The sequence below is a fragment of the Streptomyces sp. NRRL S-340 genome (assembly GCF_000720185.1).
Lineage (GTDB): Bacteria > Actinomycetota > Actinomycetes > Streptomycetales > Streptomycetaceae > Streptomyces.
Genome location: NZ_JOIY01000004.1, coordinates 1 through 56,713, shown reverse-complemented (window position 1 = coordinate 56,713; position 56,713 = coordinate 1). Strand labels below are relative to the sequence as shown.

General features: G+C 72.8%; 47 protein-coding genes and 1 pseudogene (1 of these 48 cut by a window edge). 23 read left to right on the top strand and 25 right to left on the bottom strand.

The annotated features are described in order from the left end of the window. Both IG64_RS03485 and IG64_RS03480 read left to right on the top strand, forming a co-directional pair. Positions 1-74 carry the 3' portion of an STAS domain-containing protein gene (locus tag IG64_RS03485; RefSeq protein WP_037851779.1) on the top strand. 250 nt of this gene lie to the left of the window's left edge, so the window shows 74 of its 324 coding nt (coding positions 251-324); its start codon lies beyond the left edge, outside the window; its stop codon occupies positions 72-74. Positions 75-428: 354 nt separating this feature from the next. Then, positions 429-3,086 (top strand): ATP-binding protein, encoded by a 2,658-nt coding sequence (locus IG64_RS03480; RefSeq protein ID WP_037851777.1) that lies wholly within the window; start codon positions 429-431, stop codon positions 3,084-3,086. A gap of 189 nt (positions 3,087-3,275) precedes the next feature. Here IG64_RS03480 and nucS read toward each other — a convergent pair whose 3' ends face one another. Continuing rightward, positions 3,276-3,947: an endonuclease NucS gene (gene nucS, locus IG64_RS03475; RefSeq protein ID WP_037851774.1), complete on the bottom strand. Its 672-nt coding sequence runs from the start codon at positions 3,945-3,947 to the stop codon at positions 3,276-3,278. 299 nt (positions 3,948-4,246) lie between these two features. On the opposite strand from nucS, the gene IG64_RS03470 reads away from it, so the two are divergent. Beyond that, complete coding sequence (locus IG64_RS03470) at positions 4,247-4,639, top strand: SCO5389 family protein (protein ID WP_037851771.1); 393 nt, start codon at positions 4,247-4,249, stop codon at positions 4,637-4,639. Between the two features lie 162 nt (positions 4,640-4,801). On the opposite strand, the gene IG64_RS03465 is transcribed toward IG64_RS03470, so the two are convergent. Then, entirely contained in the window at positions 4,802-5,830 is a 1,029-nt protein-coding gene (locus IG64_RS03465) for an LLM class flavin-dependent oxidoreductase (RefSeq protein ID WP_037851768.1), read from the bottom strand. 233 nt (positions 5,831-6,063) lie between these two features. Here IG64_RS03465 and IG64_RS03460 point away from each other — a divergent pair, with 233 nt between their 5' ends. Then, positions 6,064-6,396 carry a hypothetical protein gene (locus IG64_RS03460; protein ID WP_037851765.1) on the top strand — a complete coding sequence of 111 codons (333 nt, stop codon included), beginning with the start codon at positions 6,064-6,066 and terminating at the stop codon, positions 6,394-6,396. 69 nt (positions 6,397-6,465) lie between these two features. On the opposite strand, the gene IG64_RS03455 is transcribed toward IG64_RS03460, so the two are convergent. From IG64_RS03455 to mce, 7 genes are all read right to left on the bottom strand, one after another. Continuing rightward, complete coding sequence (locus IG64_RS03455) at positions 6,466-7,347, bottom strand: ABC transporter permease (RefSeq protein WP_037851763.1); 882 nt, start codon at positions 7,345-7,347, stop codon at positions 6,466-6,468. Next, positions 7,344-8,522, bottom strand: a complete 1,179-nt coding sequence (locus tag IG64_RS03450) for an ABC transporter ATP-binding protein (RefSeq protein WP_037851760.1) — start codon at positions 8,520-8,522, stop codon at positions 7,344-7,346. Before IG64_RS03450 ends, IG64_RS03455 begins: the two co-directional genes overlap by 4 nt. 321 nt (positions 8,523-8,843) lie before the next feature. Further along, positions 8,844-9,614 (bottom strand): ABC transporter permease, encoded by a 771-nt coding sequence (locus IG64_RS03445; RefSeq protein WP_037851757.1) that lies wholly within the window; start codon positions 9,612-9,614, stop codon positions 8,844-8,846. Positions 9,615-9,617: 3 nt separating this feature from the next. Beyond that, positions 9,618-10,712, bottom strand: a complete 1,095-nt coding sequence (locus tag IG64_RS03440) for an ATP-binding cassette domain-containing protein (protein WP_078883766.1) — start codon at positions 10,710-10,712, stop codon at positions 9,618-9,620. Between the two features lie 283 nt (positions 10,713-10,995). Then, positions 10,996-11,931, bottom strand: coding sequence for a cellulose-binding protein (locus IG64_RS03435; protein ID WP_037851756.1), 936 nt, complete (start codon positions 11,929-11,931; stop codon positions 10,996-10,998). Positions 11,932-12,125: 194 nt separating this feature from the next. Then, complete coding sequence (gene scy, locus IG64_RS03430; protein WP_037851753.1) at positions 12,126-16,106, bottom strand: polarized growth protein Scy; 3,981 nt, start codon at positions 16,104-16,106, stop codon at positions 12,126-12,128. Positions 16,107-16,337: 231 nt separating this feature from the next. Beyond that, positions 16,338-16,778 (bottom strand): methylmalonyl-CoA epimerase, encoded by a 441-nt coding sequence (gene mce, locus IG64_RS03425; RefSeq protein WP_037851751.1) that lies wholly within the window; start codon positions 16,776-16,778, stop codon positions 16,338-16,340. Between the two features lie 150 nt (positions 16,779-16,928). Here mce and IG64_RS03420 point away from each other — a divergent pair, with 150 nt between their 5' ends. Both IG64_RS03420 and meaB read left to right on the top strand, forming a co-directional pair. After that, the gene (locus IG64_RS03420; RefSeq protein WP_107474140.1) at positions 16,929-18,137 is read left to right on the top strand and encodes an acetyl-CoA C-acetyltransferase; all 1,209 of its coding nucleotides are present in this window, start codon (positions 16,929-16,931) and stop codon (positions 18,135-18,137) included. A 74-nt stretch (positions 18,138-18,211) separates the two neighbouring features. After that, positions 18,212-19,168, top strand: a complete 957-nt coding sequence (gene meaB, locus IG64_RS03415; RefSeq protein ID WP_037851748.1) for a methylmalonyl Co-A mutase-associated GTPase MeaB — start codon at positions 18,212-18,214, stop codon at positions 19,166-19,168. A gap of 364 nt (positions 19,169-19,532) precedes the next feature. Here meaB and IG64_RS03410 read toward each other — a convergent pair whose 3' ends face one another. From IG64_RS03410 to IG64_RS03395, 4 genes are all read right to left on the bottom strand, one after another. Continuing rightward, on the bottom strand, positions 19,533-20,009 hold the full coding sequence (locus IG64_RS03410; RefSeq protein ID WP_037851747.1) for a MarR family winged helix-turn-helix transcriptional regulator: 477 nt from the start codon (positions 20,007-20,009) through the stop codon (positions 19,533-19,535). Positions 20,010-20,104: 95 nt separating this feature from the next. Beyond that, complete coding sequence (locus IG64_RS03405; protein ID WP_037851746.1) at positions 20,105-20,905, bottom strand: AIM24 family protein; 801 nt, start codon at positions 20,903-20,905, stop codon at positions 20,105-20,107. Beyond that, the gene (locus IG64_RS03400; protein ID WP_037851743.1) at positions 20,902-21,552 is read right to left on the bottom strand and encodes an AIM24 family protein; all 651 of its coding nucleotides are present in this window, start codon (positions 21,550-21,552) and stop codon (positions 20,902-20,904) included. The genes IG64_RS03405 and IG64_RS03400 overlap by 4 nt, the downstream gene beginning before the upstream one ends. Before the next feature lies 1 nt (position 21,553). Next, on the bottom strand, positions 21,554-22,186 hold the full coding sequence (locus IG64_RS03395) for an AIM24 family protein (RefSeq protein ID WP_037851741.1): 633 nt from the start codon (positions 22,184-22,186) through the stop codon (positions 21,554-21,556). A gap of 182 nt (positions 22,187-22,368) precedes the next feature. On the opposite strand from IG64_RS03395, the gene IG64_RS03390 reads away from it, so the two are divergent. After that, entirely contained in the window at positions 22,369-22,713 is a 345-nt protein-coding gene (locus tag IG64_RS03390; RefSeq protein ID WP_037851739.1) for a DUF3817 domain-containing protein, read from the top strand. Then, positions 22,710-23,006 carry an MTH1187 family thiamine-binding protein gene (locus IG64_RS03385; protein ID WP_037851736.1) on the top strand — a complete coding sequence of 99 codons (297 nt, stop codon included), beginning with the start codon at positions 22,710-22,712 and terminating at the stop codon, positions 23,004-23,006. The genes IG64_RS03390 and IG64_RS03385 overlap by 4 nt, the downstream gene beginning before the upstream one ends. Positions 23,007-23,457: 451 nt before the next feature. Here the strand turns inward: IG64_RS03385 and IG64_RS03380 are convergent, their stop codons facing one another. Further along, the gene (locus tag IG64_RS03380; protein ID WP_037851735.1) at positions 23,458-24,450 is read right to left on the bottom strand and encodes an ArsR/SmtB family transcription factor; all 993 of its coding nucleotides are present in this window, start codon (positions 24,448-24,450) and stop codon (positions 23,458-23,460) included. A 79-nt stretch (positions 24,451-24,529) separates the two neighbouring features. On the opposite strand from IG64_RS03380, the gene IG64_RS03375 reads away from it, so the two are divergent. From IG64_RS03375 to IG64_RS03360, 4 genes are all read left to right on the top strand, one after another. After that, complete coding sequence (locus IG64_RS03375; protein ID WP_051812326.1) at positions 24,530-25,804, top strand: MFS transporter; 1,275 nt, start codon at positions 24,530-24,532, stop codon at positions 25,802-25,804. Between the two features lie 33 nt (positions 25,805-25,837). Then, the gene (locus IG64_RS03370; protein ID WP_037851734.1) at positions 25,838-26,347 is read left to right on the top strand and encodes a MarR family winged helix-turn-helix transcriptional regulator; all 510 of its coding nucleotides are present in this window, start codon (positions 25,838-25,840) and stop codon (positions 26,345-26,347) included. A gap of 66 nt (positions 26,348-26,413) precedes the next feature. Next, a complete protein-coding gene (locus IG64_RS03365; RefSeq protein WP_037851732.1) occupies positions 26,414-26,752 on the top strand; it encodes a DUF3817 domain-containing protein in 339 nt (112 codons plus the stop codon). A gap of 73 nt (positions 26,753-26,825) precedes the next feature. Then, the gene (locus IG64_RS03360) at positions 26,826-28,526 is read left to right on the top strand and encodes an acyl-CoA mutase large subunit family protein (RefSeq protein ID WP_037851731.1); all 1,701 of its coding nucleotides are present in this window, start codon (positions 26,826-26,828) and stop codon (positions 28,524-28,526) included. Positions 28,527-28,683: 157 nt separating this feature from the next. On the opposite strand, the gene IG64_RS03355 is transcribed toward IG64_RS03360, so the two are convergent. Beyond that, positions 28,684-29,304 carry a TetR/AcrR family transcriptional regulator gene (locus tag IG64_RS03355; protein WP_037851728.1) on the bottom strand — a complete coding sequence of 207 codons (621 nt, stop codon included), beginning with the start codon at positions 29,302-29,304 and terminating at the stop codon, positions 28,684-28,686. A 325-nt stretch (positions 29,305-29,629) separates the two neighbouring features. On the opposite strand from IG64_RS03355, the gene IG64_RS03350 reads away from it, so the two are divergent. The 4 genes from IG64_RS03350 (at position 29,630) to IG64_RS03335 (ending at position 33,983) form a co-directional block, all read left to right on the top strand. Continuing rightward, a complete protein-coding gene (locus tag IG64_RS03350; protein ID WP_037851727.1) occupies positions 29,630-30,604 on the top strand; it encodes a tetratricopeptide repeat protein in 975 nt (324 codons plus the stop codon). 645 nt (positions 30,605-31,249) lie between these two features. Beyond that, positions 31,250-31,924 carry a DUF6230 family protein gene (locus tag IG64_RS03345; protein WP_037851726.1) on the top strand — a complete coding sequence of 225 codons (675 nt, stop codon included), beginning with the start codon at positions 31,250-31,252 and terminating at the stop codon, positions 31,922-31,924. Positions 31,925-32,047: 123 nt separating this feature from the next. After that, the gene (locus tag IG64_RS03340) at positions 32,048-32,557 is read left to right on the top strand and encodes a DUF6114 domain-containing protein (protein WP_037851725.1); all 510 of its coding nucleotides are present in this window, start codon (positions 32,048-32,050) and stop codon (positions 32,555-32,557) included. Further along, on the top strand, positions 32,547-33,983 hold the full coding sequence (locus IG64_RS03335; RefSeq protein ID WP_037851723.1) for a hypothetical protein: 1,437 nt from the start codon (positions 32,547-32,549) through the stop codon (positions 33,981-33,983). The genes IG64_RS03340 and IG64_RS03335 overlap by 11 nt, the downstream gene beginning before the upstream one ends. A gap of 113 nt (positions 33,984-34,096) precedes the next feature. On the opposite strand, the gene pyk is transcribed toward IG64_RS03335, so the two are convergent. From pyk to pta, 3 genes are all read right to left on the bottom strand, one after another. Next, entirely contained in the window at positions 34,097-35,527 is a 1,431-nt protein-coding gene (pyk, locus tag IG64_RS03330) for a pyruvate kinase (RefSeq protein WP_037851721.1), read from the bottom strand. A gap of 173 nt (positions 35,528-35,700) precedes the next feature. After that, on the bottom strand, positions 35,701-36,909 hold the full coding sequence (locus tag IG64_RS03325) for an acetate kinase (protein ID WP_037852198.1): 1,209 nt from the start codon (positions 36,907-36,909) through the stop codon (positions 35,701-35,703). A 26-nt stretch (positions 36,910-36,935) separates the two neighbouring features. Continuing rightward, positions 36,936-39,032: a phosphate acetyltransferase gene (pta, locus tag IG64_RS03320; protein WP_037851720.1), complete on the bottom strand. Its 2,097-nt coding sequence runs from the start codon at positions 39,030-39,032 to the stop codon at positions 36,936-36,938. A gap of 261 nt (positions 39,033-39,293) precedes the next feature. Here pta and IG64_RS03315 point away from each other — a divergent pair, with 261 nt between their 5' ends. Further along, a complete protein-coding gene (locus tag IG64_RS03315; RefSeq protein WP_037851718.1) occupies positions 39,294-40,319 on the top strand; it encodes an ATP-dependent 6-phosphofructokinase in 1,026 nt (341 codons plus the stop codon). Between the two features lie 164 nt (positions 40,320-40,483). Here IG64_RS03315 and IG64_RS03310 read toward each other — a convergent pair whose 3' ends face one another. The 3 genes from IG64_RS03310 to IG64_RS03300 all read right to left on the bottom strand — a co-directional run bounded on the left by IG64_RS03310 (position 40,484) and on the right by IG64_RS03300 (position 43,769). Further along, positions 40,484-41,185, bottom strand: a complete 702-nt coding sequence (locus IG64_RS03310; protein WP_078883765.1) for a helix-turn-helix domain-containing protein — start codon at positions 41,183-41,185, stop codon at positions 40,484-40,486. Between the two features lie 104 nt (positions 41,186-41,289). Further along, the gene (locus tag IG64_RS03305; protein ID WP_234438382.1) at positions 41,290-41,907 is read right to left on the bottom strand and encodes a response regulator; all 618 of its coding nucleotides are present in this window, start codon (positions 41,905-41,907) and stop codon (positions 41,290-41,292) included. A 125-nt stretch (positions 41,908-42,032) separates the two neighbouring features. Then, complete coding sequence (locus tag IG64_RS03300) at positions 42,033-43,769, bottom strand: ATP-binding protein (protein WP_037851715.1); 1,737 nt, start codon at positions 43,767-43,769, stop codon at positions 42,033-42,035. A gap of 151 nt (positions 43,770-43,920) precedes the next feature. Here IG64_RS03300 and IG64_RS03295 point away from each other — a divergent pair, with 151 nt between their 5' ends. Beyond that, positions 43,921-45,330: a cation:dicarboxylate symporter family transporter gene (locus tag IG64_RS03295; protein ID WP_037851713.1), complete on the top strand. Its 1,410-nt coding sequence runs from the start codon at positions 43,921-43,923 to the stop codon at positions 45,328-45,330. 321 nt (positions 45,331-45,651) lie between these two features. Here the strand turns inward: IG64_RS03295 and IG64_RS03290 are convergent, their stop codons facing one another. Continuing rightward, the gene (locus IG64_RS03290) at positions 45,652-46,269 is read right to left on the bottom strand and encodes a TetR/AcrR family transcriptional regulator (RefSeq protein WP_037851712.1); all 618 of its coding nucleotides are present in this window, start codon (positions 46,267-46,269) and stop codon (positions 45,652-45,654) included. Positions 46,270-46,406: 137 nt separating this feature from the next. Between IG64_RS03290 and IG64_RS03285 the strand changes: the two genes are divergently transcribed. The 5 genes from IG64_RS03285 to IG64_RS03265 all read left to right on the top strand — a co-directional run bounded on the left by IG64_RS03285 (position 46,407) and on the right by IG64_RS03265 (position 52,227). Beyond that, positions 46,407-48,092 (top strand): MFS transporter, encoded by a 1,686-nt coding sequence (locus IG64_RS03285; protein ID WP_037851711.1) that lies wholly within the window; start codon positions 46,407-46,409, stop codon positions 48,090-48,092. Positions 48,093-48,243: 151 nt separating this feature from the next. Next, positions 48,244-49,008, top strand: a complete 765-nt coding sequence (locus IG64_RS03280) for a DUF2127 domain-containing protein (protein ID WP_037851709.1) — start codon at positions 48,244-48,246, stop codon at positions 49,006-49,008. A 61-nt stretch (positions 49,009-49,069) separates the two neighbouring features. Then, a complete protein-coding gene (locus IG64_RS03275; protein ID WP_037851708.1) occupies positions 49,070-49,498 on the top strand; it encodes a MerR family transcriptional regulator in 429 nt (142 codons plus the stop codon). Next, positions 49,498-49,830, top strand: coding sequence for a thioredoxin family protein (locus tag IG64_RS03270; RefSeq protein ID WP_037852195.1), 333 nt, complete (start codon positions 49,498-49,500; stop codon positions 49,828-49,830). Before IG64_RS03275 ends, IG64_RS03270 begins: the two co-directional genes overlap by 1 nt. Before the next feature lie 123 nt (positions 49,831-49,953). After that, a complete protein-coding gene (locus IG64_RS03265) occupies positions 49,954-52,227 on the top strand; it encodes a HelD family protein (protein ID WP_078883764.1) in 2,274 nt (757 codons plus the stop codon). 42 nt (positions 52,228-52,269) lie between these two features. Here IG64_RS03265 and glgB read toward each other — a convergent pair. From glgB to IG64_RS03250, 3 genes and pseudogenes are all read right to left on the bottom strand, one after another. Next, a pseudogene (gene glgB / locus IG64_RS03260) lies at positions 52,270-54,755 on the bottom strand (1,4-alpha-glucan branching enzyme). A gap of 72 nt (positions 54,756-54,827) precedes the next feature. Next, the gene (locus IG64_RS03255) at positions 54,828-56,237 is read right to left on the bottom strand and encodes a maltokinase N-terminal cap-like domain-containing protein (protein WP_037852193.1); all 1,410 of its coding nucleotides are present in this window, start codon (positions 56,235-56,237) and stop codon (positions 54,828-54,830) included. A gap of 173 nt (positions 56,238-56,410) precedes the next feature. Beyond that, positions 56,411-56,713 (bottom strand): alpha-glucosidase C-terminal domain-containing protein (locus IG64_RS03250; protein ID WP_037851705.1); only part of this gene is annotated, 303 nt, incomplete at its 5' end.

Below are 56,713 nucleotides of genomic sequence, written 5' to 3'. Positions count from 1 at the left end.
TCGTGGCCACCCGGCTGCACCGCATCCTCGCCATCGAGGGCGGCATCGGCGTGGAGTCCCTGCCCCGCGTGTGACCTCCGCGCCCCGGGAGCGACTGCGCGCCCCGGGCGTGACCTCCGCGCCCCGTGACGGCCTGCCGCCCGGCGACGGCCTCCCGCCCCGGTGCGGGAGGCCGCGCGCCAAGACCCGGGCGGACGGCACGGAACCGTACGTCGCACGCAATCCTCACGAGACCGTGATGTCTCGGGCCGGGCGGCACCCCGGGCTGTCGTGGATACTGTGCGAAGGTTTAGGGTTCGGTCGCCCGCTGCCTCGCAACCCTCGAGCGGGCCCGGACCAGAAGCGACAGCGCGGAGTGCGGCACACGGCCGGGAGGGCTGGAACAGCAGCACACGACGCCTCTGGGGGGCTTGGAACCTATGGAACCCATGGACCCGAACGTCCGGGAGCCCGAGGACATGGGCCATGACGGCGACGGCCACGCGCAGGACCGGCGCCCGCCCAGGGAACCCCTCGCCGCCGACTTCCCGCCGCACGCCGCCGCACCGGCCCGCACGGCGCAACTCGTCACCGGCGACTTCCTGATCACCGTCAACCCCGTCGACGGCAGCGAGATCGAGGTCTGCCCGCCCGGGCGGCTCCCCGGCCCCCCGCCCAGGCACACACCGGCCGCACGCGCCGACGCCGACCGAGCCGCCACCCCGCCCGTCCCGCCCGGGCCGGCCCCGTCCCCCGAGCCCCTGCTGGAGCGCCACGACGAACGCGAACGGCTGGTACGGCTGCTCGCCCGCGGCCGTTCTGTCCGCCTGACCGGGCCCGGCGGCTCCGGCCGCACCAGCCTCCTCGACCTCGTCGCCCAGGACTGCGCGGACCTCGCCCCCGACGGCGTCGTCCGTCTCAACGGCCACCGCCGCACCGCCGGGGACCTGCTGCACGACCTCTTCCACGCCGTCTGCAGCGCGCCTGGGCACCGCCCCGGCCGCGACGAACTGCTCGACCACGTCCGTGAGATCGGCGCCGTCGTCGTCCTCGACGACCTCGAGTTCGGCGGCGCCGCGCTGGACGAACTGCTCGACGCCACCCCCGAGTGCGCCTTCCTCCTCGCCGCCACCCCCGACGTGCCCGCGCCCTCCACCGACTCCGCCCTCGAAGAGGTCTTCCTCGGCGGCCTCGACCGCGCCGCCGGGGCCGAACTCATCGAGCGCGGCGTCGGCCGGGTGCTCACCGAGGAGGAGGCCAACTGGGCCGGTGACCTCTGGTTCGAGTCCGAGGGCCTGCCGCTGCGCTTCGTCCAGGCCGGCGCCCTGCTGCGCCAGCGCGACCGGCTGCGGGCCGGCACCAGCGCCGTGGAGGAGTTCGGCGTCTTCGCCGACGCCCCGCCCGCCGGCACCGTCCTCGACGGCGGCGGCGACGGTGACGACGTCCCTCTGCCCTCGCTCGGCGAGGCAGCCGCCCCCGCCCCGCTGCTCGCCTCCCGGCTCAGCGCCTCCGCCCGCGCCACCCTGCGCTTCGCCGTCGCGCTCGGCGGCGAGGTGCCCCACCAGGCCCACCTGCCCGCGCTGGTCGGCGACACCCACGCCGACGCCGCGCTCGGGGAACTGGCGAGCTGCGGCCTGGTCTCCCCGGTCGGCGGCCGCTACCGGCTCGCCGCCGGAGTGCTCACCCAGCTGGAGGCCGCCGGATACGCCGAGGACGCCGAGGAGCAGGCCCGCGCGGCCGCTCGGCACTACGCCTGGTGGGCCGGCCACCCCTCGGTGACGCCCGAGCGGGTCACCGCCGAGGCGGACGCCGTCCTCGCCGCGCTGGCCGTGCTCGTGCCGCTCACCACGCCGCCCGGCGAGGACGAGGACGAGGGGAGCACCGCCGTCCGGCTCGCCCGGGCCGCCGCGCCCGCGTTCGCCGCCGGGCTGGCCTGGGGCGCCTGGGAACGCGCCCTGCGTTTCGGCACCGAGGCCTCCCGGCTGGCCGGCGAGGTCGCCGAACAGGCCTACTTCCACCACGAACTCGGCATCCTCGCCCTCTGCGGCGGCCTGCTGGACCGGGCCCGCGCCGAACTGGAGGCCTCCATCGGCCTGCGCGGAGCCCTCTCGGACCGGCGCGGCACCGTCGCGGGACGCCGTGCGCTCGCCCTGGTCGCGGACCGCTCCGGTACCGCGCCCGCTGCCCCGGCGGCCCTGGAGGCGGCGGGGGAGGAGTGGCCGGGCGGCCGCGGCGAGGAGCCCGTGCCCCCGCCCGCCCCCGTGCCCTTCCCGGCGCTCCGGGCGGCGGCCGAGGAGCCCCCCGGCACGCTGGTCACCTACCAGCCCTCCACCGCGGGCGCGCCGGTCACGTCCCCGGGCACCTCCCCGTCCTCGCCCCCGGCGGCCCAGGCCAGGCACCGGGCCCGTCTGAAGCACTTCGCCCGGCGCAACCTCGTGGCGGTGGGCGCGGGCGCGCTGCTCGCGGCCGTCCTCGGCACGGTGGTGACGCTCGGCGCCACCTCCCACAACGACGCCGACGACCCCTCCGGCCAGGTCGGCGGCAACCCGTCCGCGAGCCAGGGCACCGACGACGGCGGCGCGGACACCGGCACCCCGCAGGACGGCGGCGGCACCGGGGGCGGTGCGGGCACCGGCGCCGGGACCGTCGCCGACACCGGTGGGGCGACCAGCCGTCCCACGGACCCGGGCCCCGACGGCACCTACGGCACGTCGGACGACCCGACGCCGCCCGCGCAGCCGGGCGGTCCCTCGCCGGGCGTCAGTTCCCCGGCGGGCACGGGCGGCGGCAAGGGCGGAAGCAGCGCGTCGGCACCGTCCGGGCCGACGGGCACGCCGGGTTCGCCCGACCCGTCGCACACGAGGCCGACGAGCGAGCCCACGGGTGATCCCACCGGCGGACCGACCGGTGCGCCGTCGTCGCCGTCCACACCGACCGACCCGTCCACGCCGCCCCCGCCGGACCCGACAGAGTCCTCGACCCTGAGCCCGTCCAGCTCGGATTCGGCCGGCGGCCCCGCCCCCTCCGGCGTCCCCGGATCCGCCGGCAGCTCGGCCGCCGCCCCTGAGAGCGGCGCCGCGGACACCCCGCGGGGCACGGTGATCTGAGCGGCGGCCCGCGCGGGGCACGTGCCAAGGGGGCCCGGTCCGGTACAGAAACCGGACCGGGCCCCCTTCCCGCGGCGCCGCGCCCCCCTCGCAACAGCCGCCGCCTCAGCCTCAGCGAAGCCCGCCGCCTCGCAACAGCCGCCGCCTCAGCCTCAGCGAAGCCCGCCGCCTCAGCCCGAAGCCGCCGTCTCAGAACAGCCGCAGCTTGTCGTCCTCGATGCCGCGCAGGGCGTCGTAGTCCAGCACCTGGCAGCCGATGCCGCGGTCGGTCGCGAGGACCCGGGCCTGCGGCTTGATCTCCTGCGCGGCGAAGACGCCGCGCACGGGGGCGAGGTGCGGATCGCGGTTCAACAGCTCCAGATAGCGGGTGAGTTGCTCCACCCCGTCGATCTCGCCGCGCCGCTTGATCTCGACGGCGACGGTCTGCCCGGAGCCGTCCCGGCACAGGATGTCCACCGGACCGATGGCCGTCATGTACTCGCGCCGGATGAGCGTGTAACCCTCGCCGAGGGTCTCGATGCGGTCGGCGAGCAGTTCCTGGAGGTGCGCTTCCACGCCGTCCTTGATCAGCCCCGGGTCCACGCCGAGTTCGTGCGAGGAGTCGTGGAGGATCTCCTCCATCGTGATGATGAGCTTCTCGCCCGCCTTGTTGACGACGGTCCAGACGCCTTCCTCCTCGCCCGTGCCCTCCTTCAGCGTGCACGGCGGCGACATCCAGTTCAGGGGCTTGTAGGCACGGTCGTCCGCATGGATCGAGACGCTGCCGTCGGCCTTGACCAGGATCAGACGGGGTGCCGACGGGAGGTGGGCGGTGAGCCGGCCCGCGTAGTCGACGGAGCACCGGGCGATGACGAGACGCATGGTCGGCAACGCTACTCGACGCACCGTGCCGGACGCGATTCGCCCGTCGCGCTCCGCTCGCGCCCGACCGGTGCCTCGCGGGGGAGCGCCCCATTTTTCCCTGGATCACCCGTGTTCACTCGTGGCCGATAGTGTGCCCAACTCGACCAGCCGGTACGAGCGTTCGCCTGGTAACGCCTCGTTTCGTTGCCTACCGTAGGAACGGGAGGTCGCGAAGTGTGTACTCACCGTGTTCGGTATCGCGAACTCCCTCATCTGTCCGGCAACCCCTGCTGGTCGGGGGTGCGAGAGGAGAACCCATGTCGCTCGACGTCTCACCGGCCCTACTCGAACAGGCCGAGCGAGGCGAGGTCGACGAAGCTGCCTTCGTCGACTGCGTCCGGACCTCCCTGCCCTACGCGTGGGAGATGATCAGCTCCCTGGTGGCCCAGCTGAAGGTGGACGGCGGAGCATTCGCCGACAACCAGACGCCCCCGCCGGACGAGCAGGCACGCGGTCAGCTGCTGCGTGCGCTCGCGAGTGATGCCATACGCGGCGCGCTGCAGCGGCACTTCGGTGTGCGGCTGGCTTTCCAGAACTGCCACCGGGTCGCGGTGTTCCCGCTGGACGCCTCGGCCGACGAGCGGCTGGCCCGTTTCACGTCGGTGCGCAGTCAGCTGCTCAACCAGTCGCCGGAACTCAGGGACTGCTGAGGGGGGCAGGGTCTTCCGTCCGGATCAGGCCGGACCGGGGTGCGGTGCCAGGCCCCCGAGCCCGGTGTGACCCGGAGGGGAGGCCCTGGTCGTCGGCTTGCCGCCCCGCCCGCGGGAGGTGCATTCAGGCCCGGGGCGGCAGGTCTTCCGACGCCGGCACGATCAGCTCAGCCGGGGGAGCACCTCGGTGCCGAGGCGTCGTACGTTCTCCTCTGTCGCGGCCAGGTCGCCCGAGCCCTCGACGAGCAGCGCGAAGCGGGTGATGCCGGTGCGCTCGGCGGTGGCCGCGAGCCGGTCGGCGCACAGCTGCGGCGTGCCCACCGGGTGCAGGCCGCACAGCAGCTCGGTGTAGGCCAGCGGGTCGCGCATGCGGCGGCTGCGGCCGTCCACCGTGACATGGGCGTCCAGTCCTTGTTTCAGCCAGCCTGGCATGGCTTTCAGCAGGGTCTCTTCCGCGTCCGCGCGCCGGTCCGCGATCTGGCAGACCCCGGCCGACACATGGGCCGCGTCCCGGACCATGTCGTCCGGGTGTCCGGCGGACCGCGCGCCGCGCTGCCACAGCGCGATCATCTCGGCCTTCTCCTCGTCGCCCACGTGCATCCCGAGCAGCATCGGCAGCCCGCGCTCGGCGGCCAGCCGGACGCTCGCCGGGGAGGTGCAGGCGACGACGACCTCGGGCCCCGGGACGTCGGTCAGCGCCTCGGCGGGGCGGGGCACGACGGCGACCTCCCGGAAGCCGAACCGGTCGCCGCAGGCCGACACCGACGGCTCGCGCAGCCAGCGCACCAGCAGATCGAGTGATTCCGGGAACCCCGTCTCGTACGCGGCCAGGCCCGTCCCGAAGACCTCCAGGTCCACCCAGGGGCCGCCCCGGCCCACGCCCAGCGAGAACCGGCCGCCGCTCGTCACGTGCAGCAGGGCGGCCTGCTCGCCGAGCGCGACCGGGTGGGCGGTGGGCAGCACGCTCACCGCCGTCCCCACCCGCAGGCGGCGGGTGCGGCCGAGCAGCAGCGCGGCCAGGGTGATGGCCGACGGGCACGTCCCGTACGGTACGAAGTGGTGCTCGGCCAGCCAGACCGCGTCCAGGCCGGCCTCCTCGCTGACCTCGGCCGTACGGACCGCGCGGTGCAGCGCTTCTCCCTGGCCCTGGCCGGGGAACTGCGCCGCCAACACGAAACTTCCTACGCGCATCGCTTCTTCCTGCTTCCTCGGCTCCGACGCGGCGCTCCCCCACCGGGCATAACCGGCCGACACGTGCCGAGGACACGGCCTGGCGGAGGGATTTCCGGATTGTCTGCGGAATTGACCGTTCCGGAGGGTGACTTGGGCGGTTCGGCGGGGAAGCCGGTTCCTCGCGTGTTCCCCCGTCGCCGCCGCGTACGCTGGAGGGACCCCGTCCTTCCGCAGAACCGGTGAGGTGTCCCGTGTCCCCGCGTCGCAACCGTCCCAAGGGTCCTGGCTCGTCCGGCCGGAGCGCGGAGGACGAGGTGGCGAGCCGCTACGGAGGCTGGCAGTCCAGCGAGAGATGGCAGGGCGAGGAGTGGAGCGTGCGCCATGTCGCCGGTGCCGGCGCGCAGGGCAAGACGTACCGCTGCCCGGGGTGCGACCAGCTGATCGGCTCGGGCGTCCCGCACGTGGTGGCCTGGCCGGAGTACGCCGGGGTGGACGACCGCCGGCACTGGCACAAGGCCTGCTGGAACGCGAAGGACCGCCGCACCACACGGGTGCAGCGGTCCAGGAACGCGCCGCGGTTCTGAGGACCCGGCACCCCGCGGGCCGGCACCCCGCGGGCCGGCACCCCGCGGCGCCGGGGTGCCCCGCAGGTCCTACACGTCCCGCTCCCGCAGCAGCGCCCAGGCGCCCGCGCCGACCACGGCGGTCACTCCCAGCAGGATCCACAGCGGGTCCCAGCCGGAGGGGCCGGACTCGCCGAGCGAGGTGGAGTAGAACACGCTGAGCTGGTTCGGGATCGAGTACTCGAACAGGGCGGTGCGCACCTTCTCCAGCGACCGCGCGAACATGAACAGCGCGATGACCAGCGGGGCGAGCACGAGGCCGATCATGATGGTGATGCCGGCCGCCGAGTGCCGCAGGATCGAGCCGATCAGCAGCGAGAGCAGGCCCAGCAGGGCCAGGTAGAGGCTGACGCCCACCGTGGCCTTGAACCACTCGGCGCCGCTCGGCTGCAGGACCGGACCGTCGCTCGCGAGCATCGCCGTCTGCGCGAAGGCGACCAGCGCGGTGCACACCAGGGTGATCGTGAAGGTGAGCAGGAAGAACACCAGCGCCTTGGCCGCCAGCACCCGGCCACGGGTCGGGCAGGCCGTCATGGTGGTCCGGATCATGCCGGTGCCGTACTCGGACGAGGTGGTCAGCACCCCGAGCGTCATCACGCAGATGCTGCCCAGCAGCACGCCGATGAAGCCCAGCACCAGCGGGTGCGGCTCGTTGGCGACGTCCGCCGAGGAGGACACGGTCACCACGCCGACCAGCAGTCCGACCCCGACCACGATCAGGACGAAGACCCCCAGCGTCCACATCGTGGAGCGCACCGACCTGATCTTGGTCCACTCCGAGGCGAGGGCGTGTCCCAGATGCGTACGGACGACGGGGATCGGCGAGGTGTAACCGGGGGCGGGCGAAGCGGCGGACCCGGCCTCCCAGGAGGGCTGCGCGGCCTGCGGCATGGGCGTCTGCGGCGTGCTCATCGGGCGTCCTCGGACTTGGTGACGTCTACTGCGGGGGCGGCCGGCGCGGCGGGCGCGGCCTGTGCGTACGGGTTCGGCGCGCCCGCGCCCGCGGCGCCGTACGGCTGGGGCTGCGCGCCGTAGGGGCCGGGGGCGCCCGCGGCGGGCTGCGCCGCCGGGGGCGGCGGGGCGTACCAGCCGGGCTGGCCCTGGCCGGGCACCGGCACGGGCGGCTGGGCACCGGGCGGCAGCGGCTGCATGAGACCGGCCTTCTCGTCGGTCGTCGAGCGGTAGTCCACCACCGACTGCGTCATCCGCATGTACGCCTCCTCCAGCGAGGCCTGGTGCGGCGACAGCTCCCACAGCCGTACGCCCGCCTCGTGCGCGAGGTCGCTGATGCGCGGCAGCGTCAGTCCCGTCACCCGCAGCGCGCCGTTCTGCTCGGGCAGCACCTGCCCGCCGGCCTCGGTCAGCGCGGAGGTCAGCTTCTCGCGCTGCTGCGGCTCGGTGTCGGGGGTCCGGACCCGGGCGAAGTCCGCGGAGTTGGCGGAGATGAAGTCGGTCACGCTCATGTCCGCGAGCAGTTGTCCGCGCCCGATCACGATCAGATGGTCGGCGGTCAGCGCCATCTCGCTCATCAGGTGCGAGGAGACGAAGACCGTACGGCCCTCGGCGGCCAGCGACTTCATCAGGTTCCGCACCCAGAGGATGCCCTCGGGGTCGAGGCCGTTGACCGGCTCGTCGAACAGCAGCACCTGCGGGTCGCCCAGCAGCGCCGCCGCGATGCCGAGCCGCTGCCCCATGCCGAGCGAGAAGCCCTTCGAACGCCGGCGGGCCACTTCCTGCAGACCGACGACCCCCAGCACCTCGTCGACACGGCGGGGCGGGATGCCCGACAACTGGGCCAGGGACAGCAGGTGGTTGCGGGCGCTGCGGCCGCCGTGCACCGCCTTGGCGTCCAGCAGGGCGCCGACCTGGCGCGGGGCGTTGGGCAGCCGGCGGTAGGGGTAGCCGCCGATCGTCACCGTGCCCGCGGTGGGGTTGTCCAGGCCCAGGATCATCCGCATGGTCGTCGACTTGCCCGAGCCGTTCGGCCCGAGGAAGCCGGTCACGGCGCCGGGCCGCACCCGGAAGGAGAGGTTGTTCACGGCGGTCTTGGCGCCGTAGCGCTTGGTCAGGCCGACTGCCTCGATCATGCTCCGGTCCCATCGGAAGGTAGCCGTCCCGGGGTTCAGGACAGCGGGGCACGCGCCCCCGTAAGGCTTAGAGCTGCGAACAAAAGGGGCGCCCGGCTCGCGGCGTCCGGCACGCACGCTCGCGGCGTTGCCGGAAGGCCCTGGTAGCTCCGCTACAAGAACCTTCCGGCGCCTTGCGATCGCACGCACAGGACGCCGCGAGCTGATCGGACTCCCCTTTTGTTCGCAACTCTTAGGAGGATATCCGGGCGCTGACGGTTCCGGCCAAAAGAAAGTAAAGACATGGAGGCCCGGTACCGCATGATCTGCGGCGGTATGTACTCAGGCGTCCCGCTTGCGCAGAAGCGCGTAGGCGGCCGCGAGCGCCGCGATCACCCACAGCGTCATGATGCCGAGGCCGCCCCACGGGCCGTAGGGGGTGTCGTCGCCGACCCGGGGGATCACCCGCAGGATGCGGCTGCCCGCCTGGTCGGGCAGGTACTGGCCGATCTTCTTCGTCACCGAGACGTTGCCGAGGATGTTGGAGATCAGGAAGAAGAACGGCATCAGGATGCCCAGCGACAGCATCGGCGAGCGCAGCATCACGGCCACGGCCATCGAGAACACGGCGATCAGGGTCATGTAGAGGCCGCCGCCGATGACCGCGCGCAGCACACCCGGCGCGTCCAGCGAGGTCCGCAGCGAGCCGAGCATCGCCTGCCCGAGGAAGAAGGCGGCGAAACTGGTGGCCATGCCGACGAGCAGGGCCAGGGCGGCCGCGACGGCCACCTTGCTCGCCAGGAAGGTCCCGCGCCGGGGGACCGCGGCCAGTGAGGTGCGGATCATGCCGGTGCTGTACTCGTTGGACACCACCAGGACCCCGAAGACGATCATCGCCAGCTGGCCGAGGGTCATGCCCGCGAAGCTGCTGAAGGTGGGGTCGAAGGAGAGCCGCTCCCGGGCGGGCATGTTCCCGAACTCGTTCCTGGTCAGGGCCGAGATCAGCATGCCGAGGGCGACGGTGACCACCGCCGCCAGGGACAGCGTCCACACCGTCGACGCCACCGACCGGATCTTGGTCCACTCCGAACGGATGATCTGGGTCGCCGCCATGCCTCAGCCCTCCACCGTCGTCCGCGCCGCGCTCTCTCCCGGCCCCGCGTACGGCCCCGCTCCCGGCCCCGCCTCCGGTCCGGCATGCGGTCCTGCATGCGGTCCTGCTCCCGGCCCGGATCCCGGTCCCGGCCCGGCCTGTTCCACCGCCGTCCGGCCGCCCCAGTCCGCGCCCCACCGCCGCTCGGCCGGCTCCGCGTGCGCGTGGTACTCCACCGAGGACGCGGTCAGCCGCATGAACGCCTCCTCCAGGGAGGACTGCCGGGTGCTCAGCTCGTGCAGCACCACCTGGTGGCGCGCGGCCAGCTCGCCGATCTCCTCGGACCTGCCGCCGTCCACCTCCAGCGCCCCGTCCCCGCTCTCCACGGCCTGGATCCCGGCGCCGTGCAGCGCGTCCAGCAGCCGCTCGCGGTCGGGCGTGCGGACCCGGACGCGGGAGCGCGCGTTGCGCTCGATGAAGTCGGCCATGGAGGTGTCCGCGAGCAGCCGCCCCTGCCCGATGACCACGAGATGGCCGGCGGTCAGCGCCATCTCGCTCATCAGGTGCGAGGAGACGAAGACCGTACGGCCCTGCGCGGCCAGCGACTGCATCAGACTGCGGATCCAGTGGATGCCCTCGGGGTCGAGCCCGTTGACCGGCTCGTCGAACATCAGGATCCGCGGATCGCCCAGCAGCGCGCCCGCGATGCCCAGCCGCTGGCTCATGCCGAGCGAGAAGCCCTTAGCCTTCTTCCGGGCGACCGCCGTCAGACCCACCGTCTCCAGCACCTCGTGCACCCGGGCGGTGGGAATGCCGTTGCTCTGCGCCAGACACAGCAGGTGGTGGTACGCGCTGCGCCCGCCGTGCACGGCCTTGGCGTCCAGCAGGGCACCGATGTACGTCAGCGGGTCCTTCAGCTCGTGGTAGTGCCGGCCGTCGATGCGCACGTACCCGCCGGTCGGGTGGTCCAGGCCCAGGATCATCCGCATGGTCGTGGACTTCCCGGCGCCGTTGGGCCCCAGGAATCCGGTGACGATGCCCGGTCGCACCGTGAAGGTGAGGTCGTCTACCGCCACTTTCTCGCCGTAGCGCTTGGTCAGCCCCGCCAGCTCGATCATGCGGCCACGCTAAGGGCGCACCGGGCCCCGCGCCACCGGGCCCTTGAGCCGTCCGGCCCCGCGTCACCCGTCGGGCCACGGCCGGCCGCCGCTTCCGGACGTCCCCTCCCCGGCGGTGACGGCCGCGGCCGGGGCGGCGTCCGCACCCGCCCGGACACAGCACAACGCCGGCCCCCACGACCGCGACGGGTCGTGAGGGCCGGCGTCACGCTCGTGCCCGGATTCGCCGACAGTGTCCCGGTGGCCGGCGCGGGGCCCGCTCACCGGGACCGCTGCCCCCGGGTTACCGCGTCTGCTGCGCCGGGACCCCGCGGGAGACCGGCTCGTCCTCGGCCGGGTTGCCCGCGGCGGCCACCGCGGCACCGGTCAGCGTCGCCAGCATCTCGCGGACGTTCGTCAGCTGGGCGTTGATCGAGTCGCGGCGGTTGGTCAGCGCCGCCAGCTCACGCTCGGACTCCGAACGGATGCGGTCCGCCTTGGCGTTGGCGTCGGCCACGATGTCCTCGGCCTGGCGCTGCGCCGTCTCCACGGTCTGGCGGGCGCGGCGCTCCGCGTCGGTGCGGAGCTTCTCCGCCTCCAGACGCAGCTGCTCGGCGCGGTGCTCGATCTCCGCGAGCCGCTTCTCCGCCTTCTGCTGGCGGAGCGTCAGGTCGCGCTCGGACTGCTCGCGGCGCTTGGCCAGGTTCGTCTCGAAGTCGGCGGCGGCCTGAGCGGCCTTGGCGCGGGTCTCCTCGAAGAGGGCGTCCGCCTCCTCCCGCTTGGACTGCGCGTCCTTCTGCGCCTCGGCGCGCAGCTGGGAGGCCTCGCTCTTGGCCTTCTCGACGATCCGGACGCCCTCGTCCTCGGCCCTGGCCTTGCGCTCCGCGGCGAAGGACTCGGCGTCGTTGCGGACCTGCTGCGCGGACGCCTCGGCCAGCTCGCGGTGCTGCTCGGCAGCGCGCGCGGCCTCCTCACGCAGATCCTTGGCCTCCTCCTCGGCGAGGCGGAGGATCTTCTCGACCCGGGCGCCGAGACCCGCGTACGACGGTTCGGCGTCGGAGATCTGGGCCTGCGCCGTCTGCGTCTCGAGGTGGAGCTCCTCGATGCGCTTCTCCAGCATCTTGGTCTGCGCGCGGGCGTCGGCGAGGTCGGAGTCGAGCCTGGCGATGTATTCGTCCACCTGAGCGCGGTCGTACCCACGCCGCACATGCTCGAAGCCGTAGGGGGAAGTGTCGCTCATGGGGTTCCTGTCGAATGAGACCGGTGAGGTGATAGGTCGAATCCTAGGGGCCGAAGCGGTGTGTCATCGAGCGGATACGTGTTTGATCTGGAGAATGACACCTCTTTTGGGTGGCTGACCGCCGGAGCACTTGCCAAGTACCCCGGCGAAGCCTTCGGAAGCTCCCCCGTGAGGCCCCGAATTCACCCTAAAGGCTAACCTTCTGACGACTTGCCACCCGACCGGGGTGCGCCCACCGTCGCGCCCGCCCGGACCCCGGTGTCCTTCCCGGAACCCGGCGCCTCGAAGGACTCCAGTGCCTCCAGCACATCCTGGACCCGGGAGATCTCGGCGTTGATGTCCTCGCGCCGGCGCACCAGGATCTCCAGCTCGCGCTTGCCCTCCTCGACCGTGCGCCGCGCCTCCTGGACCGCCTCGGCCTTCAGCTCCTCGGCCTCCTTGACGAGCTTCGCCTTCTTCTGCTCGGCCTCCTTGAGCAGCCCCTCGGCCTTCTTCACCGCGGCGATGCGCACCTTGCCCGCCTCGGTGTTGGCGTCCGAGACGATCTCCTTGGCCTTGGCCTGCGCCTTCGCCAACTGCTCCTCGGCGGCCTTGATCAGCGCGTCGCAGCGGTCGCCGGTCGACTTCATCGTCTCGGCGGCCTCGCGGCGGGCCCGCTCGTGCAGCTCCTCGATCTCGGTGGTGAGGCGCTGGCGCAGCTCCTCGGCGCGCTCGCGGATCTGCGTGGCGTCCCGGCGGGCGCCGACCAGCAGTTCGTCCGCGTCCGTACGGGCCTTCTCCACCGCCGTGTTGCCCTGGACGGTCGCCTCGGCCAGGATCCGCTCGGCCTCCTGGCGGGCCGCGCCCACCATCGTGTCGGCCTGCGACTCCGCGTCCGCCTTGGTCCTGACCGCGTTCGCCTGTGCCTCGGTGAGCAGCTTGTCGGCCTCGGCGGTGGTCTCGGTGATCAGCTTGTCGACCTGCTCGGCCGCCTCCGAACGCCGCTTGTTCGCGTCCTGGCGGGCCTCGTCCAGGGTCCGCTCGGCCTCCTCGCGGGCGGCCGTCACCAGCCGCTCGGCCTCCGCCGCCGCCTCCGCCCTGACCCGCTCCGAGTCGGTGCGGATCCGCTCGGCGCGGGACTGGGCGGAGCCGACCGTCTCCGCGGCCTCGGCGCGCAGCCGCTCCGCGTCCCCGGTGGCGTCCGAGATCAGCTTCTCCGCCTGGGCGACGGAACGGGCCCGCACCCGCTCGGCCTCGGTGAGCGCCTCGGTCCGTACCCGCTCGGCCTCCGCGGCCGTCTCCGCGCGCAGCTGGTCGGTCTCGGCGATCGTGTCGGCCCGCAGCTGGTCGGTCTCGGCGACGGTGTCCGCGCGCAGCCGCTCGGCCTCCGCCGCCGTCTCCGTCTGCAGCCGCTCGGCCTCCGAACGCGCCTCGGAGATCAGCGCGTCCGCCTGGGACGCCGCGTCCGAACGGATCCGGTTGGCGTCGTCCCGGGCGTCCGCACGCGTCCGCGTGGCGTCCTGCTCGGCCTGCGCGATCGTGTCGGACGCCTCGGTCCGCACCCGCTGCGCGTGCTCGGCGACGTCCGTACGGATCCGCTCGGCCTCCGCGATGGCCTCGGACACCGTGCGCTCGGCCAGCGCCTTGGCGGCCTCGGTCTCCTCGCCCGCCTCGCGCCGCAGCCGGGCCGCGTCCTCGCTCGCCCGCTCCCGCTCGGCGTAGGCGTCGGCGCGGACCCGGTCCGCCTCCTGCTCGGCCTCCCGCTTCGTACGGTCCGCCGCGTGCTCGGCGGCCGAACGCAGCCCGGCGATCTCCTCCTGCGCCTGCTCGTGCAGCCCGGCCACGGAGTCCCGTACCTGCTGCGCGTGCTGCTCGGCGGCCGACACCATCTCGGTGGCGCGCCGGTCGGCCTCCTCCACCAGGCGGGTGGCCTCGGCCTGCGCCTCCTCCACCCGCCTGCGCGCCGACGCCAGCAGTTCCTCGCTCTGCTCGCGCGCCCGCTCCCGCTCCTGGCCGGCCTCCTGGCGGGCGGAACCGAGCAGTTCCTCGGCCTCGCGGCGGCGCCGGGCCGCCTCCTCCCGCGCGGCCTCCAGCGTCTCGGACGCCTCCGCGCCCAGCCGCTCCGCGGCGGCCTGCGCCTCGGCACGGACCCGGTCGGCGGTCTCCTGGGCCTCCGTCCTCAGGCGTTCCGCCTCGGCCGCGGCCTCCGAGCGCAGCCGCACGGCGACGGCCTCGCCCTCGGCGCGGGACGCCGACGCGTCCGCGGCGGCCTCGTCCCGCAGCCGCACGGCCTCCGCCTCCGCCTGCTGCTGGAGCGTCCGGATCCGCTCGGCGGCCTCGGCGCGCAGCCGCTCGGCCTCCTCGGCGGCCTCACGGCGGATCCGCTCGGCCTCCTCCCGGGCGTCGGTGAGGGACTGCTCGGCGGCGGCGAGGCGCTCCTCGGCCTCGGTGTGCAGCCGGGTCAGCTCCTCGGTGGCCTCGGCCTGCCGGGCCGCCAGCGCCCGCTCGGTCTCCTCGCGCAGCCCGGCCGCGGCGCGCTCGGCCTCCGCCCGGACCGACTCGGCGTGCTCGTCCGCCTCCGCCCGGTGCCGCTCGGCCTCCGCGCGGGCGCGCTCCAGGGTCTCCTCGGCCTGCCGGCGCAGCGCGGTGGCCCGCTCGATGGCCTCGGTGCGGACCTTCTCGCTGTCCGCGGTCGCGCTGCCGCGCAGCTCGTCGGCGTCCGCCTTCGCCTTGGCCAGCAGCTCCTCGGCGGACTTCGCCGCCTCCTCGATCTGCGCCACGGCCTCGCGCCGGGCCTCCGCGCGGATCTTCTCGCCCTCGGCGACCGCGTCGGAGCGCAGCTGCTCGGCCTCGCCGCGCAGCCTGCGTGCCTCCTCCTGCAGCTCGACCGTCTTGGCGCGGTACTCCTTGGTGTCGTCTTTCGCCGCGCCCTTGAGCTGCTCGGCGATGTCGTGCGCCTCGGCGCGCAGCCGGTCCGCCTCGGCCTCGGCCTCCGAGCGGATCCGCTCGGCCTCCTCGGCCGCCGCCTTTGTGGTCTTCTTCGCGTCCTCGGACGCCTTGTTCAGCACGTCCTCGGCGGTCTTGGCCGCCTTGGACAGCTGGGTGGCCGTCTCCTCCGCGGTGACGCTGCGGGCCTTCTCCGAGGCCTCGGCGACGATCTTCTCCGCCTCGGCACGGGCGTCCGCGACCAGCTGCTCGGCCTCGGACTTCGTGCTCTCGGCCTCCTTGGTGGCCTCCTCGACCAGCCGGGCGACCTGTTCCTTGGCGGTGCGGGTGCGCTGCTCGTTGGCCGACTCGGCGCTCGCCAGCGCCTTGGCGGCGCTCTCCTTGGCCTCGGTGACCAGCTTCTCGGCCTCGGCCTGCGCCTTGCGCAGCGCCTCCTCGGCCTGCGCCATCCGCTGCTCGGCGGCCCGGCTCAGCTCGGCGCTCTGCCGGCGGGCGGCGTCCGACTCGCTGGCCGTGGTGCTGCGCAACTGCTCGGCGTGGTCGGTGGCCTCCTGCGCCTGGGTGGAGGCCGCGTTGAGCAGGCGCTCGGCGTCGGTGCGGGCCCGGCGCAGGATCTGCTCGGCCTCCGCGCGCGCCGACTCGGCCTCGCCGCGCAGCCGCTGCCGGGCCTCGGCGGTCAGCCGTTCGGCTTCCGCGCGGGCCGCGGCCATGGCCTGCTCGGCCTCGGCGCGGGACTCGTCGAGGAGGCGGCGGGCCTGCTGCTCGGTGCGGGCGCGCAGCTGCTCGGCCCAGGCCACGTTCTCGTTGACGTGGGACTCGACGGTCTGCCGGCGCTCGGCCAGCTCCTGGTCGAGCTGCTGGCGCCGGGTCACCGCCTCCTGGTGCAGCTCGGCCTGGAGCCGGGCGGCCTGCTCGGCGTGCTCCTGGAGGATGCGCTGGGTCTGCGCCCGGGCCTGGCTCAGCTCGCGCTCGGCGTCGGCGCGGATCTGGTCGGCCTGCACCTGCGCCTGGCGCAGCAACTGCTCGGCCTGGTAACCGATGTCGGCGCTGTCGTAGGCGGGCCGGGTCATGATGGTGCGGCGCGCCTCGTGCAGCTTGGCGCGCAGCACCTCGACCTGGTAGCCGAGGTCCTCGGCGTGCTGGATCGCCTTTTCCCGCTCGGTCTTCAGCCGCTCCATCTCGGCCTCGAACCGAGAGAGGTGGTCGACGTCAGCCGCCGGCTCTCGCTCCTGGCGTTCGTAGCCCCGCACTGCGCGGTCCCATCCGTCCCCTGGTCGCAAGCCTGTCCAAACGAGCTCCGTCCATCCGCCGAACGGGGCCCCCGGGGGAATGGTGTCAGATCGACGGCGGAGCATGGGCTGCTGCCCCGTCGCTCGTCCCCCGAAACCCGGACCCCGGCGCTCCCGCCTTGACGGCAGGACCGGATCGTCCCGTTGCCGGGGACGATCGCCCCCAACCCTACCGGCCCTTATGTACGTCGGTCAGTGCTCGGCCGACTCAACGGGCGCCGAAGTGACCAGTTCTGTGAGGACGCCGTGGCAGTCCTTGGGGTGCAGGAAGGTGATCCGTGACCCCATGGAGCCGCGTCGCGGCTCCTCGTACAGCACGCGTACGCCCTTGTCCCGGATGTCCGCGGCGTCCGCGTCGACGTCCGCGGTGCCGAAGGCGATGTGGTGGACGCCCTCCCCGTTCTTCGCGAGCCACTTGCCCACGGCGGAATCCTCGCGGGTCGGCTCCAGGAGCTGGAGGTAGGAGGCGCCGCCGTCCGACGTCCCGTTGATCCTGAGCATGGCCTCGCGCACGCCCTGCTCCTCGTTGACCTCGGTGTGGAACACCTCGAAGCCGTACGTGGTCCGGTAGAACTCGACGGTCGCGTCGAGGTCGTGGCAGGCGATCCCGATGTGGTCGATTCGCGTCAGCATGGTTTCAGTGGAGCGCGGGCGGGGTGGTTACGCAACGTGCGCGCGATCACACCGACGGCCCGATGACGGGGCCGACCGCCGCTCAGTACATTCGAAGTAAACCCTCGTTCACTCCTCGGCTGTGCAGGCCGGTAAGGGGAATCGCAGCTCATGTCTTCTGGAAATTCCGGTACGACCGGCTCGGTGATCGTCGCCGGCGCACGCACGCCCATGGGCCGGCTGCTCGGCTCCCTGAAGTCGTTCTCCGGTGCCGATCTGGGCGGTTTCGCGATCAAGGCGGCCCTGGACCGCGCGGGCATCGGCGGCGACCAGGTGCAGTACGTGATCATGGGCCAGGTGCTCCAGGCGGGCGCGGGGCAGATCCCTGCCCGCCAGGCCGCCGTGAAGGCCGGCATCCCGATGAGCGTGCCGGCGCTCACGGTCAACAAGGTGTGCCTCTCCGGCCTCGACGCGATCGCGCTGGCCGACCAGCTCATCCGCGCGGGCGAGTTCGACATCGTCGTGGCCGGCGGTCAGGAGTCCATGACCAACGCCCCCCACCTGCTGCCGAAGTCCCGCGAGGGCTACAAGTACGGCGCGGTGGAGATGCTCGACGCGATGGCGTACGACGGTCTGACCGACGCCTTCGAGAACATTGCCATGGGCGAGTCGACGGAGAAGCACAACACCCGCCTGGGCATCGGCCGCGCCGAGCAGGACGAGATCGCCGCCCTGTCCCACCAGCGCGCCGCCGCCGCCCAGAAGAACGGCGTCTTCGAGGCCGAGATCACCCCCGTGGAGATCCCGCAGCGCAAGGGCGACCCGGTGCTGTTCAGCAAGGACGAGGGCATCCGCGGCGACACCACCGCCGAGGGCCTGGGCAAGCTGCGCCCGGCCTTCACCAAGGACGGCACGATCACCGCCGGGTCCTCCTCGCAGATCTCCGACGGCGCCGCGGCCGTGGTCGTGATGAGCAGGGCCAAGGCCGAGGAGCTGGGCCTGGACTGGATCGCCGAGATCGGCGCCCACGGCAACGTGGCGGGCCCGGACAACTCCCTGCAGTCCCAGCCGTCCAACGCGATCCTGCACGCCCTGAAGAAGGAGGGCCTGGACGTCTCCGACCTCGACCTGATCGAGATCAACGAGGCGTTCGCCGCGGTGGCCGTGCAGTCGATGAAGGACCTCGGGGTGTCCACCGAAAAGGTGAACGTGAACGGCGGCGCCATCGCCCTCGGTCACCCGATCGGGATGTCCGGCGCCCGTCTCGTGCTCCACCTGGCGCTGGAGCTCAAGCGCCGGGGCGGCGGGGTCGGCGCGGCGGCACTGTGCGGCGGCGGCGGCCAGGGCGACGCGCTGATCGTCCGGGTGCCCAAGGCCTGACGGCCGGGCCGTCCCCACCGACCTCTCGCCGTACGTTCGAATCGTCGTACGTGGAACACGTGAACGGAGCTGTGATGCAGGACGTCTCCTCGCTGGTGGCCCAGGCCAGGGACGGCCGGCCGCGGGCCGTGGCCCGGCTGATCTCGCTGGTGGAGGGGGCGTCCCCGCAACTGCGGGAGGTCATGGCGGCCCTCGCGCCGCTGACCGGCAACGCCTACGTCGTCGGTCTCACCGGCTCCCCGGGGGTCGGCAAGTCGACCTCCACCTCGGCGCTGGTGACGGCGTACCGCAAGCAGGGCAGGCGGGTCGGCGTGCTCGCAGTCGACCCGTCCTCGCCGTTCTCCGGCGGGGCGCTGCTCGGTGACCGGGTCCGCATGTCGGAGCACGCCTCCGACCCGGGCGTCTACATCCGCTCCATGGCGACCCGCGGCCACCTCGGCGGCCTCGCCTGGGCCGCGCCGCAGGCCATCCGCGTGCTGGACGCGGCGGGCTGCGACGTGATCCTGGTCGAGACGGTCGGCGTCGGCCAGTCGGAGGTCGAGATCGCCTCCCAGGCCGACACCAGCGTCGTCCTCCTGGCTCCCGGCATGGGCGACGGCATCCAGGCGGCCAAGGCCGGGATCCTGGAGATCGGCGACGTCTACGTCGTCAACAAGGCCGACCGGGACGGCGCGGACGCCACCGCCCGCGAGCTGAACCACATGCTGGGTCTCGGCGAGGCCCGCGGTCCCGGTGACTGGCGTCCGCCCATCGTCAAGACCGTGGCGGCCCGGGCGGAGGGTGTCGACGAGGTCGTCGAGGCCCTGGAGAAGCACCGGGCCTGGATGGAGGAGCGGGGCGTCCTGACCGAGCGCCGCCGTGCCCGCGCGGCCCGCGAGGTGGAGACCATCGCGGTCACCGCCCTGCGCGAACGCATCGGCGACCTGCACGGCGACCGGCGTCTGAGCGCCCTGTCCGAGCGGATCGTCGCGGGCGAACTGGACCCGTACCGCGCGGCCGACGAACTGGTGGCGGGCCTGACCCAGGGCTGAACCGCCCCTGGCGAATCGCGCGGGAACGGGGGAGTGCCACGGCAGCCCGCACCGGCCCCCCGCCGGTGCGGGGCCTCGCCATGCCCTTCGCCGCTCCCGGAGCGTGAGCACCGGGTCCGGCGGAGGGACGGTCCGACGGCCGGAGCGCCGGGTCCACACGAGAGCCACCGGGCCGGCGGGTAACCGGGGGCGCGTCCAGGGGTGAGCCGACGCACGGGCCCGTTCCCACCGAGGGCGCGGGCCCGGCGGACGGGCCGGGTCCCCATGGGGGGGCGGCCCCGGCGCAGTGCCCGGGCCGCCGCCGTGGCAAGCCCGGGGCCGTCCGGTGGCGCCTGCCGCGGGGCCCCCTGGACAGGGCCCAGGGCTACGGGCGTCCGCGCTGCCCCCGCAGGTGCTCCGCGATGGGCCTCAGCGCCTTGTCCAGTTCCGTCAGCGCCTCCGGGTCCAGCAGGTCGATGAAGTGCCGCCGCACCGACGCCACGTGGTGCGGCGCGACCTTCCGCATCGTCTCCATGCCGTGCTCCGTGAGGACGGCGTACAGCCCGCGGCGGTCGGACTCGCAGTTCTCGCGGCGCACCAGGTCCGCGTTCTCCATACGGGTGATCTGGTGCGAGAGGCGGCTCTTGGACTGGAGGGTGGCGGACGCGAGGTCACTCATCCGCATCCGTACGTCCTCCGACTCGGAGAGGTTCACCAGGATCTCGTAGTCGTTCATCGTCAGGCCGAACGGCTGCAGGTCCTTCTCGAGCTGGTACGTCAACAGCCTGTTGACCTCCAGGTGGGTGCGCCAGGCGCACTGCTCCGCATCGGTCAGCCAGCGCGTGGCCGTCTCGGTCTCCATGAATGAAGTCTACCTAAGAAGTTGAAAGGCGAACTAGTGAGGGGTGGCGTGACGGCGCGCACGCGTTCGAGCCGTCACACTCCGCAGACTACCGCTCACAGCCCGAAGCGACGCTGGAGGTCTCCCAGCTGTCCGGGAAGGCGCGGTGCGCCGGGCTGGTGTCCCGGCCCCGCCGGGGCCGCCCCGCCGGGCACCCCGGGCTCGTTCGGCGGGGCCCCCACGGCCTGCTCCGCCATCAGGGCCTCCGACGACTGGAGCAGCACCGTCCCGGCCCCCACGAACTCGAACTGGTGCTCCTCCCCGGAGGCGCCGCCGAGCCCCGTCATCGCACGTAGACCGCCCAGCACGCCGGTCATGTACCCGTGGTCGTAGTGGTGGCACGGCGAGGGGCAGTCGGCCCAGCCGACGAGCGCCTGCGGGTCCACCCGGATCGGGGGCTCCATGAAGACCACCGGCCCGTTCGACGCGGCCACGAACTTTCCGGTTCCGATCAGTGTCAGGAAGCCCGGCACGATCGACTGCTTCAGCGCGAGACTTGGCTGAAAAGCAAGCAAGTTGCCCGAGCGAATGGTCAGGTTGCCGTCGTCCAGGTCGAAGGAGTTGACGTCGAAGGCCCGGTCGGCGAGGAGCATCTTGCCCGAGCCCTCCGCCACCACCCAGTCCGCGGCGTGCAGAGGCGAATGGAACGACGTCCGCACCAGGCGGTCCAGCCGCCCGTGCCCGAAGCCGTTGAACTCGATCGTCCCGTAGTAGGCGATCATCTTCCCCTTCTGCAGGAACCACTGGCTCCCCTTCAGCTCCACGCAGAAGGTGTAGTGGTTGACGTTGTCGTCGGCCGGCAGGGTCGCCGGGTCGTACACCACGGGCCCGGCGCCGGGCGTTCCGTACGCGCTCACAGCTTCTCCTCCGACGCCTGGACGTAGACCATGCCGCTGCCGCTCAGCTCCAGCTGGAACGCCTCCCCGGACCCCCGCCCCACCATGTCCCGCCAGCCCAGCGCGGCCGACAGCTTGTTGCGGACCTCGCCGTGGTGGGCGACGTAGGCCTGCGGGTCGACGTGGACCGGGCGCTGCGGGGTGACCGGGATCTCCAGGACCCCGCCGTGCGCCATGACCGCCACCGCGCCGTGCCCCTTCAGCGTGGTCGTGAACAGTCCCTGGCCCGTCACCTGACCGCGCACCATGCCCATGACCCCGCCCTGCGAGCCCATGAACATCGTGCCCTGCTGGAGGGTGCCCTCGAAGGCGAGCAGGCGGTCCGCCTCCACGTACAGCGTGTCGCCGGACAGGCCGATCACCTGGACGTGGTGCCCGCCGTGCCCGAAGAAGACCGTGCCGCTGCCCTCCACGGTCATCAGGGGCGTCGCCTCGCCCGCGACCCGGCGTCCGATCATGGACATCAGGCCGCCCTGACCGCCCTGGATGTTCGGGGTGAAGGAGACGTCGCCCCGGTACGCCAGCATCGCGCCCCGCTGACTGAACAGCCGCTGCCCCGGCACCACGGTGGCCTCGACCATCTTCGAGTTGATCTCACGGAAGGTCATCTCACACGTCCCCCGCGATCGTGTTCCGCTCGCTCGGCTGCACGTACACCAGGCCGTCCCCCTCGAAGCGGATCTGGAAGGCCTCCCCGCCGCCCTCGCCGAGGAAGGTGCGGAAGGTCACGCCGGACTGGAACGTCTGCCGGAGGTTCCCCTGGTGCGCGATGTACGCGCCGGGGTCGACGGTCAGCGGGTACTGGGCGCTCACCCGCAGTACCACGGCCGGCCCGTCCGACATGATCGCCGCCTGGCCGTGGCCCTCGACGGTGGTCGTGAACAGCCCGTTGCCCTGCGAGGCGCCGCGCAGCCCCGTGAACGTCGTGCCCGTTCTCAGGGCCGCGTCGGTCGCGAGCAGGTTGCTCGACTCCACGTACAGCTTCTCCCCCTGGAGCCGGACGAGATTGATCTCGGACGCCCGGTCCGCGAACCAGCAGGTCCCCTGCCCCCGCACCTCCATCACGGTCATCTGCTCACCGGTGAGCCGCCGCGTCACCATCCCGCGCAGGCCCTCACCGCCACCTGTCAGCTTCTTGAAGGCCATCTGCCCGTCGTACGCGACCATCGAGCCGTTCTTCGCCTTCACGGCGTCCCCGGTCATGTCGACGGCGAGCACCTTGCTGCCTTGCAGTCGGAACATCGCCACGCACAGAAGGTAACGGCGAAGGGGGAGGAGAAGACAGGTCCCACGGGTGGAGAAGGCCCCTGAGCGCCCCCCTAGGGGCCGTGCACCTCCGCCGGTTTGCCACAATGGACGAAACTTTGTGCCTGCGTTCACAAACCCGGCCGCAGCTCCCGTGTCTCTCCCACCGAAGGTGACCTGTGGACATCAAGACCGCCACCGCCCTCCGCCGCCTCCGCCTGGTCTCCGCCCCCGAGGCGGTGAGCTTCCTCCTCCTGCTGGTCTGCTCGGTCCTGAAGCGGACCACCGACTTCAACGCGGTCCCCGCGATGGGCTCGATCCACGGCGTCCTCTTCGTCCTCTACGTGATCTTCTGGGCCGACGCCTGGAACCGCACCAAGTGGCCGCTGAAGACCGCCGCCCTCTACTTCGTCCTGTCGGTCCTGCCCACCGGCGGCTTCTTCGCCGAGCGCAAGCTCAAGCGCGAGGCCGAGGACGCGGTCATCGCCTCCCGCGCCCGCCGCGAGGGAGTGGTGAACGCGTGATCGTCGCCTTCTCCGTGACCCCGCTGGGCGTCGGCGAGGACGTGGGCGAGTACGTCGCCGACGCCGTCCGCGTCGTCCGCGCGTCCGGCCTGCCGCACCGCACCGACGCCATGTTCACCTCGATCGAGGGGGAGTGGGACGAGGTGATGGACGTGGTCCGGCGCGCCGTCGCCGCGGTGGAGGCCCGCGCTCCCCGCGTCTCCCTCGTCCTCAAGGCGGACATCCGCCCGGGCGTGACGGACGGCCTCACCTCGAAGGTGGAGACGGTCGAACGGCACCTGGCGGGGGAGTAGCCCCGCCGGCCCCCCGCGCCGCGCCCGGGGCGGTCGCGCACCCGTCAGACCGCCCCGGCCCACGCCCCGGCCCCTGGTCGCCGCCGTGCCCTGACCCCCGCCCGCCCGCCGCCGCGGCCCAGCCCTGCCCGCTGCCGGGACCGCGCCGCGCCCGGGCTTCGGCTCGCCGCCGTGCCCGTGCCGCGCCCTCGGCTGCGGCCCGCCGCCCTGGCCCAGTCCTGCCCGCCCCGCCACGCCACGCCCGCCGTGCCCGGGCCACTCTCGCGGCAGCCCCCGCCCGCCGTGCCCGGCGCATGCCACGCCCGCCGCCGGGACCGCGCCGCGCCCGGGCTTCAGCCCGCCGCCGTGCTCGTGCCGCGCCCTCGGTTGCGGCCCGCCGCCCTGGCCCAGTCCTGCCCGCCCCGCCACGCCACGCCCGCCGCCGGGACCGCGCCCCGCCCACGCCCCCCGCTCACCGCGCCTCGCCCCCGGACGCCGCCAGTGCCATCCCCAGCGGTGTCCGCTCGTACAGCACCCGGTGTCCGTACCGCCGCGCCGTGAGCAGCCCCGCGTCCCGCAGCACCGTCAGATGCGCGGACACCGACGACGGGGCCAGCCCGAGCCGGTGCGCCAGGTCCGACGTCGTCGCCGGGTCGGTCAGCGCGCCCAGCACCGCCGCCCGCCCCCGCCCCAGCAGCCGTACCAGTGCCTGTGCGCCCGCCGTGCCCGGCTCGGTCCACAGCCCCGCCAGGCCCCGCGCCGGGTACACCAGCGTCGGCTGCCACGGAGGCTCGAAGCCGCTGATCACCTCCGGCCAGGAGAACACGCTCGGCATCAGCACCAGCCCCTGCCCGCCCAGATCGCGGCCGTGCTCGCCGTGCCAGTCCACGGTCAGCGTCCGCCCGTCCCAGGACAGCCGGCGGTCCAGTTCGGGCAGCAGCGCCTCCAGCCCGACCTCGGCCAGCCGCCGCGAGTGGAAGGCGATGTCGGCCTCCAGCAGCGCCCGCAGCCGCGGCCACTCCGGCTCCACCAGCGCCCGCCACGCGGTTTCCAGCAGGTCCGCCAGCTCCCGCACCGCCCGCTCCGGATCGGCCAGCAGGGCCCGGCCGGGCCGCGACCGCAGCGCGCCCGGCGTGTCCGCCAGGGCCCGCGCCAGGTCCTCCCGGGCCGCCGCCGGATCGGCCGCCCGCACTGCGGCGATCTCCTCCTCGAACGTCGCCGCGGGACCGAGCGGCGGCGGCCCCAGGAAGTCCGGGCTGTGCCCGCGCCGCGGCATGAGCAGCCACAACGGCGCCAGGTCCAGCCCGCGGGCCGCCTCCCGGATGCGCCGCAGCCAGTGCGGGTGGTACCCGTGCCGGTCCGGCCGCCCCAGCGTCCGTACCGCCTCCTGCGTCTCCCACAGCGGTGACAGCGCGAACCGGCACCGCAGCAGGTCGTCGTCGCCGAAACGCAGACGGAACGGCATGCGCACACCCCAGGAGAGGAAGATTCGGCCTGAGCCGAAAGACTAGGGTCCGCGACGGTCCGGCCGCACGCTGCCGTGCATGTCCCAGCGCTACACCCAGGTCTTCGCCGTCCCCGAGTTCCGCGCCGTCTTCGCCGCGCACGCCCTCTCCCTGCTCGGCGTCATCGTCAGCGAGGTCGCCCTGTCCGTCCTCGTCTACGACCTCACCGGCTCGCCCCTGCTCAGCGCGCTCACCTTCGCGCTCGGCTTCCTGCCGTACGTCGTCGGCGGCACGCTCCTGGCCGGGCTCGCCGACCGCTTCCCGGCCCGCCGCGTCCTCGTGACGTGCGACCTGGTGTGCGCGGCGTGCGTGGCGCCCATGGTCGCGCCGGGGGCGCACATCGGCGTCCTGCTCGCACTGCGATGCGCCCTCGCCGTCGTCTCACCGGTGTTCCAGGGCACGCGCATGGCGACCCTCGCCGACATCCTCGGCGACGGCGACCTGTTCGTCCTGGGCCGCTCCCTGCTGCGGATCGTCTCGCAGAGCGCGCTGCTCGCCGGTTACGGCCTCGGCGGGCTGCTGCTCACCGTGGTCGGCCCCCGGCACGCGCTGCTGATCACCGTGGGCACCTTCCTGGCCTCCGCCGCACTGCTCCGCCTCGGCACCCGGCCCCGTCCGGCGCGCACCGGGCGGTCCGGCGCCCTGGTGGGCGACTCGTTGCGCGGTGCCCGGCAAGTGCTCGCCGACCGCAGGACGCGCGTCCTGCTCCTGCTCTTCTGGGTGCCGCCCGCGTTCGCGGTGGTGCCCGAGGCCCTGGCGGCCCCGTACGCCGCGGCGCTCGACACCGGATCCACCGGGCTCGGGCTGCTGATGTGCGCGCTGCCCGCCGGCACCGTGGCCGGCGAGCTGTACGCGGGCTCGCGGCTGCTGCCCGCCGCCCGCGAGCGCATCGCGCTCCCGCTGGTGAGCCTCGCGCTGCTGCCCTACCTCGGCTACGCCCTCCACCCCGGCCTGGCGCTCTCCCTGCTCCTGCTCCTGGTCTCCGGCGCCGGGTCGGCGTACACCCTGGGCCTGGACCAGTGGTTCGTCGCCGCCGTCCCCGAGGAACTGCGCGGGCGCGCGATGACCCTGCTCACCGCCGGGCTCATGACCGTCCAGGGCGTGGGCATGGCCCTGGCGGGCGTCGCGGCCGAGTTCGCCGGGGTGCGCGCGACGGTCGCGGGGGCGGGGGCCCTGGGCACGGTGGCCTGCCTGCTGCTGGCCGGCGCCGCCCGGCGCACCGACGGCTCCCGCGCGGTCGCCCCGCGGGCCCGCACGGACCGCCCCGCGGAATCCCGCGCGGACCGCCCGGACCGAAAGGCGAGACGGGGCTGACCACGATATGACCGGCGGGTAGGGTCTGATGCCGTGCCGAAGCCCCTCAGTCTCCCCTTCGACCCCATCGCACGCGCCGACGACCTCTGGAAGCAGCGGTGGGGAAACGTGCCGTCCATGGCGGCGATCACCTCCATCATGCGCGCGCACCAGATCCTCCTGGCCGAGGTCGACGCGGTGGTCAAGCCGTACGGGCTGACGTTCGCGCGCTACGAGGCGCTGGTGCTGCTCACCTTCTCCAAGGCCGGGGAACTGCCGATGTCCAAGATCGGTGAGCGGCTCATGGTGCACCCTACGTCCGTCACGAACACCGTGGACCGCCTGGTCAGGTCCGGCCTGGTCGCCAAGCGCCCCAACCCCAACGACGGCCGCGGCACCCTCGCCGTCATCACCGACAAGGGCCGCGAGGTGGTCGAGTCGGCCACCCGCGACCTGATGGCGATGGACTTCGGCCTGGGCGCCTACGACGCCGAGGAGTGCGCGGAGATCTTCGCGATGCTGCGGCCCCTGCGCGTGGCCGCGCACGACTTCGACGAGGGCTGACGCCCCGGTCGCGGGCAGTGCGACCCGGGGCAAGATCTCCCGGAACGGACGGTTACGCTCGACCCCATGAAGAAGAGCGTGCTGACCCGCTACCGCGTCATGGCCTACGTCACCGGCGTGCTGCTGGTCCTGCTGACCCTCGGCGTCATCGCCAAGTACGGCCTCCAGATCGACGGCGCGGCGAAGTTCACCACCGTCATCGGCATCGCGCACGGCTGGCTGTACGTGATCTACCTGGTCGTCGCCTTCGACCTGGGCTCCAAGGCGAAGTGGCCGGTGGCCAAGCAGCTGTGGGTGCTGCTCGCCGGGACCGTGCCCACCGCCGCCTTCTTCGTCGAGCGCAGGATCAGCCGCGAGCTGGAGGCCAAGGTCACCGACCGCGCTCCGGCGGTCGCCGAGGCGTAACCGCACCGCCGTACCGCACGCGTACGGCGGTCAGCCGTCGACTTTTACTAGGACGTCCTAGTAAATTTGAAGCATGGACGCTGACGCCATCGAAGAGGGCCGCCGACGCTGGCAGGCCCGGTACGACGCCGCGCGCAAGCGCGATGCTGACTTCACCACGCTCTCCGGCGACCCCGTGGAGCCGGTGTACGGGCCCCGGCCGGGGGACGAGTACGAGGGCTTCGAGCGGATCGGCTGGCCCGGCGAGTACCCCTTCACCCGCGGGCTGTACCCGACCGGCTACCGCGGGCGGACCTGGACCATCCGCCAGTTCGCCGGGTTCGGCAACGCCGAGCAGACCAACGAGCGCTACAAGATGATCCTCGCCGCGGGCGGCGGCGGTCTCTCGGTCGCCTTCGACATGCCCACGCTCATGGGCCGCGACTCCGACGACCCGCGCTCGCTGGGCGAGGTCGGCCACTGCGGGGTGGCCATCGACTCCGCCGCCGACATGGAGGTCCTGTTCAAGGACATCCCGCTCGGCGACGTCACCACCTCGATGACGATCAGCGGGCCCGCCGTGCCCGTCTTCTGCATGTACCTGGTCGCCGCCGAGCGCCAGGGCGTGGACCCCGCCGTCCTCAACGGAACCCTCCAGACGGACATCTTCAAGGAGTACATCGCCCAGAAGGAGTGGCTCTTCCAGCCCGAGCCGCACCTGCGCCTCATCGGTGACCTGATGGAGCACTGCGCCTCGAACATCCCCGCCTACAAGCCGCTGTCCGTCTCCGGCTACCACATCCGCGAGGCCGGGGCGACGGCCGCGCAGGAGCTGGCGTACACCCTCGCGGACGGCTTCGGCTACGTCGAGCTGGGCCTCAGCCGCGGCCTCGACGTGGACGTCTTCGCGCCCGGCCTGTCCTTCTTCTTCGACGCGCACGTCGACTTCTTCGAGGAGATCGCCAAGTTCCGCGCGGCCCGCCGCATCTGGGCCCGCTGGATGCGCGACGTGTACGGCGCGCGGACCGACAAGGCGCAGTGGCTGCGCTTCCACACCCAGACCGCCGGTGTCTCGCTCACCGCCCAGCAGCCGTACAACAACGTCGTGCGCACCGCCGTCGAGGCGCTCGCGGCCGTGCTCGGCGGCACCAACTCCCTGCACACCAACGCCCTGGACGAGACCCTCGCGCTGCCCAGCGAGCAGGCCGCCGAGATCGCGCTGCGCACCCAGCAGGTGCTGATGGAGGAGACCGGCGTCGCCAACGTCGCCGACCCGCTGGGCGGTTCCTGGTACGTCGAGCAGCTGACGGACCGGATCGAGGCGGACGCCGAGAAGATCTTCGACCAGATCAAGGAGCGCGGCCTGCGCGCCCACCCCGACGGCAGGCACCCGATCGGGCCGGTCACCTCCGGCATCCTGCGGGGCATCGAGGACGGCTGGTTCACCGGCGAGATCGCCGAATCCGCGTTCCGCTACCAGCAGGCGCTGGAGAAGGGCGACAAGCGGGTCGTCGGCGTCAACACGGCGACCGGCTCCGTCACCGGGGACCTGGAGATCCTGCGGGTCAGCCACGAGGTGGAGCGCGAGCAGGTGCGGGTGCTCGGTGCGCGCCGCGGCGCGCGCGACGACGCCGCGGTACGGGCGTCGCTGGACGCCATGCTGGCCGCGGCGCGGTCGGGGGCCAACATGATCGAGCCGATGCTCCAGGCCGTGCGCGCCGAGGCGACGCTGGGCGAGATCTGCGGGGTGCTGCGCGACGAGTGGGGGGTGTACACGGAGCCGGCCGGGTTCTGAGGCGGCTCGGCGGGGCGGGGCGGCGGTCAGGAGGGCGTGCGGCGGCGGGGCGTCACCGCTGCGCCGGGACCGTCGCCGCCGTCGTCACCGGTGCCGCCCCGCGCCCGCCCCGGTGTCCCCGGCGCCGGCCACGCGCCTGCCCCCACGGCCGGCCCCCTCACGAGGACGCGGCGCCCAGCCCCAGCAGCAGCACGCGGGTGAAACTGCGGACCCACTCCTCGTCGGCGGGTTCCGCGCTGACCAGGGTGCGGTGGACGACCGCGCCCGCGACGACGTCGAAGATGAGGTCGGCGGTGCGGACGGCCTCCCGCGGGTCGGTCTCCGGGGGGAGTTCGCCGCGGGCCTGCGCCCGTGCCCGGCCCTCCAGGACGAGCCGCTTCTGACGCTCCACGATCGAGCCGCGGATCCGCTCGCGCAGCGCGTCGTCGCGGGTCGACTCGGCGACGACGGCCATCAGCCCGCTCTTGGCCTCCGGCCGGGCCAGGATCGCCGCGAACTGCAGGACCACGCCCTCGATGTCGGCCGCCAGGCTGCCGAGGTCGGGCAGTCGCAGCTCGTCGAAGAGTTCGGCCACGGCGTCGACGACCAGCTCGTTCTTGCCCGCCCAGCGGCGGTACAGCGTCGTCTTCGCAACCCCGGCCCGGGTGGCGACGTCTCCCAGGGTGAGCTTCGACCAGCCCAGTTCCACCAGAGCCGCACGTGTGGCGGCCAGGATGGCCGCGTCCGCGGCGGCGCTGCGCGGGCGGCCGGCGCGGGAGGGCGGGGTGCGGCTCTGCATCCCCCGACCCTAACCGGCCCTCTCGCGGCCGTGACCGGGCGGGAAACCGGCGGGACCTGTGTGGTGGTGAGGGAGATCACCGGGAGACGGTTTCGCTGAGGCACCCGGTGCCATTACGCTACGGGTCGTAGCGAAAGCACGGGCCCGGCCCGTGCGAGCGACGACCACAAGAGCATCACGCACGCGGCACACCCGGTCATCCCCTACGACCGGCGCCCAGCACGGACCATCAGAAACCGGCGCCCGGTGGGGACCAGGCGCCCGGCACGGTCCGGTTCATCCGGCCGTTTTCACTCAGACACGCGGAACGGGGGAGGATAGACGCATGCAGCCACGGAACATGTCCATGAGCGGAGTCGTCGACCTCGCCGCGGTGAAGGCGGCCCAGGAGGCCAAGGCGAAGGCGGAGCAGGCCCGCGCCCAAGCGGCCCGTGAAGGCGGGGCGGGGGCCGTGTCGCCCGCCGACCTCGTCATCGACGTCGACGAGGCCGGCTTCGAACGCGATGTCCTGCAGCGCTCCGCCGAGGTACCGGTCGTCATCGACTTCTGGGCCGAATGGTGCCAGCCCTGCAAGCAGCTGAGCCCCGTCCTGGAGCGGCTGGCCGTCGAGTACAACGGGCGTATCCTCCTCGCCAAGATCGACGTCGACGCCAACCAGATGCTGATGCAGCAGTTCGGGGTCCAGGGGATCCCCGCGGTCTTCGCGGTGGTCGCCGGGCAGGCCCTGCCCCTCTTCCAGGGGGCGGCGGGCGAGGCGCAGATCCGCCAGACCCTGGACCAGCTGGTGCAGGTCGGCGAGGAGCGCTTCGGCCTGACCGGTCTCACCGTCGACCCGGACGCCGCACCGGGCGGCCAGGCGCCCGTACCGGCCCCGGCCGCCGGTCCGCACGAGTCGCTGCTCAACGCGGCGGCCCAGGCGCTGGACGCCGGTGACCTCGGCGGCGCGGTCCAGGCGTACAAGAACGTGCTGGCCGAGGACCCCGCCCACCCCGAGGCCAAACTGGGCCTCGCACAGGCGGAGTTGCTCCAGCGGGTGCAGAACCTCGACCCGCAGAAGGTCCGTCAGGAGGCGGCCGAGAAGCCCTCGGACGTGCAGGCGCAGATCTCCGCGGCCGACCTGGACCTGGTGGGCGGTCATGTGGAGGACGCCTTCGGGCGGCTCATCGACACCGTGCGGCGCACCGCGGGCGAGGACCGGGACGCGGCGCGGCTGAGACTGCTGGAGCTGTTCGAGGTCGTCGGCGCGGAGGACCCCCGGGTGAGCGAGGCGCGCCGGGCGCTGGCACGGGCCCTGTTCTGATCCCCGCACGGGCCGCGGCGCCGACCAGTCGCTAAACGCCAGGGCCTGTGATGCCCGGGTGAAAGATCTGCCGACGAGCCACCACAGCGGCCGCGCTTTGCCAAAACTTGGCAATCGCGGCCGCTGTTACTGCGAGTAAATGCAGGCTGTCGGTCTGCCCGGTTCCGTCCGGGGATCAACGTCTTTGTTCTGCCCATTGTTGCCACCCAGGGTCGCCGTTCGGGACCAGTGCGTCGAACGACGGTTATCCGGCCGTTACTAGCGAGTAACGAACCCCCTTGTGCGGGCGGCGAGAATGCACCACGATCGGCGACGCTCGGTCCATTCCCGCACCCCGGCAGCCGGCCGGGACGCGGGATGTCTGGGTCCCCACCGAGCAGGGCCGGCGACAGTGGCGCCGGACCTAGGACAGGGGGGTCTTCGCCGTCCGGCGAAGCCTGTCCAGCAGGGTTGTGCGTGATGCGTGTCAGGCGCGACCAGTGGTTGTCGCTCGGGGGTGATCGCCGGTGATTCGGGCGCGTTGAGCGCCACCGAGCGCGGGCGCTCTCCTTCCCGAGGACGTAGCACTTCTCCCATCCCTGCCCGGCCGAGCCCCCGTCGGGGGCGGGCCGAGGCCAGGAGATGTACGTCCGAGAAGGAGGAAATATGGAGTCCCAGGTGCGTGGCGGGACCAGATGGAAGCGGTTCGCTGTGGTCATGGTGCCCAGCGTTGCCGCCACGGCGGCGATAGGCGTGGCCCTGGCCCAGGGCGCGCTGGCCGCTTCGTTCAGTGTGTCGGGGCAGGAGTTCAAGGTTTCGGCCAAGGAACTGCACGGCCAGGGCTTCGCTCAGTACGGGGCGGTCGACTCCGGCTACACCCTCACGGGTGGCAAGGCCACTCGCCCGGTTGCGGTCTCGTCGTTCAAGGACGCGACGATCGAGAGGCTGTGCCAGTCGGTCACCACCCCGATCGGTCTTCCGGGACTCGCCTCGGTCACCCTGCGGTTGGAGGCGGGTAACAGCTCCGAACAGGAGAAGCAGGTCTCGGCCAACAACCTGTACATCGACGTCGCGGACCTCAACGCCAAGGGCGGTGCCGTCTTCCACGGCATCGACATCGGCGTCGCGGCCGGCGACACGAGCAAAGCCAAGGGCGGCAAGGGCCCGGGCATGAAGGGCGGCGGCGAGCAGGCCAACCCCTACGGCTTCGCGCAGCAGGCCACTTCGGCGGACCTGTACGACGTGGAGCAGACGGCGTGGGCGACCACCGCCGGCACCTTCACCCTGCCCGGTCTGCACATGTCGCTGTCGACGGACACCAAGAAGGCCGAGTGCTACTAGGCACCTGGTGATGGGCGGGGGGCGTCAGCGGCCCCCGCCCGTCCACAGTCCTCGGCCACGGCCCCACACCCCCCACCACCGCACCACAACTCACAGCAACGCTGCACCAGGGAGCTGTTTTCCATGAGCGCCGAGACTTCCGCCGTGCCCGGGCAGTTCACTCGCCGGAGGCTGCAGTTCCGCGCCTGGCGGGGCAGTCGGCCGTTCTGGGCCGGCCTGTTCGTCCTGCTCGCAGGCTGGCCGATCATGTACTTCCCGTACGCGCATCTCCGGGTCGGCCACCTGACGCTGGCGATGTCCACCACCGCGGGCGCGGGTTCCCTGATCATCGGCGTGCTGCTCGTGGTCCTCGGTATCAGTCTCTGGTTCCAGAAGCACATCAGGGTCTTCGCGGGCGTCGCGTCGATCCTGCTGGGGCTGGTGTCCCTCCCTGTGTCCAACTTCGGTGGCTTCCTCATGGGCTTCCTGCTCGCCCTCTTCGGCGGCGCGATGGCCGTCTCCTGGGCGCCGGGCGTACCGCCCGCGCCGAAGGACGCCGAGGACACGGACGGCCCGGGCGCGGTGGGTGAGTCGAACGACCTGTCAGGAACGAGCCCGGCCAACGGGGCGAACGGGAGGCACAGTGCCGGCTGACGAGGTGACCCACGGGGCTGATGTGGAGGAGTCCCGTGCGAGAACCGGGCCGCGCCACGCGGCACCCAAGAGGCCGCTGTTCACCCGGTTCCACATGCCGGCGGGCAAGGCGATAGCGACCGTGGCGATGCCCACGGCGGTCCTCATGGGGATGGGCTTCACGTCCTCGCTGGCGCTCGCCGACACCAACCACACGTCGAACACCTCCGCGTCGTCGTCCGAGACGATGTCGCCGGAGGACTACAAGAAGTGTGTCGAGGCGCTGGAGAAGTCCAAGGACGACTCCCCGGCCTCGCCGTCCCCTTCCGCCTCCGCGAGCGCCACCGACTCCGCGAAGGACAAGGACAAGGAGACGGGGAAGGAGACGGACAAGGGCGCGGAGGGGGACAAGGCGGAGGACGGCAAGGACGCCACGCCCTCCCCCTCGGCCACCGCCTCCACCAGCAAGCCGGACGCGCAGGACGACGCCGTCTCGGGCACGGCCTCTTCGCCGGATTCAGGTTCCGACGACAAGGCCCAGCCCACGGCGTCCGCCACCGCGTCCCCGTCCCCCTCGGCCACGGCGACCAAGAGCGGCGGCCTGCTCGGCGGCCTCGGCGACGCCCTCGGCGACCTGCTGACCGGCGGCAAGAAGGACGCGCAGCCCAGCGACCAGGCCACCACCCCGTCCCCGTCCACCACCCCCTCGGCGGACGCGACGAAGAAGGACCTGGGCAAGACGGCGTCCGACGCCGTCAAGGACACCACGAAGAAGGTCACCGACACGGTCGACGGCACCGTGAAGGGCGCGACCGACGCGGCGTCCGGGGCGGCCGAGGACACCACCGGCGCGGTCAAGGACACCGTCAAGGGCACCGTCGGCGACGCCACGAAGAAGGCCGGGGAGGCCGTCGACGGGGTCACCTCCTCGCCCGGCCCGTCCGCGAGCGCGAGCACGGACCCGGGCGACTGCCCGGCGGCCACCGACGCGCAGGGTGGTGTCGACAACACGACGCCCCTGGCGGACGACCCGTGGTACCTGGACGCCAGTTCGCTGACGCTCAAGGGGGCGAGCTACAAGGGTGTCGTCCAGGTCAGGACCGCCAACGGCAGTGTCAAGAAGGTCCTGAAGTACGTCATATCCGCGGGTACCGACATCGGTGACCTGCACCAGACGGTGAAGGACAAGCAGGCCGGCAAGACGTATCACGTGCAGGCGGCCAAGGGATCGATGTCCAAGATCACCGGCGGCGACACGGTGATGTACACCGAGAGCATCTCCGGCAACCTGCTCGGACTGCTGCCCATCACGTTCAGCCCGGACAGCCCGCCCCCGCTCGACATCCCGCTGATCTACTTCACCAAGGTCCACGTGGTCCAGGCGGCCCAGTTCGGCGGCAACCTGAACATCCCCGGAATGCACATGTACACCACCGACGGCGTCTGAACGCCGCACCGAGCCCGTTCCGGGAGCCGCACACCGAGGGCGCCCCCGCCGGATCCCGGCGAGGGCGCCCTCGAACGCGTACGCGGGCCCGTACGGGCACCGTGACGCGGACGTCAGTCGCGCTGGCCGCCGCCCAGGTGGTGGACGCGGACCATGTTCGTGGTGCCGGGGACCCCGGGCGGGGAGCCGGCGGTGATGATGACGACGTCGCCCTCGTTGAACCGCTTGAGCTTGATCAGCTCCTGGTCGACCAGGTCGACCATCTCGTCGGTGCTGTTGACGAAGGGCACCACGTGCGACTCCACGCCCCAGCTGAGCGCCAGCTGGTTGCGGGTGGACTCGTCGGTGGTGAAGGCGAGGATCGGCTGGGTCGCGCGGTAGCGGGACAGCCGGCGGGCCGTGTCGCCGGACTGGGTGAAGGCCACCAGGCCCCTGCCGCCCAGGAAGTCGGCGATCTCGGCGGCGGCACGGGCCACCGAACCGCCCTGCGTGCGCGGCTTCTTGCCCGGGACGAGCGGCTGCAGGCCCTTGGAGAGCAGTTCCTCCTCGGCCGCGACGACGATCTTCGACATCGTCTTGACGGTCTCGATCGGGTACGCGCCCACGCTCGACTCGGCGGACAGCATCACCGCGTCGGCGCCGTCCAGGATGGCGTTGGCCACGTCGGAGGCCTCGGCGCGGGTCGGACGGGAGTTGGTGATCATCGACTCCATCATCTGGGTCGCCACGATCACCGGCTTGGCGTTGCGCCGGCACAGCTCGATCAGGCGCTTCTGCACCATCGGGACCTTCTCGAGCGGGTACTCGACGGCCAGGTCACCGCGGGCCACCATCACGCCGTCGAACGCCATCACGACGTCCTGCATGTTCTCCACCGCCTGCGGCTTCTCCACCTTGGCGATGACGGGGACGCGGCGGCCCTCCTCGTCCATGACGCGGTGGACGTCGGCGACGTCCTTGGCGTCGCGGACGAAGGACAGCGCCACCATGTCGCAGCCCATGCGGAGCGCGAAACGCAGGTCCTCGACGTCCTTGTCGGACAGCGCGGGCACGTTCACCGCCGCGCCGGGCAGGTTGATGCCCTTGTGGTCGGAGATGACACCGCCCTCGATGACGATCGTCTTCACCCGCGGGCCCTCGACGTCCAGGACCTTCAGCTCGACGTTGCCGTCGTTGATCAGGATCTGGTCGCCGCGCGAGACGTCACCCGGCAGCCCCTTGTACGTCGTGCCGCAGATCTGCTTGTCGCCCGGGACGTCCTCGGTGGTGATCGTGAACTCGTCACCCCGCTCCAGCTCGACCGGGCCCTCGGCGAAGGTCTCCAGCCGGATCTTCGGGCCCTGCAGGTCGGCGAGGACGGCGATGGCCCGGCCGGTCTCCTTGGACGCGGCACGGACGCGGTCGTACCGGCCCTGGTGCTCGGCGTGCGTGCCGTGGCTGAAGTTGAAGCGGGCCACGTTCATGCCGGCTTCGATCAGCGCGACGAGCTGCTCGTGGGAGTCGACCGCGGGGCCGAGAGTACAGACGATTTTCGAACGGCGCATGGGGCGATCCTATCGGTTTGTTTCGCTGCGGAATATTCCGTCTGGTGGAATATACAAATGGGCGGGTCCGCGCTCAGTCGAGTGCCGCTGGAAGTGCCGGTGGGGATGCCGGTCGAATTCGGTTGTCCTCGCTTGTCCTTGATTGTCTTCGCCCGCTCCTCTCCCGTTCCTCCTTACTCGTCCTTTCCGACAAGGGCGTAGGTCTGCGCGGCGATCTCCATTTCCTCGTCCGTGGGGACGACGGCCACGGCGACCCGCGCCCCGTCGGGCGAGATCAGCCGCGCCTCGTCGGCGCGTACGGCGTTCCGCGCGCCGTCCACGGCGAGGCCCAGCCCCTCCAGGTCCGCGAGGGCCGCCGCGCGCACGAAGTCCGCGTTCTCCCCGACCCCGGCGGTGAAGGCGACCGCGTCCACCGTGCCGAGTACCGCGTAATAGGCACCGATGTACTTCTTCAGCCGGTGGATGTAGATCTCGAAGGCGAGCCGCGCCTGCTCGTCGCCCTCGTCCATCCGGCGCCGTATCTCCCGCATGTCGTTGTCGCCGCAGAGGCCGAACAGACCGCTCCTCTTGTTGAGAAGAGTGTCGATCTCGTCCATGGACATTCCGCCGACACGCTGCAAATGGAAGATGACCGCCGGGTCCAGGTCTCCTGAACGCGTGCCCATGACCAGCCCCTCCAGCGGGGTGAGCCCCATGGAGGTGTCCACGCACCGCCCGCCGCGCACCGCCGAGGCGGACGCCCCGTTGCCCAGGTGCAGCACGATCACGTTGACGTCCTCGGGGGCCTTGCCCAGCAGCTCGGCCGTCCTGCGGGAGACGTAGGCGTGCGAGGTGCCGTGGAAGCCGTAGCGCCGCACCCGGAACCGGTCCGCGAGCTTGGGCTCGATGGCGTAGCGCGCGGCCGGCTCCGGCATGGTGGTGTGGAACGCGGTGTCGAAGACGGCGACCTGCGGCAGGTCGGGGCGCAGTGCGGTGGCGGTGCGGATGCCGGTGAGGTTGGCCGGGTTGTGCAGCGGCGCCACCGGGATCAGCCGCTCGATCTCGGTGAGCACGGCGTCGTCGATGACGGTCGGCTCGGTGAAGAACATGCCGCCGTGCACCACGCGGTGGCCGATCGCGGCCAGTTCGGGGGAGTCCAGGCCGAGCCCGTCCCTGGCCAGCTCCTCGGCGACGGCCTTGAGCGCGCCGTCGTGGTCGGCGATCGGGCCGTTCTGCTCGCGGGTGTCGCCGGTGGCCACGCAGGTGTGCTTGAGCCGGGAGGTCTGCTCACCGATGCGCTCCACCAGGCCGACGGCGAGCCGGCTCGCGTCGCGCATGTCGAGGAGCTGGTACTTCAGCGACGAGGAGCCGGAGTTGAGGACGAGGACACGGGTCGCGTTCACGGTGTTCAAGGGTTCTCTCTACGACGTCAGTGGGCGGGTGCGGCCGGGGTGCGGGCCTGGTCCTGGGCCTGGATCGCGGTGATGGCGACGGTGTTGACGATGTCCTGGACCAGGGCACCGCGGGACAGGTCGTTGACCGGCTTGCGCAGGCCCTGCAGGACCGGGCCGACCGCGATCGCGCCGGCCGAGCGCTGCACGGCCTTGTACGTGTTGTTGCCGGTGTTCAGGTCCGGGAAGACCAGCACGCTGGCCTGCCCGGCGACCTCCGAGCCCGGCAGCTTGGTCGCGGCGACCGACGGCTCCACGGCCGCGTCGTACTGGATCGGACCCTCGATCATCAGGTCCGGGCGGCGCAACCGCACCAGGTCGGTCGCCTCGCGCACCTTGTCCACGTCGGCGCCCGTGCCGGAGGTGCCGGTGGAGTAGGACAGCATCGCGATCCGCGGCTCGACCCCGAACTGGGCGGCGGTGGCCGCCGACTGGACGGCGATGTCGGCGAGCTGCTCGGCGTCGGGGTCGGGGTTGACCGCGCAGTCGCCGTAGACGAGGACCTTGTCGGCCAGGCACATGAAGAAGACGGAGGAGACGATGGACGCCTCGGGCTTGGTCTTGATGATCTCGAAGGCGGGGCGGATGGTGGCGGCCGTGGAGTGCACGGAACCGGAGACCATGCCGTCGGCCAGGCCCTGCTGCACCATCAGCGTGCCGAAGTAGTTCACGTCGGAGACGACGTCGTACGCCAGCTCCACGGTGACGCCCTTGTGGGCGCGCAGCCGGGCGTACTGCTCGGCGAAGGCGTCCCGCAGCTCGGAGACGGCCGGGTCGATGAGCTGGGTGTCCCCGAGGTCGATGCCGAGGTCGGCGGCCTTCTTGCGGACGGTGTCGACCGGCCCGAGCAGCGTCAGGTCGCACACCCCGCGGCGCAGCAGCACCTCCGCCGCGTGCAGCACGCGTTCCTCGGTGCCCTCGGGCAGGACGACCCGGCGGATGTCGGAGCGGGCCTGTTCGAGCAGCTTGTGTTCGAACATCATCGGGGTGAGCCGGTCGCTGCTCGGCGCGGAGACCCGCTTGTTGAGGTCGGTGGTGTCGACGTACCGCTCGAACAGGCCGAGGGCGGTCTCCGCCTTGCGCGGGGTGGCCGCGTTCAGCTTGCCCTCCAGGGAGAACAGGCGTTCGGCGGTGGGGAAGCTGTTGCCGGACACCGAGACGACGGGGGTGCCGGGGGCGAGCCGGGCGGCGAGGGTGAGGATCTCCTCGCCGGGCTCCTCGTCCAGGGTGAGCAGCACGCCGGCGATCGGCGGGGTGCCGGCGCTGTGCGCGGCGAGCGAGCCGACCACCAGGTCGGCGCGGTCGCCGGGCGTGACGACCAGGCAGCCCGGTGTCAGCGCCTTGAGCAGGTTGGGCAGCATGGCGCCGCCGAAGACGAAGTCGAGCGCGTCGCGGGCCAGTCCCGAGTCGTCGCCCAGCAGGATCCTGCCGTCCAGGGCGTGGGTGATCTGCGCGACGGTCGGCGCGGACAGGGCCGGCTCGTCGGGCACCACGAAGCAGGGCACGGGCAGCCGGCCGGTCAGCCGCCCGGCGATGTCGTCGCGGTCCTCGCGGGCCACCCGGTTGGTGACCATGGCCAGGACGTCGCAGCCCAGGCCGTCGTAGGCGCGGTAGGCGTTGCGGGTCTCGGCGAGCACCGACTCGGCGCTCTGCCCGCGGCCGCCGACGACGGGGATCACGGAGGCGCCGAACTCGTTGGCGAGCCGGGCGTTGAGGGACAGCTCGTCGGGGAGCTGGGTGCCGGCGAAGTCGGTGCCGAGGACCAGGACGACGTCGTAGTCCCTGGCCACCCGGTGGAAGCGGTCGACGAGGGTGGAGACCAGCTCGTCGGTGCCCTGTTCGGCCTGGAGGGAGGACGCCTCGTGGTAGGCCATGCCGTAGACGGTGGCCGGGTCCTGGGTCAGCCGGTAGCGGGCCCGCAGCAGTTCGAAGAGGCGGTCCGGGCCGTCGTGGACGAGCGGGCGGAAGACGCCCACCCGGTCGACCTGCCGGGTCAGCAGCTCCATGACACCCAGCTCGACGACCTGGCGGCCGTCACCGCGGTCGATGCCGGTCACGTACACGCTGCGGGTCACGCGGGCTCTCCGTTTCGTCGGGAGGGGGGGTGCGCTGGAGGTACGAGGGGCGTACCGGGGTGGCGTACGGCGGACAAAAATCGCCCACCGAGGTGAGCGGAACCCTCTTGACAATACCCCCGCCGCTAGATAAGGCGCCCGTCAGGAGACCGGGACTCCCGGCGGTCGGCCGCGGACCCCGGTCAAGACGTGGCCGCCCCCGGGACATGAAACAATCGGACTGGATCACCGGTGTCAACAGTGGGCAGGAGACACAGCACGATGCGTATCGGAGTTCTCACGGCAGGCGGCGACTGTCCGGGACTGAACGCGGTGATCCGGTCGGTGGTGCACCGGGCGGTCACGACGTACGGCGACGAGGTCATCGGTTTCGAGGACGGTTACGCCGGCCTGCTCGACGGCCGCTACCGCGAGCTGGACCTCAACGCGGTCAGCGGCATCCTGGCCCGCGGCGGCACCATCCTCGGCTCGTCCCGGCTGGAGCGCAACCGGCTGCGGGAGGCGTGCGAGAACGCCTCCGACATGATCCACCGGTTCGGCATCGACGCGCTCATCCCGATCGGCGGCGAGGGCACGCTGACCGCGGCGCGCATGCTCTCGGACGCCGGGCTGCCGGTGGTGGGCGTGCCGAAGACGATCGACAACGACATCTCCTCCACCGACCGCACCTTCGGCTTCGACACCGCCGTCGGCGTGGCCACCGAGGCGATGGACCGCCTGAAGACCACCGCCGAGTCCCACCAGCGGGTGATGGTCGTCGAGGTCATGGGCCGGCACGCGGGCTGGATCGCCCTGGAGTCCGGCATGGCCGCCGGCGCCCACGGCATCTGCCTGCCCGAGCGGCCCTTCGACCCCGCCGACCTGGTCAAGATGGTCGAGGAGCGCTTCGCCCGCGGCAAGAAGTTCGCCGTGATCTGCGTCGCCGAGGGCGCCCACCCGGCCGAGGGCAGCATGGACTACGCCAAGGGCGCCATCGACAAGTTCGGCCACGAGCGCTTCCAGGGCATCGGCACGGCCCTGGCGTACGAGCTGGAGAAGCGGCTCGGCAAGGAGGCCAAGCCGGTCATCCTCGGCCACGTGCAGCGCGGCGGCGTCCCCACCGCCTACGACCGCGTCCTCGCCACCCGCTTCGGCTGGCACGCGGTGGAGGCCGCGCACCGCGGCGAGTTCGGCCACATGACCTCGCTGCGCGGCACCGACATCGTGATGGTGCCGCTCGCGGAGGCGGTGACCGAGCTGAAGACGGTGCCCAAGGACCGCATGGACGAGGCGGAGTCGGTCTTCTAGACCTTCCCGCCCTCCCCGGCCTTCCCTCCCCTTCGGCCCCGGCCTCCTTCGGCCCGGGGCCTTCCGGCCCCGGGCTTCGCCGCTCGGGGCCTTCTGGTCCGTGGGCCTTCCGGCTCCGGGCTCCGCGGCTCGGAAGCTTGCGTTCTCCCGTCTCCCGCGGCGTCCTACGGGGCTGCCTCGACCCGCGTCCAGAAGTGCTCGACGATCCGGTCGAGGAAGTCCCGGCCGGCGTCGCCCGCCTCACCGGCCGCGCTGGTGCCGCCCCAGCTCAGCGAGGCGACCATCTGCCCCTGGTAGTCCTGGTGCAGCTGCTGGAGGACCTTCTCCAGCAGCGGCCGCGCAAGGGGCACCACCTTGCCCACCGGGCGGACGTAGCCCTGCCAGCGGGTGCCCACGGCGCTGCGCAGCAGGTCGGCGAGCTGCTCCTCGCGCCCGGTGACGGCGACGAAGTCGGGCAGGGCCAGGGCGAGCACGTCGGCCAGCGCGGCCGACTGCCGCTCGGTGCCGCGCCAGTCGTCCCGCTCCTCCATCCGCAGGTAGCGGGGCGGTTCGAGACCGACGGCACGGGCCACGTCCTCCGGCCGCAGACCGCGGGCGATGCGGTGCTCGCGCAGGCTGCGCGGCCGTCCGATCAGCTCGCCCGGCGCGCACCACAGCACCCCGGCCAGCGCGGTCAGCTCCGGTCCCGACGGCGAGGCGGCCCCGCGCTCCCAGGCGACCACCAGGTCGGGGGTGACGTACGGCAGCCCGTAGGAGACCCGCATGCCGTGGGCGACGTGCTCGGGCCCCATGCCGAGCGCGGCACGGATCCGGCGGGCGGCGGGGGAGTTGAACGGGAGGGCGGAGGGTGGTGGCTGCACCCGCACAAGCTAGGAGCCCGCGGCGCCGGTGACTACGGGCCGTTCCCACAGGATGACGGGTTGTACGAACCTACGGCCGCCGGGCCGTGCCGTGCCGGGGGCGGGCCGCCTCACCGCCCCGGCTCCCACCGGTACACCAGTTCCGGCCTGCCCACCTGGCCGTACAGGGGGCGGCGGGCGGCGCGGCCGGTGTCCACCAGGTGTTCCAGGTAGCGGCGGGCGGTGATGCGCGAGATGCCGACCGTCTCGGCGACGCCGGCGGCGGTCAGGCCCTCGGCGGCCTCCCGCAGGGCGCCCGTCACCCGTTGCAGGGTGGGGGCGCTCAGGCCCTTGGGGAGGGCGGCCGGGCCGGGGGCGCGCAGGGCGGCGAGGGCGCGGTCGACCTCTTCCTGGCCGCTGGCCTCACCGACCGCCGCGTGGAACTCCGCGTAGCGGACCAGCCGGTCGCGCAGGGTGGCGAAGGTGAACGGTTTGAGGACGTACTGGACCACGCCCAGCGAGACGCCCTCGCGCACCACCGCGAGGTCCCGTGCCGAGGTCACCGCGATGACGTCCGCGTGGTGGCCCGCGGCCCGCAGGGAGCGGGCGAGCTGGAGGCCGTGCACGTCCGGCAGGTGCAGGTCGAGCAGGAGCAGGTCCACCGGGGTGCGCTCCAGCGCGCGCCGGGCCTGCGCACCGGTGTGTGCCTTGCCCACCGCGACGAAGCCCGGGACCCGGCCCACGTACATCACGTGGGCGTCGGCGGCGACCGGGTCGTCCTCGACCACCAGGACCCGGATGGGCCGTCCCTCCCGTCGCGCCTGCTCCTGGTCCGGAGGCTGTCCCTCGGGCCGTCTGCCGGTGCCGCCGTCCGTCATGCGCTCCGCCCCGCCGTCCTCGTACCGTCGCTGCTGCTGCTGCTGCTGCTGCTGCCGCCGCCGCTGCCGGCGTGCGCCGCACCGGGCGTCCGGCGGGGCCGGGGGCCGGCCGCGGGGCCGCTCAGCGGCAGCCGCGCCTCGAAGGCCGCACCGCCCTCCGCCGCGTCCGTGACCGTCAGTGTCCCCTGGTGCCGCAGCACCGCCTGCCGTGCCAGCGCGAGCCCGAGCCCCCGGCCGCCGGTACCGGCCGGTTCGGCCGGCTTGGTCGAGAAGCCGCGCTGGAAGACCAGGTCCGCGTGGTCCGGGTCGACGCCCGGGCCGCTGTCCGCGACCCGCAGCAGCAGTTCGGTGCCCGCCGCGCACACCGTCACCGTCACCCGCGCCCGCGCACCGCCCTGGGCCGCGTCCACCGCGTTGTCGATCAGGTTGCCGAGGATCGTCACCAGGTCACGGGAGGACAGGGAACGGGGGAGCAGCCCGTCGTCCAGGCCGCTGTCCTCGGACACCACCAGCTCCACGCCCCGTTCGTTGGCCTGCGCGGTCTTGCCGAGCAGCAGCGCGGCCAGCACCGGCTCGCCGACCGCCGCGACCACCTGGTCGGTCAGGGCCTGGGCCAGCTCCAGTTCCGCCGTGGCGAACTCGACCGCCTCCTCGGCGCGGCCCAGTTCGATCAGGGACACCACCGTGTGTAGCCGGTTCGCCGCCTCGTGGGCCTGCGACCGCAGCGCCTGCGTGAAACCGCGCTCGGAGTCCAGCTCGCCCATGAGCGACTGGAGTTCCGTCACATCGCGCAGGGTCACCACGGTGCCCCGGCGCTGCCCGCCCGAGACCGGGGAGGTGTTCACCACGAGGACGCGGGCGTCGGTGAGGTGCACCTCGTCCACCCGCGGTTCGGCGGCCAGCAGGGCGCCCGTCAGCGGGGCCGGCAGGCCCAGCTCGGTCACCGGCCTGCCCACCGGCTCCGCCTCGCCGGCCGCGCCGCCCACGCCGAGCAGTTCCCGCCCGCCGTCGTTGATGAGGGCCACCCGGTGGTGCGAGTCCAGCATCAGCAGCCCTTCGCGCACCGCGTGCAGGGCGGCCTGGTGGTAGTCGTGCATCCGGCTCAGTTCGTCGGCGTTCATGCCGTGCGTGTGCCGGCGCAGCCGCGCGTTGATGACGTACGTGGCGACCGCGCCCAGCGCGAGGATGCCGCCCGCGACCCCGAACAGGGCCGTGACCTGCTCCTGGACCCGCCGGCTGATCGCCTCGACCTTGATCCCGGCGCTGACCAGGCCGATGACGCGGCCGTTCTCCTCGACGGGGGTGACCGCGCGCACGGAGGGGCCGAGGGTGCCGGTGTAGGTCTCGGTGAAGGACCGGCCGCGCTGGGCACGGGAGATGTTGCCGAGGAAGGGGCGGCCGATCTCGTCCGGCTCCGGGTGGGTCCAGCGGATGCCCTGCGGCGTCATGATCGTCACGAAGTCGACGCCCGTGTCCCGCTGGACCCGGAGCGCGTACGGCTGGAGGTGGGAGGTGGGATCGGCGGTGTGGATCGCGGACCGCACGGAGGGGGAGTCGGCGATGGAACGGGCCACCGCCGTGGTCTGGCGGCGGGCCGCGCTCTCCGCCTGACCGCGGTCGCTGACGAAGGTGAACAGCGCGTATCCGGCCACGACGAGCGCCAGCAGCACGGCCTGCATGGCGAAGAGCTGGCCCGCCAGGCTGCGCGGTCTGGGGAGGGCGGGTATGCGCATGCCGTCAGTCTGCCTCCGAGCGGTGGCGTGAACTAAATGAACGGAAGGGTGACCGCCCTCACACGGCACGAGATAGTCACGGCATCCCCGAAATCCCCCGGACGTGAGCCGCACGCCGGTGATGCCGACGACGTCGTCAAGGAGGGCCGCCGTGACCAGCGCAGCCGATACGGCACCAGCCGCACCCGCCAGCGGGCCCGGCCCCGCAGCCAAGCGGGACCGCACCCACTACCTCTACATAGCGGTGATCGCCGCGGTGGTCCTCGGCGTCGTCGTCGGGTTCGCCGCGCCGGACTTCGCCAAGGAGCTGAAGCCGCTCGGCACCGGCTTCGTGAACCTGATCAAGATGATGATCTCGCCGATCATCTTCTGCACGATCGTGCTCGGCGTCGGTTCGGTGCGCAAGGCGGCGAAGGTCGGCAAGGTGGGCGGCCTCGCCCTCGGCTACTTCGTCGCGATGTCGTTCGTCGCGCTCGCCATCGGCCTGGTGATCGGCAACCTCGTCCACCCCGGCAGCGGCATGCACCTCACCGAGGCGGTCAAGGGTGTGGGCCACGCCCAGGCCGACGCCGCGAAGGAGGGCCCGGTCGACTTCGTGCTCGGGATCATCCCGACCACCCTGGTGTCGTCCTTCACCGAGGGCCAGGTGCTCCAGACCCTGCTGGTCGCCCTGCTCGTCGGGTTCGCGCTGCAGGCCATGGGCCGCAAGGGCGAGCCGGTGCTGCGCGGGGTGGAACACATCCAGCGGCTGGTCTTCCGCATCCTCTCCATGATCATGTGGGCCGCGCCGGTCGGTGCCTTCGGCGCCATGGCCGCCGTCGTCGGCGAGACGGGCATCGACGCCCTGAAGGCCCTCGCCACGATCATGTTCGGCTTCTACGCCACCTGTCTGCTCTTCGTGATCGTGGTGCTCGGCACCATGACCCGCCTGGTGGCCGGCGTCAACATCTTCCAGCTGCTGAAGTACCTGGGCCGCGAGTTCCTGCTGATCCTCTCGACCTCGTCGTCCGAGTCCGCGCTGCCCCGGCTGATCGCCAAGATGGAGCACCTGGGCGTCAGCCGCCCGGTCGTCGGCATCACCGTGCCGACCGGCTACTCCTTCAACCTCGACGGCACCATGATCTACCTGACCATGGCCTCGCTGTTCATCGCGGACGCCATGGACCAGCCGCTCTCCATCGGCCAGCAGATCACTCTGCTGCTGTTCATGATGATCGCCTCCAAGGGCGCCGCGGGCGTCACCGGCGCGGGCCTGGCCACCCTGGCCGGCGCCCTCCAGTCCCACAAGCCCGCGCTGGTCGACGGCGTCGGCCTGATCGTCGGCATCGACCGCTTCATGAGCGAGGCCCGCGCCCTGACGAACTTCGCGGGCAACGCCGTCGCCACCCTGCTGATCGGCACGTGGACCGGCGAGGTCGACCAGGACCGGGTGCGCCGGGTGCTCGCCGGTGACCTGCCCTTCGACGAGCGCACCCTGCTCGACGACTCCGAGAGCGACCCGGCCGGCTCCGCCCCGCCGGAGCGGCGCGAGGACGGCGAGAAGGAACTGGCCAAGGCCTGACCCGCCGGGCCTCGGCCGTCAGGCCGGACCCGTCAGCCCTGAACCGTCAGGGCCGACGGGCCCGGCCTGGAACTGCCAGGCCGGACCCGTCAGCCCTGAACCGCCGGGCCCGAGCCGTCAGGCCGGCCGCACACGGCCGCTCGCCCGCGACACGCCCCGGCGTCCCGCATCGATTCGTCCCCGCTCTCCGGACGCCCGGCCCCGCCTGAACCCGGGCCGGGCGTCCGGCACCCTGAAGAAGAAGCCGCCGAGCGGCCGAGGCTCTCCCCCGTGGGCCCGGCCGCTCGGCTCTTCGCGTCCCGCCCGCCGGGGGCTTCCCGGTCAGCCGCCGAGCTTCGACACCAGTGCCCCCGCCAGTGAGGCCGGCACCCCGGCCGACGTGAGCACCGTGACGGCGGCCGAGGAGCCGGCCTCGCGGGCGTCCAGCAGCCCGTCGTTGACGGCCTCCATCAGTGCGAACAGGATCTGCTCGTGCACGTGCGCGAGCGCGGGCGCGGGCAGCGGGGAGCTGAACGCACCCCGCTCGACGCCGCGCTGGAGCAGGTCCGCGCAACTGCTGCGGACGGGGGCCAGACGCTCGCGGATGCCCTCCATGGTCACGGTGCGCTGGGCGAGCGCCACCAGCAGCCGGTAGCGGTCCGCGATCGGCCAGATCGCCAGCACCGAACGCGCCAGCGCCTCCGCCGGGTCCTCGACGCCCTCGCGGCCCCGCGCGTGCGCGTCGGCCAGCACCTGCACGGCGTCGTCGACGAGCGTGCTGATCAGGGCCTCACGGCTGGGGAAGTGCCCGTACACCGTGCGCCGTACGACACCCGCGGCGCGCGCGATCTGGTCCATGGACGCGTCGGGGTCGCGCAGCAGCTCGGCGAGGGCGACGTCGAGGATGCGGCGCCGGTTTGCGTCCGCGCGCGTGGTGTTACCCGTGGTCATGGCTGACATTGTGCCTTCCTCGCGACTTGCACAGCACTGTGCAACGACGTACATTGCACATGGTTGTGCAAATACACACCGCTGTGCAAGTAGCTCTACGCGCACGTCCCCGTACCGACGCGCACCCGAGGAAGGCGACCCCTGCCATGCGACTCGTCATGACCGAACCGGTCGAGAGGACGGACCGCCCCTACGCCCGGCGCTGGTGGGCGCTCCTGGTGCTCTGCCTGAGCCTGCTGATCATCGTGATGGCCAACACCGCCCTCACCGTCGCCGCGCCCGACATGACCCGCGACCTGGGCCTGTCCGGCGCCGACCTGCAATGGGTGATCGACGGCTACACCGTCCCGTACGCGGCGCTGATGCTGCTGCTCGGCGCGATAGGCGACAAGTACAGCCGGCGTGGCGCCCTCGTCCTCGGACTGGTCGTCTTCGGCGGCGGGGCCGTCTTCGGCTCGCTGGCCGGCAGCGCCGCGACCGTCATCGCCGCCCGCGCGGTCATGGGCGTCGGCGCCGCCCTGATCATGCCGGCCACGCTGTCCCTGCTGGCCGCGACCTTCCCGCGCGCCGAACGCGCCAAGGCCATCACCCTGTGGACCGCCACCGCGGGCCTCGCCATCGCCGCGGGCCCGGTCGTCGCCGGTGCGCTGCTCAGGAACCACGGCTGGGCCTCGACCTTCCTGATCAACGTGCCGATCGCCGCCGTCGCCCTGGTCGCCGCCTTCGTCCTCGTCCCGCCGTCCAGGGCCGCCCGGCCCGAGGACGGCGACCACCGCATCGACTACGTCGGCGGCCTGCTGTCCGTGCTGTGGACCGGCTCGCTGGTCTACATGATCATCGAGGGGCCGCACTTCGGCTGGGACACCAAGGCGGTCACCGCCGCCGTCGTCGCGGGCGCCGGCCTGCTGGCCTTCGTCCTGTGGGAGCTGCGCCACCCGCGCCCCATCCTCGACGTGCGCCGCTTCACCAGCCGCCGCTTCGCCGGCTCCAACCTCGCCGTCGCCCTGTTCTTCCTGGCCGTCTTCGGCGCCTTCTACTACCTCACCCAGCACCTCCAGTTCGTCCTCGGCTACGACGCCCTCGCCACCGGTGTGCGCATGCTGCCGCTGGCCGGCGCGGTCTTCGCCGGCTCGGCCCTGACCGGCTACCTCACCCCGCGCGTCGGCATGAAGTGGACCGTCACCGCGGGCATGGTCGGCGGCACCGTCGCCCTGGCCCTGCTCACCCAGGTCGACGGCTCGTCCTCCTACGGCTCGTTCGTGGCGCCCCTGATCGTCCTCGGCCTGGCCATCGGCCTCGCCCTCTCGCCCTGCACCGACGCGATCATGGGCGCCTTCCCGGAGCCGGAGCTGGGGGTCGGCGGCGCCGTCAACGACACCTCGATCGAACTGGGCGGCTCGCTCGGCATCGCGATCCTCGGATCGCTCCTGTCGACCTCGTACTCCGGTCACCTCGCCGACGCCACCACGGGCAGCAAGCTCCCGGCGAGCGCCCTGGCCACCGCCCAGGACTCGGTCGGCGCCGGATACGCCGTCGCCCAGGGCATCGGCGAGAAGGCCCGGCACCTCGCCGCGCAGGCCGCGCAGACGACCGACCCCCACCAGGCCGCCCAGCTGAAGGCCCAGGCCGGGCAGCTCGCCCAGGGCGCCCGGCAGATGAAGGACGCCGTCGGCTCCTCCTTCGCCGACGCCGTCTCCCACACCAGCCTGGTGGGTGCCGTCGTCCTCGGCGTCGGCACCCTCGCGGTGGCCCTGCTGCTGCCGCGCGGCACCGGCCGCGCGACGGAAGCGGCGGACGAGACCAGGGAGCCGGCCGGCAGCGCCGTGAACTGAAACGCCCCTGGTCGGCGTCTCTCACCGCGATGCACTACCGTGCCGTGCCGGACCGACCGGCGCGGCACGGCCGCGTTCGGCGCGCGGTCACGGAGACCGCGCGGACGCACGGACACAGCCGCAGTAGAGAGACAGACGGAGGCAACGGGGGATGGCGATCGACTGGGACCGGCGCACCTGCGCGCGCAAGGGCCATGTGACGTACGCGCCGGACGACCCCCGGCTGCGCATCCGGCTGCACGCCGACACCGCTCTCGGCGAGGTCTGGCGCTGCCTGCGCTGCGGTGACTTCGTGCTCGGCGAGCCGCACGGCTCGGGCCCGGCCGCCGACGCGCCGCTGGTGCCGCGCGGCAAGGTGCTGCGGGACCTGTTCATCCTGCGCTTCCTGGCCCTGGAGCGGGTCGTGCGCGGGGTGTTCATCGTCCTGGTCGCCGTCGCGGTCTGGCGGTTCAGCAACAGCCAGGACGCGGTGCGCCGCCTCTTCAACGAGTACCTGGACGTCTTCCGCCCCGTCTTCCGGCACTTCCACTACGACCTGGACCACTCGCCGGTCGTCGGCACCATCCAGAAGACCTTCGGCTACAAGCACTCCACCCTGCTGCTGGTGGCCGGGCTGCTGCTGGCCTACGCGCTGATCGAGATCGTCGAGGCCGTCGGCCTCTGGTACGCCAAGCGCTGGGCGGAGTACCTGACGGTGGTCGCCACCGCGGCCTTCCTCCCGCTGGAGGTCTACGAACTCACCGAGCACGTCAGCGCGGTGAAGATCGCCACCCTGACCCTCAACATCCTCGCCGTCCTCTACATCGCCCTCGCCAAGCGCCTCTTCGGCCTGCGCGGCGGCCGCAGGGCCTTCGAGGAGGAACGCCACAGCGCCTCCCTGCTGGAGGTGGAGCACTCGGCGGGCGTCCCGGTCTGAGCGGGCCGTCCGCCCGTCCGTCCTTGCCTTGACGCCGACGTCAACCCGTACCGTCGGGGTCATGCGAATCGGCGAGCTGGCCGAACGGGCCGGGACCACCACGCGGGCGCTGCGGTACTACGAGTCGCGCGGGCTGCTGCCCGCGCGGCGGGACGCCCAGGGCCACCGCACCTACGACGAGCGGGACCTGCGGCTGCTGCGGCAGATCAGGACCCTGCGGGACTTCGGGTTCGACCTGGAGGAGACGCGGCCCTTCGTGGAGTGCCTGCGCGCCGGGCACCCGGAGGGCGACTCCTGCCCGGCCTCGCTCCTGGTCTACCGGCGCAAGCTGGACGAGCTGGACGCGCTGATCGGTGAGCTGGGCGCGGTGCGCACGCAGGTCGCCGGCCAGTTGGCGCGTGCGGAGCGGGCGCGGCAGGAGCTGGCCGCCGAGTCGCTGGTTCCGGGGGGCCCGGAACCCGTGTGCGAGCTGGGAGGGCACGAGCGGTGATCAAGCAGGTGGAAGGTGTCGGGGACGTGGGCGACGACGACTTCGCGGCGGAGGTCCTCGGGTCGGACCTGCCCGTGCTGGTGCAGTTCACGGCCGAGTGGTGCGGGCCGTGCCGGCAGTTGGCGCCGGTCCTCGCGGCCGTCGCCGCCGAGCAGGGCGAGCGGCTGAAGATCGTCCAGCTGGACGTGGACCGCAACCCGGCGACGACGATCAGGTACGGCGTGCTGGGCACGCCCACCCTCATGGTCTTCAAGGACGGCGAGCCGGTGCGGTCCATGGTCGGCGCACGGCCCAGGCGGCGGCTGCTGGAGGAGCTGTCCGACGTGCTGTGACCCGGCCGCCCCGACGAAAGAAATCCCCCGGGCAATTGCGCCCGGGGGATTTCTTTGCGTATATTCGGTGGTTCGCGACTTCACGAAGAATGTGGTCGCGGAGAAGTCCAGTGACCACAGTATATGCGGGCGGGAGCGGAATTGTCAAACACCGGATTCTCCGACGATGAATTGCGACAGGAACAGGAATTCATCGACGGACTGTACGCACGCGTCGACGCGCTGCGCGGTGACACCGAGGCCGCCGTCACGGACGCCCTCGCCCAGGGCAACACGCCCATGCAGGCCCGGCTGGAGCGGGACATCCTCGTCGCCGAGCGCTCGGGGCTGCTCGCCGCGCTGAACTCCGTGGACGGCTCGCTCTGCTTCGGGCGGATCGACCTGACCGAGGGCGTCACCCACCACATCGGCCGGGTCGGACTGCGCGCCGACGACGCCGAACGCACGCCCGTCCTGATCGACTGGCGGGCCGCCGTCGCCCGCCCGTTCTACCTGGCCACCGGGCACACCCCGATGGGCCTGCGCCGCCGCCGGCACATCGCCGGCGAAGGCCGCCGGGTCACCGCCCTGCACGACGAGATCCTCGACCTCGGTGACGCCACCCGCACCGGCCACGAGGACCCGGCCGGCGACGCGGTGCTGCTCGCCGCGCTGAACTCCGCGCGCACCGGCCGGATGGGCGACATCGTGCGCACCATCCAGGCCGACCAGGACCGCATCATCCGCGCCCCGCACCGCGGCGTGCTGGTGGTCGAGGGCGGCCCCGGCACCGGCAAGACCGCCGTCGCACTGCACCGGGCCGCCTACCTGCTCTACGAACACCGGGAACTGCTCGCCCGCCGGGCCGTGCTGATCGTCGGCCCCAACCCGGCGTTCCTCGGCTACATCGGCGAGGTACTGCCCTCGCTCGGTGAGACGGGCGTGCTGCTGGCGACCGTCGGCGAGCTGTTCCCCGGCGTGCGGGCGACCGCCCACGACACCCCCGGGGCGGCTGCCGTCAAGGGCCGCGCCGACATGGCCGACGTGCTCGCCGCCGTCGTACGCGACCGCCAGGCGCTGCCCGACCCCGTCATCGCCATCGAGCACGACCGCGAGGTCCTGATGCTCGACGATGGCCTCGTGCGGGTCGCCCGCGAGCGAACGCGCGCCGCGAAGCTGCCGCACAACGCGGCCCGCGAGCACTTCGAGGGCCACATCCTCAACACCCTCACCGACATGGTCGCCGAGCGCATCGGCACCGACCCTTACGACGGCTCCAACCTCCTCGACGCGAGCGACATCACCCAGATCCGCGACGAACTCGCCGAGAACCCCGAGGTCTGGTCCGCCGTCGACCGGCTGTGGCCGCGGCTGACCCCGCAGCGGCTGGTCGCGGACTTCCTGGCCGCACCGGAGGGGTACCTGTCCGAGGAGGACGCCGACGCCGTCCGCCGCCCGGTCACCCGGGCCTGGACCGTCGCCGACGTGCCGCTGCTCGACGAGGCCGCCGAACTGCTCGGCGAGGACGACCGCCTCGCCCGCGCCCGCGCCGAACGCGAGCGCGAGACGCAGGTGGCGTACGCCCAGGGCGTGCTCGACGTGTCGTACGCCTCGCGGACCTACGAGTTCGACGACAAGCACGAGGAGGACTCCGAGGTCCTGTCCGCGCACGACATCATCGACGCCGAGCGGTTCGCCGAACGCCAGGAGGAGGACGACCACCGCAGCGCCGCCGAGCGTGCGGCGGCCGACCGCACCTGGGCGTTCGGGCACATCATCGTCGACGAGGCGCAGGAGCTGTCGCCGATGGCGTGGCGGCTGCTGATGCGGCGCAGCCCGACCCGTTCCATGACCTTGGTGGGCGACCCCGCGCAGACGGCCGAGGCGGCCGGTGCCGGCTCCTGGGAGGGCATCCTCCGGCCGTACGTCGAGGACCGCTTCGAGCACACCCGGCTCGGCGTCAACTACCGCACGCCCGCCGAGATCATGGACGTGGCGGCGGCCGTGGTCCGCGCCGAGCACCCCGGCTTCGAGCCGCCCAGCTCGGTGCGTTCCACCGGCGTACGGCCCTGGGTCCGCGCCACCGACGACCTGCCCGGCGCGGTCGAGAAGGCCGTCGCCGAACTCACCCCCGAGGAGGGCCGGCTCGCCGTCATCGCACCGCGCGACCTGCACCGCCGCCTGGCCGCCCGGCTGGAGGGGGTCACCGCGGGCGCGGAACCCGACCTGACGCACACGGTCGTCCTGCTCGACCCGCGCCAGGCCAAGGGCCTGGAGTTCGACTCCGTACTGGTCGTCGAGCCGGCCCGCTACGGCACGAGCGACCTGTACGTGGCCCTGACCCGGGCGACCCAGCGGCTGGGCGTGGTGCACACGGGGGCGTTGCCGCCGGCGCTGGCGCAGGCGCTCACAAAGTGACGGACGCCCGGAACGTGCCAGGGCCGCCGGGCGCCGGGGCCCTCACGCCGGGCGCAGCCACACCGTCGCCAGGGGCGGCAGGGTCAGCCGGATGCTCGCCGGGCGGCCGTGCCACCCCTGGGGGTCCGGCTTGACAGGGTCGGGGCGGACGACGTCGCTGCCGCCGTAGCGGGCCGCGTCCGTGTTGACCGCCTCCCGCCAGGCGGGCACGTCGTCGGGGACGCCCAGGCGGTAGTCGTGGCGGACGACGGGAGCGAAGTTCGACACCGCGAGCAGCGGGGTGCCGTCCGCGTCGCGGCGCAGGAACGCCAGTACGTTGTCGTCGGCCGCGTCCCCGACGATCCACTCGAACCCGTCGGGGTGGACGTCCCGCTCCCACAGGGCCGGGGTGGCGCGGTAGACGGAGTTGAGGTCGCGGACCAGGTCCAGGACGCCCCGGTGGTCGGCGGCGGCGCCGTAGGACGGGTCGAGCAGCCACCAGTCCGGGCCGCGCGTCTCCGACCACTCCGAGCCCTGGGCGAACTCCTGTCCCATGAAGAGGAGCTGCTTGCCCGGGTGGGACCACATGAAGGCCAGGTAGGCGCGCAGGTTCGCGCGCTGCTGCCACCAGTCGCCGGGCATCTTCGACACCAGCGAGCCCTTGCCGTGCACCACCTCGTCGTGGGAGATCGGCAGCACGTAGTTCTCGCTGTACGCGTACACCATGGAGAACGTCATCTCGCCGTGGTGGTAGGCGCGGTGCACGGGTTCGTGGCTCATGTACTGGAGCGAGTCGTGCATCCAGCCCATGTTCCACTTCAGCCCGAAACCCAGGCCGCCGAAGCCGCTCGGGCCCCGGTGGTGGGTGGCGCGGGTGACCCCGTCCCAGGCCGTGGACTCCTCAGGTAGAGCATGGAGGCCACCGCGTCCACGCGCAGCCCGTCGATGTGGAACTCCTCGCACCAGTAGACGGCGTTGGCGACCAGGAAGTTGCGCACCTCGCGGCGGCCGAAGTCGAACTCCAGGGTGCCCCAGTCGGGGTGGGCCGCGCGCAGCGGGTCGGAGTGCTCGTACAGCGGGCGTCCGTCGAACTCGGCCAGCGCCCACGCGTCGCGCGGGAAGTGCGCCGGCACCCAGTCCATGATCACGCCGATGCCCGCCCGGTGCAGCGCGTCCACCAGGTACTTGAAGTCGTCCGGGGTGCCCAGGCGCGCGGTGGGCGCGTAGAAGCCGGTGACCTGGTAGCCCCAGGAGCCGCCGAAGGGGTGCTCGGCGACCGGCATCAGCTCCACGTGCGTGAAGCCCAGGTCCTTGACGTACGCGGGAAGCTGCTCGGCCAGGTCGCGGTAGGTCAGGCCCGGCCGCCAGGAGGGCAGGTGGACCTCGTACACCGAGAGCGGCGCCTCGTGCGCGGGGCGCCGCGCACGCCGGGCCAGCCACTCCTGGTCGCTCCACTCGTGGTGCGAGGCGTGCACGACGGAGGAGGTGGCCGGCGGCACCTCGGTGCGGCGGGCCAGCGGATCGGCGCGCAGCGTCCTGGAACCGTCCGGCCGGGTGATCTCGAACTTGTACAGCTCGCCCTCGCCGATGCCGGGCACGAACAGCTCCCACACGCCCGTGCCGCCCAGCGAGCGCATCGGGTACGCGGTGCCGTCCCAGAAGTTGAAACCACCGGCCACCCGCACGCCCCGCGCGTCGGGCGCCCACACCGCGAAGCGGGTCCCGGCGACCCCCTGGTGCGTCGTCGGGTGCGCGCCGAGCGCTCGCCACAGCTCCTCGTGCCGGCCCTCGCCGATCAGGTGCAGGTCCAGCTCGCCGAGGGCGGGCAGGAAACGGTACGCGTCCTCGGTGCGCTGCACCGTGCCCTCGTACGCCACCTCCAGCCGGTACTCCGGTACGTCCCGCAGCGGCAGCAGCCCCGAGAAGAAGCCCTCCCCGTCGTGCCGCAGCTCCACCTGGAGGCCGTCGGCGAGGACGGCGACGCCGAGGGCGTACGGCCGGAACGCCCGCACGGCGACGCCCCCGGGCACGGGGTGCGCGCCGAGCACGGAGTGCGGGTCGTGGTGCGTACCGGCGAGCAGCCGCTCGCGGTCCGCCATGGCGAGGGCGGGGGAGACCTCCGGCGGGGGCGCGGTCCTCCGCGGCGCGGATTCTTCGGCCGCGGTCCTCTTCACCGCCGCCTTCCCGGCCGTCGCCTTCGCCGCCGCCTTCCTCGCCGTCGTCCGCCGGGCCGGGGGCTTCGCGGGCGCCGCCTTCCCGGCCGCTGTCTTCCCGGCCCCTGCTTTCTGGACCGCGGTCCTGGCTGTCGTCTTCTCGGCTGCCGTCTTCTTGGCCGCCGCTTTCCGCGGCGCGGTCTCGGCTGTCGTCTTCGCGGGTGCCGTCTTCTTGGCCGCCGCTTTCCGCGGCGCGGTCTCGGCTGCCGCTTTCTCGGCTGCCGTCTTCTCGGGCGGGGTCTTCCCGGCCGGTGTCTTCGCGGCGGGGGCCTTCTGCGCGGCGGCCTCGGGCGGCTGCTTCGGGTCCGGACCACTGGAGGGGGGACGGGCAGTCACGGGCGGGGCCTCCTCGGCGAAGGATCGGGGCAGGACGGTGACGGACGGTGGTGCCCCCGGCGGGCGGCCGGGTCAGACGGGCTGGGAGCCCATGGCCAGACGGCGCACCGCCGCCAGCGGCACGGGCAGCCAGTCCGGGCGGTGCCGGGCCTCGTACAGGACCTCGTACACCGCCTTGTCGGTCTCGTAGGCCCGCAGCAGCACGGGGTCGGTGCGCGGGTCGCGGCCGCCGGCCTCGGCGTACCCGGTGCAGTACGCGGCCCGGCAGGCCGCCGCCCACCGGGTCGCGGGCGGGCCGCCCGCCGAGTGCGCCGCGTAGTCGAAGGAACGCAGCATTGCGGCGACGTCCCGCACCACGGGCTGGGCCATCCGCCGCTCGGCGAGCGGCTTGGCCGGTTCGCCCTCGAAGTCGATCAGCGACCACTGACCGGAGGGGGACCGCAGGCACTGCCCCAGGTGCAGGTCGCCGTGGATGCGCTGGGCGGTCCAGGTGTGGCCCTCGGCGGCCAGGTCGGCCAGCGCCTCGAAGGCGGAGTGCAGGCCGGGGGCGTACGGCCGGAGCGCGGGCACCGCCTGGGCCGCCGCCTCCAGCCGCTCGGCCATGCCGTCGACCAGCGACTGGAGCTGGAGGTGGGCCAGGCTGACCGTGGGCAGCGCGCGGGCCAGCGCCGTGTGCACCTCGGCGGTGGCACGGCCCAGCGCCCGCGCCTCGGCGGCGAAGTCCTCGCCCTTGGCCAGCTCGCGCAGGGCCAGTTCCCAGCCGTCCGACGCTCCCTGCACGAAGGGCTGGAGCACCCCGAGGACGTAGGAGTCGTCACCGGTGTCCCCCACCTCGGCGGTCATCCAGGCGGCCGGTGCCGGCACCCGGGGGCAGCCCTCGCGGGCCAGCGCCAGCGGCAGCTCGAGATCGGGGTTCACACCGGGCAGGACCCGGCGCAGCAGTTTCAGGATGAACGTGTCTCCGTAGATCACCGACGAGTTGGACTGCTCGGCGGTCACCATGCGCGGCACCAGGTCGGGGCGTATCTCCTCGCGCCGCTCGAAACGCAGCCCGCCGATGCGCGCCTGGGTGCGCAGGGCCTCCAGGAGCACCTCGGCGGGCCGCGGGTCGTACAGGGCGTCGTACACGGTGCGCCCGGCGAGCGGGCCGTCGTGGACGTGACCGATCAGCGCGGGCGCCAGTCTCGGGGGCAGCGCCTCGCGCGCGCCTATCAGCAGCTGGTAGCAGTCCCCGGGGTGCGGGACACCGCTGCCCGGCACGGGGGAGAGCGGCTGGTGGGCGCGGACGAGCAGGTGGTGCAGGCCCAGCTTGGCGTCGGAGGGGAGCAGCTCGGTGGCCGCGACCAGGGAGAATCCCGTGACCGGGCGGCCCTTGCCCGCGAACCAGCGCTGCCGGGGCAGCCACTCGTGCAGCAGCGGGTCCAGGGACGCGAGGAGGCCGGCGCTGCCGGCGGTGACAGAGCGTGTGACGGCTTGCGACATGGCTTCCGACATGGCGTCGCGTCCAATCGCTGGTCGGGTGTGTCTCACGCGTGCCCACGGGCGGGGCGGGGAAACCGCCCCGCCCGCCGGCACGCCAAGAGCTGCGGACGAGATGGGAGACCGATCAGCACGCGCCAGGCGTCGCGAGCCGGGCGCCCACTTCGGTCGGTGCGCTAAGCAGCGGCGTCCCTGCGGAGCCGGAACCAGTAGAAGCCGTGGCCCGCCAGGGTCAGCAGGTACGGCAGCTCCCCGATGGCCGGGAAGCGCACCCCGCCGAACAGCTCGACGGGGTGCCGCCCGATGAACGAGCTGAGATCCAGCTCGGTGGGCTGGGCGAAGCGGGAGAAGTTGTGCACGCACAGCACCAGGTCGTCGTCGTACTCGCGCAGGAAGGCGAGGACGGCGGGGTTGGAGGAGGGGAGTTCGGTGTAGGTGCCGAGGCCGAAGGCGGGGTTCTGCTTGCGGATCTCGATCAT

What these genes read in the sequence shown, in the direction of transcription:
- IG64_RS03435 (WP_037851756.1), bottom strand. Translation starts at nt 11,931, where the DNA reads ATGAGCGACACTTCCCCCTACGGCTTCGAGCATGTGCGGCGTGGGTAC.
- IG64_RS03255 (WP_037852193.1), bottom strand. Translation starts at nt 56,237, where the DNA reads ATGTCGCAAGCCGTCACACGCTCTGTCACCGCCGGCAGCGCCGGCCTC.
- mce (WP_037851751.1), bottom strand. Translation starts at nt 16,778, where the DNA reads ATGCTGACGCGAATCGACCACATCGGGATCGCCTGCCACGACCTCGAC.
- IG64_RS03450 (WP_037851760.1), bottom strand. Translation starts at nt 8,522, where the DNA reads ATGATCGAGGCAGTCGGCCTGACCAAGCGCTACGGCGCCAAGACCGCC.
- IG64_RS03290 (WP_037851712.1), bottom strand. Translation starts at nt 46,269, where the DNA reads ATGTCAGCCATGACCACGGGTAACACCACGCGCGCGGACGCAAACCGG.
- meaB (WP_037851748.1), top strand. Translation starts at nt 18,212, where the DNA reads ATGCAGGACGTCTCCTCGCTGGTGGCCCAGGCCAGGGACGGCCGGCCG.
- IG64_RS03345 (WP_037851726.1), top strand. Translation starts at nt 31,250, where the DNA reads ATGGAGTCCCAGGTGCGTGGCGGGACCAGATGGAAGCGGTTCGCTGTG.
- IG64_RS03275 (WP_037851708.1), top strand. Translation starts at nt 49,070, where the DNA reads ATGCGAATCGGCGAGCTGGCCGAACGGGCCGGGACCACCACGCGGGCG.
- IG64_RS03395 (WP_037851741.1), bottom strand. Translation starts at nt 22,186, where the DNA reads ATGTTCCGACTGCAAGGCAGCAAGGTGCTCGCCGTCGACATGACCGGG.
- IG64_RS03285 (WP_037851711.1), top strand. Translation starts at nt 46,407, where the DNA reads ATGCGACTCGTCATGACCGAACCGGTCGAGAGGACGGACCGCCCCTAC.
- IG64_RS03445 (WP_037851757.1), bottom strand. Translation starts at nt 9,614, where the DNA reads ATGGCGGCGACCCAGATCATCCGTTCGGAGTGGACCAAGATCCGGTCG.
- IG64_RS03360 (WP_037851731.1), top strand. Translation starts at nt 26,826, where the DNA reads ATGGACGCTGACGCCATCGAAGAGGGCCGCCGACGCTGGCAGGCCCGG.
- IG64_RS03440 (WP_078883766.1), bottom strand. Translation starts at nt 10,712, where the DNA reads ATGATCGAGCTGGCGGGGCTGACCAAGCGCTACGGCGAGAAAGTGGCG.
- IG64_RS03355 (WP_037851728.1), bottom strand. Translation starts at nt 29,304, where the DNA reads ATGCAGAGCCGCACCCCGCCCTCCCGCGCCGGCCGCCCGCGCAGCGCC.
- IG64_RS03315 (WP_037851718.1), top strand. Translation starts at nt 39,294, where the DNA reads ATGCGTATCGGAGTTCTCACGGCAGGCGGCGACTGTCCGGGACTGAAC.
- IG64_RS03365 (WP_037851732.1), top strand. Translation starts at nt 26,414, where the DNA reads ATGAAGAAGAGCGTGCTGACCCGCTACCGCGTCATGGCCTACGTCACC.
- IG64_RS03455 (WP_037851763.1), bottom strand. Translation starts at nt 7,347, where the DNA reads ATGAGCACGCCGCAGACGCCCATGCCGCAGGCCGCGCAGCCCTCCTGG.
- IG64_RS03340 (WP_037851725.1), top strand. Translation starts at nt 32,048, where the DNA reads ATGAGCGCCGAGACTTCCGCCGTGCCCGGGCAGTTCACTCGCCGGAGG.
- IG64_RS03280 (WP_037851709.1), top strand. Translation starts at nt 48,244, where the DNA reads ATGGCGATCGACTGGGACCGGCGCACCTGCGCGCGCAAGGGCCATGTG.
- IG64_RS03420 (WP_107474140.1), top strand. Translation starts at nt 16,929, where the DNA reads ATGTCTTCTGGAAATTCCGGTACGACCGGCTCGGTGATCGTCGCCGGC.
- IG64_RS03400 (WP_037851743.1), bottom strand. Translation starts at nt 21,552, where the DNA reads ATGACCTTCCGTGAGATCAACTCGAAGATGGTCGAGGCCACCGTGGTG.
- IG64_RS03350 (WP_037851727.1), top strand. Translation starts at nt 29,630, where the DNA reads ATGCAGCCACGGAACATGTCCATGAGCGGAGTCGTCGACCTCGCCGCG.
- IG64_RS03465 (WP_037851768.1), bottom strand. Translation starts at nt 5,830, where the DNA reads ATGCGCGTAGGAAGTTTCGTGTTGGCGGCGCAGTTCCCCGGCCAGGGC.
- IG64_RS03300 (WP_037851715.1), bottom strand. Translation starts at nt 43,769, where the DNA reads ATGCGCATACCCGCCCTCCCCAGACCGCGCAGCCTGGCGGGCCAGCTC.
- IG64_RS03410 (WP_037851747.1), bottom strand. Translation starts at nt 20,009, where the DNA reads ATGGAGACCGAGACGGCCACGCGCTGGCTGACCGATGCGGAGCAGTGC.
- IG64_RS03265 (WP_078883764.1), top strand. Translation starts at nt 49,954, where the DNA reads ATGCGGGCGGGAGCGGAATTGTCAAACACCGGATTCTCCGACGATGAA.
- nucS (WP_037851774.1), bottom strand. Translation starts at nt 3,947, where the DNA reads ATGCGTCTCGTCATCGCCCGGTGCTCCGTCGACTACGCGGGCCGGCTC.
- IG64_RS03470 (WP_037851771.1), top strand. Translation starts at nt 4,247, where the DNA reads ATGTCGCTCGACGTCTCACCGGCCCTACTCGAACAGGCCGAGCGAGGC.
- pyk (WP_037851721.1), bottom strand. Translation starts at nt 35,527, where the DNA reads ATGCGCCGTTCGAAAATCGTCTGTACTCTCGGCCCCGCGGTCGACTCC.
- IG64_RS03305 (WP_234438382.1), bottom strand. Translation starts at nt 41,907, where the DNA reads ATGTACGTGGGCCGGGTCCCGGGCTTCGTCGCGGTGGGCAAGGCACAC.
- IG64_RS03380 (WP_037851735.1), bottom strand. Translation starts at nt 24,450, where the DNA reads ATGCCGTTCCGTCTGCGTTTCGGCGACGACGACCTGCTGCGGTGCCGG.
- IG64_RS03375 (WP_051812326.1), top strand. Translation starts at nt 24,530, where the DNA reads ATGTCCCAGCGCTACACCCAGGTCTTCGCCGTCCCCGAGTTCCGCGCC.
- IG64_RS03480 (WP_037851777.1), top strand. Translation starts at nt 429, where the DNA reads ATGGACCCGAACGTCCGGGAGCCCGAGGACATGGGCCATGACGGCGAC.